Annotated in this window: 49 protein-coding genes and 1 pseudogene; 32 read left to right on the top strand and 18 right to left on the bottom strand. The window is 66.8% G+C overall.

Features of this window, described 5'->3' with window-relative positions:
• Positions 1–233 precede the first annotated feature (233 nt).
• Together IT40_RS29670 and IT40_RS29665 are read right to left on the bottom strand one after the other, a co-directional pair.
• The gene (locus tag IT40_RS29670) at positions 234–617 is read right to left on the bottom strand and encodes an ABC transporter permease (protein WP_208021279.1); all 384 of its coding nucleotides are present in this window, start codon (positions 615–617) and stop codon (positions 234–236) included.
• Positions 611–1,018 (bottom strand): ABC transporter permease, encoded by a 408-nt coding sequence (locus IT40_RS29665; RefSeq protein WP_208021278.1) that lies wholly within the window; start codon positions 1,016–1,018, stop codon positions 611–613. Before IT40_RS29665 ends, IT40_RS29670 begins: the two co-directional genes overlap by 7 nt.
• A gap of 165 nt (positions 1,019–1,183) precedes the next feature.
• Here IT40_RS29665 and IT40_RS30540 point away from each other — a divergent pair, with 165 nt between their 5' ends.
• On the top strand, positions 1,184–1,465 hold the full coding sequence (locus IT40_RS30540) for a hypothetical protein (protein WP_036758034.1): 282 nt from the start codon (positions 1,184–1,186) through the stop codon (positions 1,463–1,465).
• A gap of 182 nt (positions 1,466–1,647) precedes the next feature.
• Here IT40_RS30540 and IT40_RS18030 read toward each other — a convergent pair whose 3' ends face one another.
• The 3 genes from IT40_RS18030 to IT40_RS18020 are packed head-to-tail and all read right to left on the bottom strand — an operon-like array spanning position 1,648 to position 5,336.
• Positions 1,648–2,898 (bottom strand): glycerate kinase type-2 family protein, encoded by a 1,251-nt coding sequence (locus IT40_RS18030; RefSeq protein WP_036758032.1) that lies wholly within the window; start codon positions 2,896–2,898, stop codon positions 1,648–1,650.
• A gap of 9 nt (positions 2,899–2,907) precedes the next feature.
• Positions 2,908–4,020, bottom strand: coding sequence for a tartrate dehydrogenase (locus tag IT40_RS18025; protein WP_052096122.1), 1,113 nt, complete (start codon positions 4,018–4,020; stop codon positions 2,908–2,910).
• A gap of 5 nt (positions 4,021–4,025) precedes the next feature.
• Positions 4,026–5,336 (bottom strand): MFS transporter, encoded by a 1,311-nt coding sequence (locus tag IT40_RS18020; protein WP_036758030.1) that lies wholly within the window; start codon positions 5,334–5,336, stop codon positions 4,026–4,028.
• A gap of 129 nt (positions 5,337–5,465) precedes the next feature.
• On the opposite strand from IT40_RS18020, the gene IT40_RS18015 reads away from it, so the two are divergent.
• Complete coding sequence (locus tag IT40_RS18015; RefSeq protein ID WP_036758028.1) at positions 5,466–6,383, top strand: LysR family transcriptional regulator; 918 nt, start codon at positions 5,466–5,468, stop codon at positions 6,381–6,383.
• Between the two features lie 186 nt (positions 6,384–6,569).
• Here the strand turns inward: IT40_RS18015 and IT40_RS18010 are convergent, their stop codons facing one another.
• The 5 genes from IT40_RS18010 to IT40_RS17990 form a co-directional block, all read right to left on the bottom strand.
• The gene (locus tag IT40_RS18010) at positions 6,570–8,099 is read right to left on the bottom strand and encodes a BCCT family transporter (protein ID WP_243700127.1); all 1,530 of its coding nucleotides are present in this window, start codon (positions 8,097–8,099) and stop codon (positions 6,570–6,572) included.
• A gap of 294 nt (positions 8,100–8,393) precedes the next feature.
• Complete coding sequence (gene fdhA / locus IT40_RS18005; protein ID WP_036758068.1) at positions 8,394–9,581, bottom strand: formaldehyde dehydrogenase, glutathione-independent; 1,188 nt, start codon at positions 9,579–9,581, stop codon at positions 8,394–8,396.
• A gap of 278 nt (positions 9,582–9,859) precedes the next feature.
• A complete protein-coding gene (locus tag IT40_RS18000; RefSeq protein ID WP_036758067.1) occupies positions 9,860–10,975 on the bottom strand; it encodes an FAD-binding oxidoreductase in 1,116 nt (371 codons plus the stop codon).
• Positions 10,976–10,979: 4 nt separating this feature from the next.
• Positions 10,980–12,116, bottom strand: a complete 1,137-nt coding sequence (locus tag IT40_RS17995) for an aromatic ring-hydroxylating dioxygenase subunit alpha (RefSeq protein ID WP_341802565.1) — start codon at positions 12,114–12,116, stop codon at positions 10,980–10,982.
• Positions 12,117–12,461: 345 nt separating this feature from the next.
• Positions 12,462–13,544 carry a GlxA family transcriptional regulator gene (locus tag IT40_RS17990; RefSeq protein WP_052096121.1) on the bottom strand — a complete coding sequence of 361 codons (1,083 nt, stop codon included), beginning with the start codon at positions 13,542–13,544 and terminating at the stop codon, positions 12,462–12,464.
• Between the two features lie 390 nt (positions 13,545–13,934).
• Between IT40_RS17990 and IT40_RS17985 the strand changes: the two genes are divergently transcribed.
• The 4 genes from IT40_RS17985 (at position 13,935) to IT40_RS17970 (ending at position 19,269) form a co-directional block, all read left to right on the top strand.
• Positions 13,935–14,690, top strand: a complete 756-nt coding sequence (locus tag IT40_RS17985) for an electron transfer flavoprotein subunit beta/FixA family protein (RefSeq protein WP_036758025.1) — start codon at positions 13,935–13,937, stop codon at positions 14,688–14,690.
• A gap of 15 nt (positions 14,691–14,705) precedes the next feature.
• Positions 14,706–15,638 carry an electron transfer flavoprotein subunit alpha/FixB family protein gene (locus IT40_RS17980; protein WP_036758024.1) on the top strand — a complete coding sequence of 311 codons (933 nt, stop codon included), beginning with the start codon at positions 14,706–14,708 and terminating at the stop codon, positions 15,636–15,638.
• 34 nt (positions 15,639–15,672) lie between these two features.
• Positions 15,673–16,557 (top strand): bifunctional methylenetetrahydrofolate dehydrogenase/methenyltetrahydrofolate cyclohydrolase FolD, encoded by an 885-nt coding sequence (gene folD / locus IT40_RS17975; protein WP_036758022.1) that lies wholly within the window; start codon positions 15,673–15,675, stop codon positions 16,555–16,557.
• A gap of 150 nt (positions 16,558–16,707) precedes the next feature.
• Positions 16,708–19,269: a GcvT family protein gene (locus IT40_RS17970; protein WP_036758020.1), complete on the top strand. Its 2,562-nt coding sequence runs from the start codon at positions 16,708–16,710 to the stop codon at positions 19,267–19,269.
• Positions 19,270–19,561: 292 nt separating this feature from the next.
• Here IT40_RS17970 and purU read toward each other — a convergent pair whose 3' ends face one another.
• Entirely contained in the window at positions 19,562–20,440 is an 879-nt protein-coding gene (purU, locus tag IT40_RS17965) for a formyltetrahydrofolate deformylase (protein WP_036758019.1), read from the bottom strand.
• Between the two features lie 470 nt (positions 20,441–20,910).
• Between purU and IT40_RS30885 the strand changes: the two are divergent.
• Together IT40_RS30885 and IT40_RS30135 are read left to right on the top strand one after the other, a co-directional pair.
• Positions 20,911–21,402 (top strand): annotated as a pseudogene (locus tag IT40_RS30885) (AraC family transcriptional regulator); the annotation flags it as partial.
• A gap of 24 nt (positions 21,403–21,426) precedes the next feature.
• Positions 21,427–21,948, top strand: a complete 522-nt coding sequence (locus IT40_RS30135; RefSeq protein ID WP_243700125.1) for a helix-turn-helix domain-containing protein — start codon at positions 21,427–21,429, stop codon at positions 21,946–21,948.
• Here the strand turns inward: IT40_RS30135 and IT40_RS17955 are convergent.
• From IT40_RS17955 to IT40_RS17935, 5 genes are read right to left on the bottom strand one after another with little or no spacing between them, the layout of a single operon-like run.
• The gene (locus IT40_RS17955; RefSeq protein ID WP_036758017.1) at positions 21,917–22,780 is read right to left on the bottom strand and encodes an EamA family transporter; all 864 of its coding nucleotides are present in this window, start codon (positions 22,778–22,780) and stop codon (positions 21,917–21,919) included. The two genes, IT40_RS30135 and IT40_RS17955, sit on opposite strands and share 32 nt — an antisense overlap.
• A gap of 41 nt (positions 22,781–22,821) precedes the next feature.
• Positions 22,822–23,490 carry a TetR/AcrR family transcriptional regulator gene (locus IT40_RS17950; RefSeq protein WP_052096120.1) on the bottom strand — a complete coding sequence of 223 codons (669 nt, stop codon included), beginning with the start codon at positions 23,488–23,490 and terminating at the stop codon, positions 22,822–22,824.
• A 32-nt stretch (positions 23,491–23,522) separates the two neighbouring features.
• Positions 23,523–24,368 (bottom strand): sugar phosphate isomerase/epimerase family protein, encoded by an 846-nt coding sequence (locus tag IT40_RS17945; protein WP_036758015.1) that lies wholly within the window; start codon positions 24,366–24,368, stop codon positions 23,523–23,525.
• On the bottom strand, positions 24,368–26,104 hold the full coding sequence (locus IT40_RS17940; RefSeq protein ID WP_036758014.1) for a hydantoinase B/oxoprolinase family protein: 1,737 nt from the start codon (positions 26,102–26,104) through the stop codon (positions 24,368–24,370). Before IT40_RS17940 ends, IT40_RS17945 begins: the two co-directional genes overlap by 1 nt.
• An 11-nt stretch (positions 26,105–26,115) precedes the next feature.
• Positions 26,116–28,200, bottom strand: coding sequence for a hydantoinase/oxoprolinase family protein (locus IT40_RS17935; RefSeq protein WP_208021276.1), 2,085 nt, complete (start codon positions 28,198–28,200; stop codon positions 26,116–26,118).
• Positions 28,201–28,421: 221 nt separating this feature from the next.
• On the opposite strand from IT40_RS17935, the gene IT40_RS17930 reads away from it, so the two are divergent.
• Genes IT40_RS17930 through IT40_RS17905 form a run of 6 tightly spaced genes read left to right on the top strand, consistent with a single transcriptional unit; the run spans position 28,422 to position 34,314 of the window.
• Positions 28,422–29,402, top strand: a complete 981-nt coding sequence (locus IT40_RS17930; protein WP_052096119.1) for an ABC transporter substrate-binding protein — start codon at positions 28,422–28,424, stop codon at positions 29,400–29,402.
• Between the two features lie 10 nt (positions 29,403–29,412).
• Entirely contained in the window at positions 29,413–30,210 is a 798-nt protein-coding gene (locus IT40_RS17925) for an ABC transporter ATP-binding protein (RefSeq protein WP_240540609.1), read from the top strand.
• Positions 30,207–30,998, top strand: a complete 792-nt coding sequence (locus IT40_RS17920) for an ABC transporter permease (protein WP_072461304.1) — start codon at positions 30,207–30,209, stop codon at positions 30,996–30,998. Before IT40_RS17925 ends, IT40_RS17920 begins: the two co-directional genes overlap by 4 nt.
• A gap of 50 nt (positions 30,999–31,048) precedes the next feature.
• Positions 31,049–32,137: a phosphotransferase gene (locus tag IT40_RS17915; RefSeq protein ID WP_052096118.1), complete on the top strand. Its 1,089-nt coding sequence runs from the start codon at positions 31,049–31,051 to the stop codon at positions 32,135–32,137.
• Positions 32,134–33,480 (top strand): aspartate aminotransferase family protein, encoded by a 1,347-nt coding sequence (locus tag IT40_RS17910; protein WP_036758011.1) that lies wholly within the window; start codon positions 32,134–32,136, stop codon positions 33,478–33,480. The genes IT40_RS17915 and IT40_RS17910 overlap by 4 nt, the downstream gene beginning before the upstream one ends.
• A gap of 45 nt (positions 33,481–33,525) precedes the next feature.
• On the top strand, positions 33,526–34,314 hold the full coding sequence (locus tag IT40_RS17905; protein WP_036758010.1) for a shikimate dehydrogenase family protein: 789 nt from the start codon (positions 33,526–33,528) through the stop codon (positions 34,312–34,314).
• 54 nt (positions 34,315–34,368) lie between these two features.
• Here the strand turns inward: IT40_RS17905 and IT40_RS17900 are convergent, their stop codons facing one another.
• Positions 34,369–35,076, bottom strand: coding sequence for a GntR family transcriptional regulator (locus tag IT40_RS17900; RefSeq protein ID WP_036758008.1), 708 nt, complete (start codon positions 35,074–35,076; stop codon positions 34,369–34,371).
• 183 nt (positions 35,077–35,259) lie between these two features.
• Between IT40_RS17900 and IT40_RS17895 the strand changes: the two genes are divergently transcribed.
• The 15 genes from IT40_RS17895 (at position 35,260) to IT40_RS17825 (ending at position 49,149) form a co-directional block, all read left to right on the top strand.
• Positions 35,260–36,087 carry a substrate-binding periplasmic protein gene (locus IT40_RS17895; protein WP_036758006.1) on the top strand — a complete coding sequence of 276 codons (828 nt, stop codon included), beginning with the start codon at positions 35,260–35,262 and terminating at the stop codon, positions 36,085–36,087.
• 86 nt (positions 36,088–36,173) lie between these two features.
• A complete protein-coding gene (locus IT40_RS17890) occupies positions 36,174–36,950 on the top strand; it encodes an amino acid ABC transporter ATP-binding protein (RefSeq protein WP_279432808.1) in 777 nt (258 codons plus the stop codon).
• An 8-nt stretch (positions 36,951–36,958) separates the two neighbouring features.
• On the top strand, positions 36,959–37,621 hold the full coding sequence (locus IT40_RS17885; protein WP_036758005.1) for an amino acid ABC transporter permease: 663 nt from the start codon (positions 36,959–36,961) through the stop codon (positions 37,619–37,621).
• Positions 37,622–37,633: 12 nt separating this feature from the next.
• Complete coding sequence (locus IT40_RS17880; RefSeq protein WP_208021275.1) at positions 37,634–38,305, top strand: amino acid ABC transporter permease; 672 nt, start codon at positions 37,634–37,636, stop codon at positions 38,303–38,305.
• A gap of 24 nt (positions 38,306–38,329) precedes the next feature.
• The gene (locus IT40_RS17875; RefSeq protein WP_036758003.1) at positions 38,330–39,208 is read left to right on the top strand and encodes a dihydrodipicolinate synthase family protein; all 879 of its coding nucleotides are present in this window, start codon (positions 38,330–38,332) and stop codon (positions 39,206–39,208) included.
• Positions 39,209–39,271: 63 nt separating this feature from the next.
• A complete protein-coding gene (locus IT40_RS17870) occupies positions 39,272–40,504 on the top strand; it encodes an NAD(P)/FAD-dependent oxidoreductase (RefSeq protein WP_036758002.1) in 1,233 nt (410 codons plus the stop codon).
• A 12-nt stretch (positions 40,505–40,516) separates the two neighbouring features.
• Positions 40,517–41,215, top strand: a complete 699-nt coding sequence (locus IT40_RS17865; protein WP_036758000.1) for an SDR family oxidoreductase — start codon at positions 40,517–40,519, stop codon at positions 41,213–41,215.
• Positions 41,216–41,223: 8 nt separating this feature from the next.
• Positions 41,224–42,693 carry an aldehyde dehydrogenase family protein gene (locus IT40_RS17860; RefSeq protein WP_036757998.1) on the top strand — a complete coding sequence of 490 codons (1,470 nt, stop codon included), beginning with the start codon at positions 41,224–41,226 and terminating at the stop codon, positions 42,691–42,693.
• Positions 42,678–43,721: a proline racemase family protein gene (locus IT40_RS17855; protein ID WP_243700124.1), complete on the top strand. Its 1,044-nt coding sequence runs from the start codon at positions 42,678–42,680 to the stop codon at positions 43,719–43,721. Before IT40_RS17860 ends, IT40_RS17855 begins: the two co-directional genes overlap by 16 nt.
• Positions 43,718–44,470 carry an SDR family NAD(P)-dependent oxidoreductase gene (locus tag IT40_RS17850; RefSeq protein WP_036757994.1) on the top strand — a complete coding sequence of 251 codons (753 nt, stop codon included), beginning with the start codon at positions 43,718–43,720 and terminating at the stop codon, positions 44,468–44,470. Before IT40_RS17855 ends, IT40_RS17850 begins: the two co-directional genes overlap by 4 nt.
• Positions 44,471–44,474: 4 nt before the next feature.
• Complete coding sequence (locus IT40_RS17845) at positions 44,475–45,215, top strand: SDR family NAD(P)-dependent oxidoreductase (protein ID WP_036757992.1); 741 nt, start codon at positions 44,475–44,477, stop codon at positions 45,213–45,215.
• A 187-nt stretch (positions 45,216–45,402) separates the two neighbouring features.
• The gene (osmF, locus tag IT40_RS17840; protein ID WP_036757990.1) at positions 45,403–46,308 is read left to right on the top strand and encodes a glycine betaine ABC transporter substrate-binding protein OsmF; all 906 of its coding nucleotides are present in this window, start codon (positions 45,403–45,405) and stop codon (positions 46,306–46,308) included.
• 2 nt (positions 46,309–46,310) lie between these two features.
• Complete coding sequence (locus IT40_RS17835) at positions 46,311–47,462, top strand: ABC transporter permease (protein WP_036757988.1); 1,152 nt, start codon at positions 46,311–46,313, stop codon at positions 47,460–47,462.
• Positions 47,459–48,403, top strand: a complete 945-nt coding sequence (locus tag IT40_RS17830) for an ABC transporter ATP-binding protein (RefSeq protein ID WP_036757985.1) — start codon at positions 47,459–47,461, stop codon at positions 48,401–48,403. The genes IT40_RS17835 and IT40_RS17830 overlap by 4 nt, the downstream gene beginning before the upstream one ends.
• Positions 48,400–49,149, top strand: a complete 750-nt coding sequence (locus IT40_RS17825; RefSeq protein WP_036757983.1) for an ABC transporter permease — start codon at positions 48,400–48,402, stop codon at positions 49,147–49,149. The genes IT40_RS17830 and IT40_RS17825 overlap by 4 nt, the downstream gene beginning before the upstream one ends.
• Here IT40_RS17825 and IT40_RS17820 read toward each other — a convergent pair.
• Positions 49,133–49,615: a pyridoxamine 5'-phosphate oxidase family protein gene (locus tag IT40_RS17820; RefSeq protein ID WP_036758047.1), complete on the bottom strand. Its 483-nt coding sequence runs from the start codon at positions 49,613–49,615 to the stop codon at positions 49,133–49,135. The two genes, IT40_RS17825 and IT40_RS17820, sit on opposite strands and share 17 nt — an antisense overlap.
• 509 nt (positions 49,616–50,124) lie before the next feature.
• Here IT40_RS17820 and IT40_RS26880 point away from each other — a divergent pair.
• Genes IT40_RS26880 through IT40_RS26875 form a run of 3 tightly spaced genes read left to right on the top strand, consistent with a single transcriptional unit; the run spans position 50,125 to position 53,328 of the window.
• Positions 50,125–52,032, top strand: coding sequence for a phage tail sheath C-terminal domain-containing protein (locus IT40_RS26880; protein WP_052096117.1), 1,908 nt, complete (start codon positions 50,125–50,127; stop codon positions 52,030–52,032).
• A gap of 29 nt (positions 52,033–52,061) precedes the next feature.
• Complete coding sequence (locus tag IT40_RS17810) at positions 52,062–52,562, top strand: phage tail protein (protein WP_036757981.1); 501 nt, start codon at positions 52,062–52,064, stop codon at positions 52,560–52,562.
• 49 nt (positions 52,563–52,611) lie between these two features.
• Complete coding sequence (locus tag IT40_RS26875; RefSeq protein ID WP_052096116.1) at positions 52,612–53,328, top strand: hypothetical protein; 717 nt, start codon at positions 52,612–52,614, stop codon at positions 53,326–53,328.
• The last annotated feature ends 142 nt before the right edge of the window (positions 53,329–53,470 follow it).

Genomic DNA, 53,470 nt, shown 5'->3' with positions numbered 1-53,470 from the left:
TGGCCCTGTAATCCTCGGTGCTCAGCAGATCGGTCATCTCACTTCCCTTCCACGATGGCCTGGACGGCGGTCTTCAGCGTGGCGATGACGCCTTCCAGCTCGGCCTTTTCGCCGTCGTTCAGCCCCTCGAGCCATCCCCCTGGAACGGCGTGATCACAGGCGTGTAAATACCTTCAAGAACCATGCGAGTCTTCCTTTGCTTTCCATGGCTCGCGATCGACGCCGGGCAAGGTTCATGCCTTCGGGCGCAGCGACACGATCAGCTTGGCGATCATGCCGAACAGGGTCAGCAGGATCAGCGCCACCGAGATCACCGCGATGACGGGATCGACGTTGTCTCGCAGCCCGGCCCAGATCATGCGCGGCAGGGCCACGATCTTGACCGAGGTGCCGAACAGCGTGACCGCGATTTCCTCCCATGACTTCACGAAGGACAGGAAAGCGGCGGTCAGCACGCCGAAGCGGATGTTGGGCAGGACCACCCAGAAGGTCGTCTGCCAGATCAAGGCGCCGGGGTTGCGCACGGCAAGTTCGATCCGGCGGTCGACCTGGCTCCGCGTGACCAGGAGCGCCACCACGGCATAGGGCACCGCCATCACCGCATGCGAGATCACCACCCCCGGCAGCGTGTCGAAGGTGTTGGTGGGGTGACGAGGAAATAGAGCGCCAGCGCCGAGATGATCGGCGGCACCGCCAGGGGCGCCAGCACGATGCCGATGAAAGCCGCGCCGTAGCGCGATTTCGCATACCCGATCCCGATGCAGAACAGCGTCGCGAAGACGGTCGCCAGCCCTGCGGCGAGCAGCGCCACCAAGGCGCTGGTCAGGATGCCGTCGTGCCATTGCGCGCTGGACATCAGCTCCTGATAATGGCGCAGCGACCAGTCGCCGTCCGGCATCGACAGGAAATGCTTGGGCGTGAACGAGATCGGGATCACCGCCAGCAGCGGCGCGATCAGAAACAGCATCGCCGCATAAACGCAAAGGGTGCTGATCCGGCCGGGTTGATCGTTGCGCATGGTGGCTCTTTCTGGCTGGAAGCGACGGGGAACGGATCAGAGCAGCCGGTCGAGCCGGACGATCCGCGACAGAATCCAGATCAGGCCGACGACCAGCACCAGCAACACCGCCGCCAGCGCCGAGCCGAGGCCTTCGAGCGCATCCACCGCTCGAACCTGATCGGCATGGGCATCCTGCCGCTGCGCCTGCCTGCGGGAACGACGCCGCAGTCGCTGGCGCTGACGGTCGTGGACCGGGTCGGGATCACGCTCGATCCATCGCGGCTGGAACCGCGCGGGCCTGTCCGCGTGGCGATCCACCGCGCCTCGGGCAGGGTCGAGGCGTTCGAGGCGACCGCTGCCATCGAGACGAGCCTTGAGGTCGAGACCCTGGCGAAAGGCGGGCTCATGCCGCTGATCCTCGACCGCGCGACCCGCGCCGAGGCGGCGAACCTTACCGCCGAATAGCTGCCGCTCATCGAAAGCGGAAGGGCGCGGTGTTCGAAGCCCTGGCCCCGACCGGGGCAGTCATCCCAGGGCGCGCGGATGCAGCCAGGGCCAGGATCAGGGCCGCAGACCGCACAGCGGCGCAGCACGGGGACGAGGTCCAGCGCCACGGCCGCCCCGACCCCCGGCGCCAGGGGTTGGGTCTATGGAATGTATACCGCCCTGAAGTCGTTGACATTGGTCAGGGTCGGCCCGGTCTTGACCAGGTCGCCGAGCCGCGCGAACAGGCCATAGCTGTCATGGCCCGCCAGCACCGCCGCCGGGTCCAGCCCGGCCGCGCGGGCGCGGGGCAGCGTGTCGGGGGCGATGATCGCGCCCGCCGCATCCTCGGTCCCGTCGATGCCGTCGGTGTCGCAGGCCAGCGCGTGGATCGAGGTGCCGTCCAGCGCCAGCGCCATGGCCAGCAGGAACTCGGTATTGCGCCCACCGCGGCCGGGCTTGGCCGCGCCGATGGTGACGGTGGTCTCGCCGCCCGACAGCAGCACGGCCGGGCCCCGGACCGGCTGGCCATGCAGCGCGGCGGATCGGGCGATGCCGGCCATGACCTGGCCCGCCGCGGCTGCCTCGCCCTCGATGGCGTCGCCGAGGATCAGGGGCGTCGCCCCCTCGGCGCGGGCGCGGGCCGCCGCCGCCTCAAGCGCCAGCATCGGGGTCGAGATCAGCCGGTAATCCGCCCCGAATGCCGGCAGGGGCTCGGGCACTTCCAGCAGCAGGCGGCGCGCCGGCTCGGGCAGGTCGGGGCCAAGCATCCGCACCACCTCGGACAGGTCCGCCCCCGCATCCGGGTCATGCACCGTCGGTCCCGAGGCGATGGCCAGCGGATCGTCCCCCGGCACGTCCGAGATCGCCAGCGTCACCACCCGCGCCGGCGCCGCCGCCAGCGCCAGCCGTCCGCCCTTGATGGCCGATAGCCGCCGCCGCACCCGGTTCATCACCGAAATCGGCGCCCCGGAGGCCAGAAGCAGGCGGTTCACCCGCATCTTGTCGTCCAGCGTCAGCCCCGGCGCAGGCGCGGTCATCAGCGCCGAGCCGCCGCCCGAGATCAGCGCCAGCACCAGATCCTCGGGGCCGAGCCCGCCGACCGCATCCAGGATGCGCCGCGCCGCCTGGGCGCCGTTCCGGTCGGGAACGGGATGCGCGGCCTCGATCACCTCGATCCGGCGGGTCGGCACGGCATGGCCGTAGCGGGTGACGACCACCCCCGACAGGTCCACGCCGGGCCAGGCCTCCTCGACCGCGCGGGCCATGGCGGCGGCGGACTTGCCCGCCCCCACCACGACGACCCGGCCGCGCGGCGGGTCCGGCAGATGGCGCGCGACCGTCTTCGCCGGATCGGCGCTGTCCACCGCCGCGGAAAACAGGCGCAGCAGGAAATCCCTGGGGTCGCGAGCCATCGCCTTGCCTCAGATATTGGCGCCGCGGATGGCCGCGCAGACGGCTTCCGTGACCTGCTGCGTGGTGGCCGTCCCGCCCACGTCGGGGGTCATCACGCCATCGGCGCAGACCTGCTCGACCGCCGTCATCAGGCGCCTGGCCGCATCAGCCTCGCCCAGATGCTCCAGCATCTGCGCCGCGGTCCAGAAGGTCGCGACCGGGTTGGCGATGCCCTTGCCGGTGATGTCGAAGGCCGAGCCGTGGATCGGCTCGAACATCGAGGGATAGCGCCGTTCCGGGTCGATATTGCCGGTGGGCGCCACGCCCAGGCTGCCGGCCAGCGCGCCCGCCAGATCCGACAGGATGTCCGCGTGCAGGTTCGTCGCGACGATGGTGTCGAGGCTTTGCGGGTTCTTGACCATGCGCACGGTCATCGCATCGACCAGCATCTTGTCCCAGGTCACGTCGGGGAATTCCCGCGAGACCTCGGCCGCGATCTCGTCCCACATCACCATGCCGTGGCGCTGCGCATTGGACTTGGTGACGACCGTCAACAGCTTGCGCGGCCGGGACTGCGCCAGCTTGAAGGCATAGCGCATGATCCGGGTGACGCCGACGCGGGTGAAGATGGCGACCTCGGTGCCGACCTCTTCGGGCAGGCCCTTGTGGGCGCGGCCGCCATGGCCGGAATATTCCCCCTCGGAGTTCTCGCGCACGATCACCCAGTCCAGGTCGCCGGGGCCGACGCTTTCCAGCGGCGACCGGATGCCGGGCAGGATCTTGGTCGGGCGCACGTTGGCATATTGGTCGAAACCCTGGCAGATCGGCAGGCGCAGGCCCCAAAGCGTGATATGGTCGGGCACGTCCGGCGCACCCACAGCGCCGAAGAAGATGGCGTCGAAGGCCCGCAACTGCTCCGGCCCGTCCTCGGGCATCAGCGCGCCGGTCCTCTTGTAGCGGTCCGAGCCCCAGTCGAACTCGGTCACGTCAAAGCGGAAGGTGCCGTCGCGCCTGGCCAGCGCCTCCAGCGCTTGCAGGCCGGCGGCGATGACCTCGGGGCCGATCCCGTCGGCGGGAATGGCGGCAATGCGATAGGTGCGGGATTCGGTGGTCAGCTCTGACGCTTTCTGTGCAATGGTCATGGGGTTCAGCCTTTCTGGATGGCGTTGGACCAAAGGGCGGCCGAGCGGCGCGCCGTGCCGGCGATGATCAGGGTGACGACGGCCGACAGGATCAGCAGGCCGGCGACGAAATAGAGGCCCCATTCGAAGCTGCCGGTCGCCTGCTTGATCAGGCCGATGACATAGGGGCCGACGAAACCGCCAAGGTTGCCCAGCGAGTTGATCGTGGCGATGCCGGTGGCCGCGGCCGAGCCGGACAGGAACATGGTCGGCATCGACCACAGCGGCGGCTTGGCGGCGCTGACGCCGGCATTCACCACCACCAGCGCCAGGACGACGGCGGCCAGCGAGACGGCAAAGCCGGCGAAGAACAGGCCCGCCCCGGCGGCGATGCAGGCCAGCGTCACATGCCAGGTGCGCTCGCCGGTGCGGTCGGAATGGCGCGACCACAGATACATGGCGACGACGGCAAAGATCGGCGGGATGGCGTTGACAAGGCCGGTCTGGAACGAGGTCAGGCCCAGCCCGTGCAGCATCTGCGGCGCCCAGATCCCCAGCGTGTAAAGCCCGGCCGAGGTGCCGAAATAGACCAGCGCCAGCGCCAGGACGCGCGGATCGGTCAGCCCCTTCAGGATCGAATGGCTGGCCCCGGCCTTGTCCTTGGCCGCACGCTCGGCGTTCATGGTGCTGGCCAGCCATGCGCGTTCGTCGGCTGCCAGCCATTTCGCCTTTTCCGGCCGGTCGGTCAGGTAGAACAGCACCACGACGCCCAGGATCAGCGCCGGCGCCGCCTCGAGCACGAACATCCACTGCCAGCCGTGCCAGCCCATCAGCCCCTCCATCTCCAGCAGCGCGCCCGAGATCGGCGAACCGAGCGCGACCGAGATCGGCGCCGCGGCCATGAACAGCGCCGTCACCTGCGCGCGGCTTTTCGCGGGGAACCAGTAGCTGAGATACAGGATGATGCCCGGAAAGAAGCCGGCCTCGGCCGCGCCCAGCAGGAAGCGCAGGATATAGAAGCTGGTCGGTCCCTGCACGAAGGCCATGGCGCCCGAGATCAGGCCCCAGGTCAGCATGACGCGGGCGATCCAGATCCGCGCGCCGAACCTTTCCAGCGCCAGGTTCGAGGGCACCTCGAACAGGAAATAGCCGATGAAGAACAGCCCGGCGCCGAAACCGAAGATGGCGGGCGACAGGCCCAGATCCTCGTTCATGTGGATGGCCGCGAAGCCCACGTTCACGCGGTCGAGGAACGCGATGAAATAAAGCAGCATGATGAAGGGTATGATGCGCCACGAGATCTTACTCATGACGCGCTTTTCGAGCGCATCGCCCATCTGATCCTCCCGATGTGACCGGTAAAGGCGCACTCCTCCGCGCCTCGGGAGAAATTACGGGCGTGGGGGCGCTGTTCTCAATCGTTCGTTTATTATATAATAAAATGGAACAATTAGGATGAGGCCGGCATGGAGCTTCGACAGTTGCGCTGCGCCGTCGCGGTGGCGGACGAGATGCATTTCGGGCGCGCCGCCGCCCGGCTCGAGATGCTGCCGGCCGCGCTTGGCCGCGCCGTGCGCCAGCTCGAGGACAGCCTGGGCGTGCAGATCTTCGAGCGCACGACGCGCTCGGTCGTCATCACCGCGGAAGGCATGCGCATCATCAAGGAGGCGCGCGCCCTGCTGGCCGAGGCGGACGCGGCCCAGGCACGCTGGCGCAGGCTGGGCCGCAAGGGCGGCCAGGTCCTGCGGCTGGGGGCCATCGACACCGCCGCCAGCGGCCTGGTTACCGGCCTGCTCAAGGCGGTGCATGCCATCCTGCCGGACCTGAGGATCCAGCTGGTCGAGGAACGCTCGATCAAGCTGATCCCGCGGCTGCTGGCGGGCAATCTGGATCTGGCGCTGGTGCGGCCGGGGCTGAAGCCGTTTCACCGCCGGCTGCGCGGGCATTTCCTGCTTAACGAATCCTCGGTCGTCGTCTTGCCGCCCGGCCATCCGCTTTCTGCCCGGCAGGAGGTCGATATTCCCAGCCTGCGCGACGTGCCGCTGATCGTGCCGGATCGCCGCTCGCGTCCGCATAGCCACGATCTGGTCCTGGCGCTTTTCGAGCATGCCGGGGTCGAGCCCCGCATCGTCCAGAACGCGGACGAGAAGCAGACGATGATGAACATGGTCGCCGCGGGGATCGGCGCGGCGATCGTGCCGCGCTGGTGGTCCGGGTTCGTGCCGCGCGACGTTCATGTCTGCGCGCTGGCCCTGCCCGACGACAGCCTGCGGCTGAAATTGCCGCTGCATGTGGTCTGGGCGCGGGATGTCCGCGATCCCATCAGGGATGCGGTGGTCGAGACCCTGCTTTCGCTGGTGGACCGTTACGCCGGGAAGGCATAGGCGAATTTCGCCGGCAGGCTCGCTTTCGAATGCGCAGAGGACGCGGCATGCACCATGCGGCGGCAAAGACATATACCGGGAAGCGGGTAGCGCTTCTCGGTATGGGGTGCAGGTCGATATGGATCGCAGGGCTTGCCCGAAAGGGACCATGCCAGAATGATTTTCCGACAGGGTCCGGGCAACCGATTATGGATGATGGCGTTCCTTCAAGCCGCCGGTATGGGGGTCTATTTCCTCAAAATGGCCATGCACTTCGATATCGTCCAACAGCCCCTTCCACAGCGATGCGCAAAGCCCGACCATGACCACGAGAAATGGCGCGGCCGCGATGATGGAAGCGGTCTGCAGGCCGCCCAGCCCGCCGACGACCAGCAGGATCGAGGCCGAGGCGCCGGCCAGCAATCCCCAAAGCACGACAATGCCGGCACGCGGATGGATCGTCCCGAACGAGGACAGCATTCCCATCACGACCGAAGCGGCATCGGCGCCCGATACGAAGAAGATGGCGACAAGGAACATGGCCACGGAAGAGGTAAAGGCATGCAGCGGATATTGCTCGAGCAAGGCAAAAAGGGAAACCTGCTCGCCTTTTCCGGCAATGGCCTCGACCAGCCCGCCCGGTCCGGTCAGTTCCGAGAAAAGCGCGCTGCCGCCCATGACGGTGAACCAGACGAAGGTCACGGCGCTGGGGATCAACAGAACCCCGACGACGAATTCCCGGATGGTGCGGCCGCGAGAAATCCGGGCGATGAATACGCCGACAAAGGGCGCCCAGGAAACCCACCAGGCCCAGTAGAAAATCGTCCAGCTTGCAAGCCATTTGCTGTCGCTGAAGGCCGAGGTTCGAAAGGACATGGAAACCAGATCGCTCATGTAAAGGCCCATCGCCTCGATCAACGTATCCAGGATAAAGACCGTCGGCCCCAGCACAGCCAGGAACAGCAGCAACATAAGCGCCGCGACCATGTTGATATTGCTGAGAAACTGGATGCCTCGGCCCACGCCGGAGACCGCGGACAGGATGAACAGCACGGAAAGGACCGCGATGATGGTCAGCGCAATGGTCGGGGATTCTCCGGTATTCCAGAGATAGTTCATTCCGCTGTTGATCTGCTGCGCGCCAAGGCCAAGGGATGTCGCGGTTCCGAACAAGGTGGCGATGATCGCCAATATGTCGATCATGCGCCCCATCGGCCCATGGATGCGGTCCCCCAGCAAGGGGTGGAAAGCGCTGGAAACCAGCGTGGGAAGGTCGCGGCGATAGCTGAAATACGCCATTGCCAATCCAGCCATCGCATAGATTGCCCAAGGGTGCAGGGCCCAATGGAAATAGGCGTATTGCATGGCCACCAGCGCGGCTTCCTGGGTCTGGGGCTCGGCCAGGCCGTGCGGGGGCGTGCCGAAATGGCTGATCGGCTCGGCCACGCCCCAGAACATGAGGCCGATGCCCATTCCGACGCTGAACATCATGCAAACCCATGACCGGGTCGAGAATTCGGGCTTTTCGTCATCGTGGCCCAGCTTGATCCGGCCAAATCGGCTGAATGCCAGGAATATCGCAAAGGCAAGGAAAAACGCCGTGGAAATGACGAAACTCCAGCCGAAAACCCGGATGATCCAATTCAATGTGGCAGATGCGACGGCAGCCAGGCTGTCTGGACCCAGGACTCCCCACGTCACGAATCCTCCCGCGACGGCCAGCGCTGGCCAGAACACGCCAGGGTTTATCCTTCGTGATCCACTTGGTTGCATAGCTTCCTCCTCCAGAACTGAGCAACGATTTCTTGCCCACCTCTACTTCCTGAACGAAAATCGATAAATTTTCCTGCCTTACCGGCCCTTTCGTCGCAGTTTTACGGCTGTTGCGTCGCACCTATTTGGGCGATCCGAAGCCTTGGATTTCGCCCTCTCTCTCGCTTGAACTCGTTTCATGGCTGCAAGACGATATGGACATGAAAAGGCTGCGCTTCGCTTATGGAAACGCAGCCTCCCTTCAATTTTATTCAGCCTTCAGGCCGCTTTCAGCATGTCATGCGGATCAAGGACAAACTTGACGGCCGCGCCCTGATCGAAGGTTTCATAGCCCTGGGCCGCATCCTCCAGGGAAATGATCTTCGCATTGACGATATCGGCAATCGGCAGGCGGTCATGCAGGATCGCCTGCATCAGCTGGCGATTGTATTTCAGCACCGGGGTCTGCCCGGTATGGAACGACTGCGCCTTGGCCCAGCCCAGCCCGAAGCGGAGCGACAGGCTGCCCTGCCTGGCGGCGCTATCGACCGCGCCCGGATCCTCGGTCACATAGAGGCCGGGGATGCCGATCGAGCCGGCGGCGCGGGTGATCTCCATCATCTGGTTCAGCACGATGGCCGGCTGCTCGCCGCCGGAATGGCCGCGCGCCTCGAAGCCCACCGCGTCGATGGCGCTGTCCGCCTCGTTCGTGCCGACCACATTCGCGATCAGGTCGCCCAGGCGGTCGCTTTTGCCCAGGTCGATCGGCTCGAAGCCCACCTTGGCGGCATGGGCCAGGCGGTCGGGGTTGAAATCGCCGATCATCACAACCGCCGCGCCAAGGATCCGGGCCGAGGCCGCCGCCGCCAGCCCGACCGGACCGGCACCGGCCACATAGACCACCGAGCCCACGCCGACGCCGGCCTTGACCGCGCCGTGAAAGCCGGTGGGCAGGATGTCCGACAGCATCGTCAGGTCACGGATCTTGGCCATCGCCCGGTCGCGATCGGGCAGCTTCAGCAGGTTGAAGTCCGCATAGGGCACCATCACGTAGCGGGCCTGCCCGCCGATCCAGCCGCCCATGTCCACATAGCCATAGGCGCCGCCGGCGCGCTCGGGGTTGACCGTCAGGCAGACACCCGTGTCCTGCGACTTGCAGGTGCGGCAGCGACCGCAGGCGACGTTGAAGGGAACCGAGACGATGTCGCCGATCTCCAGCATCTCGACATCGCTGCCCTTCTCGATCACCTCGCCGGTGATCTCGTGGCCCAGGACCAGTCCGGGTTGCGCGGTCGTCCGCCCCCGCACCATATGCTGGTCCGAGCCGCAGATATTGGTCGAGATGACCTTCAGGATCACGCCATGCTCGATGCGGCGGCCGTTGGGCGCCTCCAGCCTTGGGTCCGCAATGTCCTGAACCTCGACCTTGCCGGGTTCCATGTAAACGACACCCCGATTTCTGCTCATGATCGCCCACTCCTCCATTGATCCAGGGTTGCGGCGGCACCTCTCCTCGCGCAGCGACAGGCCACGCCCGCCAAGGCCGGGAAATGCGCGCGCCGAATGTCGTTACGTGACCACAGTCCGCGGGCCGGCGGCTATCACGATAGCGAAGTCGAATTTCGCGAATCTGGAATTCTCGCGCTGCCGGCGATCCCTTGCGCAGCCGCCGCATGTTCGCCTGCGCCGCCACGAAGCACGGGCCGGAACCCATCCGGCAACCTTCGGCGCGGCATCGGCCACCTTCACGCCTCGACCTCTAGCTTTCCAAGCGGCCGCGAGCAGCAGGCAAGGATGTAGCCCTCCTCGATTTCCTCGTCGAGGATCCCGCCGTTGTGGTTTATTTCCACCTCGCCCGAGAGCTTCAGGATCTTGCAGGTTCCGCAAAGGCCGGATTCGCAAGCGGCGGGGATGCGCACCCCCGCCGCGCGCGCGGCCTGAAGAACGGTCTGCCCCGGAAGGCATTCGCCCTCGACCCCGGACATGGTGAAGCTGACCGCGGTGACGCCCGTGCCCTCGACGCCGTCCACGCCATCGGGCGTGAAGACGACCGGCTCGGTGGGGGCCTCCTTGGGCGGCTCGCCGAAGCTTTCCTGGTGATAATGCGCCATGTCGAAACCGGCATCGCGCAGCAGATCCCGGATATCCTGCATGAAGGGTTCCGGGCCGCAGCAGAACACCTCGCGCTCAAGCAGGTCGGGCGCGAAAAGCGGCAGGCGGACCGCGTCGATTCGGCCCAGGTGCCCGGCCCAGCTTTTGTGAAGCGACCGCTCATGCACGATGAAGCCAAGCGACAGGGCGGGCATGCGATGGCTGAGCAGCTCAAGCTCCTGCCGGAAGATCAGCTCCTCGGGCCGCCGGGCGCAATTGACGAAGGCGACGTCGGTGCCCGGCGCGCAATCGGAAAGCCAGCGCAGCATGGACATCATCGGCGTGATGCCCGAACCGGCCGAGATGAACAGGTATTTCGAGGCGGAATGCGCGAAAAGCGTGAAATGCCCCGCCGGCCCATAGGCCTTGACCAGGCTGCCGGGCTTGAGGTTCTGGAACATCCAGCGCGTGCCGATGCTGGTCGGCTGCGCCTTGACCGTGACCGAAATCGAAAACGGCCGCGAGGGCGTGGACGACAAGGTGTAGGTCCGCATCAGCGGACCGTCGTCGGCGGGCAGATCAAGGGTGATGAACTGTCCCGGCTTGTATTTGAACCAGGTCTGCGCATCGGACCGGAAGGTGAAGGTCTTCACCTCCGGCGCCTCGTCGGTGACGCTGACCACCTCCAGAACCTGGAGGCGGTCGTTCCACGGCGTCATCTCGTCGAGGTGGCGATAGACGTGGTGATCCGTCGGTTGGCCTGCCTGCATCACCTTATGCGACACTCTTCAGGGGCCTCGGGTCGCTGCCTTCCAGACGCGATCCCATGAAGGTCTTGTACCATTCGACGAACTGGATGACGCCGCCCTCGTGCAATTCGGAATAGGGGCCCGGCTCATAGGCGGGGGATTCGATGCCGCGGGCGTTTTCCTCGACGATCTGGCGGTCCTGGTCGTTGGTGTAGGTCCAGACATGGGTCAGGCGTTCGACGTCGTAGTCCACCCCCTCGACGGCATCCTTGTGGACCAGCCACTTGGTCGTGACCGCGGTCTGGTTCGGGCCGATCGGGGTGACGCGGAACGTCACCGCATGGTCCATCAGGACATGGTTCCAGGTGGTCGGATAATGGAACAGCATCAGCGCGCCGATATGGTCGGCCCGGACATCCGACAGCGTGCGGCCGACGGCGGGCTTGCCGTCCATGGTATAGCTGACCGCATCGCGCAGCAGCGGCGACCGGATCGCCCGGAACTGGCCGCTTTCATGCATGTGGAAACGCGCGGGCAGCCCCGCAGCCTCGCATTTGTCCCAATGCGCGGCCATTTCCGGGTCATCGGCGCCGCCGGATACGCCGGTGACGTTCGGCGCCTCGGGATAGGTGCGGCAAAGCTCGGGGTGGTTGGCCGCGCAATGATAGCATTCGCGGTTGTTTTCCCACACCAGCTTCCAGTTGCCTTCCTCGATGATGGTCGTCTCATGCGCGACCTTCGCCTCCAGCAGGTTGTGGGGGGCGAAGTAGGGCTCCATCAGCGCGCGGAACGGCTGGAAGTCGGCCGGCTCCTTGGCAAGGCAGATGAAGATGTAGCCGGCCACGGTCTCGCAGGCGACCGGCTTGAGCGAATGCGCCGAGGTATCGAAGCCTTCCGCCATCTGGCGCGCGAAAAGCAGCTTGCCGTCCAGGTCGTAGGTCCATTGGTGATAGGGGCAGACCAGCTTGGCCGCAGTCCCCTTGGCCTGGGTGCAGACGCGGCTGCCGCGGTGGCGGCAGGCGTTGTGGAATGCCCGGATGTCGCCGTTGCGGTCGCGCACGACGACGACCGGATAAGACCCGATCTGCAGGGTGAAATAATTGCCGGGCTTGGGAATTTCGCAGTTATGGCCGGCAAACAGCCAGTCACGATACCAGATCATCTCAAGATCGATCTGGAAAAACCCGGGATCCTTGTAAAAGGCCTGGGGCAAGGAATACCCGAATTGGTGCATTCGGATCATGTTCAGCATTTCACTTCGTATATCCATATCGTGGCTTCTCCCTGCACGACCATTCCCGCAAGCGCATGCAATGGGTAAATCCCGACACGAGCTTGCATTCCCCCGAGCGGCGCGGTTCATTCGCTGGCTGCTGGAAGGGAACTTACCCGATACGGAATCGGCAGGTTGGCATCTTAACGACGCAAGTCCGGCGCAAACATATCAGCGCGCCTTATCCGCCCCGGCCGCGATTCGCCCAAAGCGCGCGGCAGCAAGGCGGCGCAGCTAGAGCCCCTTGGGAACATGCGCGGGGCCGTCCCCCTCGGGTGCCTCGCCCAGGCCCATGCTGCGCACGTCCTGGGGCGTGCAACCGTAGAGGCGGCGGAACATGCGGCTGAGGTGCGAGGAATCGCAAAAGCCGCATTCGACCGAGATCATGGCGATCGTCTTGTTGCTGGACACCAGCAGGTGCCGGGCCAGCGCCAGCCTGAGACCCATGAACGCAGCCTGGGGCGAGGTGTCCAGCGCCGCGCGGAAATGCCGTTCCAGCCGGCGCTTGCTGTGCCCCATGCGCTGCGCGATCTCGGACACGGAAAGCGGCGTGTCGATATGCTGCTGCATGATCAGCAGCGCGCGCTGGACCAGCGGATCATCGGTGCGCAGGCCGATGGGGATGCCCGGCTGGGGCTTGTCCGCCTGCAGGACGCCGTCGATGATCATGATGTGCAGGCTCTTGTTCGCCTGCGAGCGGCCGACGTGCTTTTCCACCAGATAGGCCGCAAGATGGGCGGAACTGGCCCCGCCGGAACAGGTCAGCCTGTCGCGATCCACCACGAAGATCTGGTCCGAGACGTGATCCAGGCCCTGGAACTGTTCAAGGAAATCCGCGCTGTGGAACCAGCTCACGCAGCATTTGTAGCCATCGAGCAATCCCGCCCGGTGCAGCACGAAGGCGCCCGAGCACACCCCGATCAGCGGCACGCCGGCGGCGGCCGCCCGGTGCAGATAGGTCTTGTAGGCATGGCTGACGTTCTCGAGCGCGTCGGTCAGGCCGCCGACCACGGCGATATAGTCGAATCGCGTCGGATCGCCCAGCTTCTCGTGCGGCTGCACGGCAACGCCGCAACTGGACATCACCACGTCCATCGTGTCCGAAAGCACCGACCAGCGGCACAGGATGGGACGGCTGCGGTCCCCCTCGTCGGCGGCCAGCCGCAGCACGTCGACGAAGTTCGCAAAGGCGCATAGCGTGAACTGCCGGGTCAGGAGGAAGCCGACCGAAAGCCGGGGGCCAGCCTCCCTTGGCCGCAGGGATCCCTTGGCGACAGGGTAGGAACGGGAATGCCCTTCTCTCACGCCGACACCCATCTTCGATCTCCGATGATGCGCCCCATGGCTGGGTTTGTCGTAGCCATCTTGCTTGACCGGCGCAATTGTTCTTCTCGATCCCCGTTTTCGTCGCAATAGTCCGACGAACATTGCCGGGAACGCCACGGTCGCCACAGAGGATTCTGCACGAAAGGCAGGCCCGGCCGGCGACGGGGTGCCGCTTAGCTTCCGAAGCCGTCGGGAAGCAAGGGGAATCCGCGGCGGTCGGGAATGCGCAGCAAAGGGGGAACACTTGCGCTACAGGCTTCTACCCTATCCCGTGGCCGGGTCGTCCGGGCCGGCGGCCGCCGCCGCGGGGCCGGCCAGGCTTGCCGCAAGGGGCGCCTGCCCCGCCCTCCTCTGCCTCAACATCTGGGAAAGGACCGCAAGATGAAAGTATTGGTGCCCGTCAAGCGGGTGGTCGACTTCAACGTCAAGATCCGGGTCAAGGCCGATGGGACCGGCGTCGATCTGTCGAACGTGAAGATGTCGATGAACCCCTTCGACGAAATCGCCGTGGAAGAGGCGATCCGCCTGAAAGAGGCGGGCAAGGCCGAAGAGGTCGTCGTGGTCTCGATCGGCCCGGCGCAAGCCCAGGAGACGCTGCGCACGGCCCTAGCCATGGGCGCGGATCGCGCCATCCTGATCAAGGTCGAGGACATGGTCGAACCCCTGGCCGTCGCCAAGCTGCTGAAGGCCGTGGCGGATGCCGAAGGCCCGCGGCTGGTCGTCCTGGGCAAGCAGGCCATCGACGACGACGCCAACCAGACCGGGCAGATGCTGTCGGCCCTGCTGGGCTGGTCGCAGGCGACCTTCGCCTCGGCGGTCGCGCTTGAGGGCGACAAGGCTCGTGTCACGCGCGAGGTCGACGGCGGCCTGCAGGTGATCGAGGTCGCCCTGCCCGCCATCGTCACCGCCGACCTGCGCCTGAACGAGCCGCGCTATGCCAGCCTGCCCAATATCATGAAGGCGAAGAAGAAGCCGCTCGAGGAAAAGACCCCGGCGGATTACGGCGTGAACGTCGATGCGCGCCTGAAGGTGCTGAAAACCGAGGAACCGGGCACACGTAAGGCCGGCGTCAAGGTCGCCAGCGTCGCCGAGCTGCTGGACAAGCTGAAGAACGAAGCCGGCGTTCTGCAATTCTGATCGGAGAGAAATCCCATGGCCATCCTGCTTTTCGCCGAACACGACAATGCTGCCCTGTCCGACCAGACCGCGCGCACGCTGACCGCCGCCCGCCGGATCGGCGGCGAGATCGACATCCTGGTGGCCGGCAAGGGCGCCGCCGCCGTGGCCCAGGCCGCCTCGGCCTTCCAGGGGGTCCGCAAGATCCTGCTGGCCGAAGCCGATGCGCTGGAGCATCGCCTGGCCGAGCCCGCCGCCGCGCTGATCGTTTCGCTGGCCGGCGACTACGACACCGTGATCGCCCCGGCGACCACCACCGGCAAGAACGTCCTGCCGCGCGTGGCCGCGCTTCTGGACGTGATGCAGGTTTCGGAAATCGTCGAGGTCGTCTCGGCCGACACGTTCAAGCGGCCGATCTATGCCGGCAACGCCATCCAGACGGTGCAGGCGACCGACGGCAAGAAGGTGATCACCGTGCGGACCTCGGGTTTCGAGGCGGCGCAGGCCGAGGGGGGCAGCGCCCCGGTCGAAACCATCGGCGCGACGGCCGACCCGCGCCTGTCCGGCTTTGTCGAAAACCGCCTCTCGGAAAGCGAGCGCCCCGAGCTGGCCTCGGCCCGCATCATCGTCTCGGGCGGCCGCGCCCTGGGCTCGGAAGAAAGGTTCCGCCAGGTGATCCTGCCTGTCGCCGACAAGCTCGGCGCCGCGGTCGGCGCCTCGCGCGCGGCTGTGGACGCGGGCTATGCCCCGAACGACTGGCAGGTCGGCCAGACCGGCAAGGTGGTCGCGCCCGAGCTTTACGTCGCCTGCGGCATTTCCGGCGCGATCCAGCACCTGGCCGGGATGAAGGACAGCAAGGTCATCGTCGCCATCAACAAGGACGAGGACGCCCCGATCTTCCAGGTTGCCGATTACGGCCTGGTCGCCGACATCTTCGATGCGCTGCCGGAGTTGGAGCGCGCGCTCTGACCCCGCCGGATCGCTTGGCACGAGGAGGATGCCCATGACGGCACAGACAATCGACGGGAAGGCCCATGCCGACGGCCTTGGCGCCCGGATCAGCGGCGCCATTCCCTCCTTTCGGGAACAGACGGGCCGGCCGCCGGGCCTTGCCGTGGTCCTGGTCGGCACCGATCCGGCCAGCGAGGTCTATGTCAGCAGCAAGGGCCGGATGGCCCGCAAGCTGGGCATGGCAAGCTTCGAGCATATCCTGCCCGAAGCCACCACCCAGCAACAGCTTCTGGACCTGATCGCGCAGTTGAACGCCGATGACAGCGTCGATGGCATCCTGGTCCAGTTGCCGCTGCCCGCGCACCTGGATTCCCTGCCGGTGATCGAGGCGATCGATCCCGCCAAGGACGTGGACGGGCTGCACCCGTCCAGCGCGGGCCGCCTGGTGTCGGGGCTGCCCGGCCTCGTCTCATGCACGCCCCTGGGATGCCTGATGCTGCTCCGGTCGCAGCTTGGCAACCTTTCGGGGCTGGATGCCGTGGTGGTGGGCCGCTCGATCCTGGTGGGCAAGCCGATGGCGCAGCTGCTGCTGGCCGAGAACTGCACCGTGAGCATGGCCCATTCCCGCACCCGCGACCTGCCGGGAAAGATCCGCCAGGCCGACATCGTGGTCGCGGCCGCGGGCCAGGCCGAGATGATCAAGGGCGACTGGATCAAGCCGGGGGCGACGGTGATCGATGTCGGCACCAGCCGCATCGTCCGCGACGGCCGGAAGACGCTGGTGGGGGATGTCGAGTTCGCCTCGGCCTGCGGGGTCGCGGGGGCGATCACCCCGGTTCCCGGCGGCGTCGGCCCGATGACGATCATGTGCCTGATGCACAATACGCTGCTTGCCGCCTGTCGGCGCAAGGCGCTGGCCGAGCCACGGCTATGGTAGCGGCCCTGACGGCACATGCATCGACAACTGGACAAGGCATGACCCGCTTTGCGGGCCATGCCGTCGCATTTGGGCAGCCCGGCTGCGCCTGCTGGCGGTCACGGGAACCCTTTCGTCACAATCTCCCTTCAGACATCGAGAGGACAGAACATGTCGGGATTTCCTGATAGAGCGCGGGTGGTCATCGTCGGCCTTGGCGGCATCGTGGGCGCCTCGGTCGCGCATCACCTGATCGAGCGCGGCTGGGACGATATCGTCGGCATCGACAAGTCGGGCATCCCGACCGATATCGGCTCGACCGCGCATGCGTCGGATTTCTGCTTTGCGACCAGCCACGATTTCCTCAGCACCTGGACCACGCTCTATTCCATCGATTTCTTCGAGAAGATGGGCCATTACGCCAAGGTCGGCGGGATCGAGGTCGCGCGGGTGGGCGACGAGACGCGCATGAACGAACTCAAGCGCAAGGTCGCCTCGGGCAAGGCCTTCGGCACGCGGGCGACGATGATCAGCCCCGCCGAGGTCAAGGCGAAATTCCCGCTGGTCGAGGAAGACCAGATCCAGGGCGCGCTGTGGGATCCCGACGCGGGGCTGGTGGTGCCGCGCTCGCAGACCGTGGCGGGCAAGCTGGTCGACCAGGGCGTGGCCTCGGGCAAGCTGCGGGCCTTCGCCAATTGCCCGGCCACCTCGCTGGTGATCGAGGACGGGCGCATCCGGGGCGTCGTCACCCCGCGCGGCACCATCATGGCCGACCTGGTCATCGTCTGCGCCGGCCTCTGGGGCCGCCTGATCGCCGAGATGGCGGGCGAGGATCTGCCGGTCTTTCCGGTCGACCATCCGCTGACCTTCTTCGGGCCCTACGACGAGTTCGAGAATACCGGCAAGGAGATCGGCTATCCGCTGCTGCGCGACCAGGGCAACTCGGCCTATCTGCGCGACACGGGCGACCCCAAGACCACCGAGGGCGGCCAGATCGAATGGGGCTATTACTACGAATCGGACCCGCGCCTCTGCCATCCGCGCGACATCCTGGAAAAGGAATACGCCCGCCTGTCGCCCTCGCAGCGCGACCTGGAGCTGGACGATGTGCTGTCGCCGCTGGAACGCGCCATCGAGCTGACCCCGATCCTGGGCGAGCTGGGCTATAACGAAAGCCATTCCTTCAACGGCCTCTTGCAGACCACCACCGACGGCGGGCCGTCCATCGGCGAAAGCCAGAAGGTGCGCGGGCTGTGGTATGCCGTGGCGATCTGGGTCAAGGACGCGCCCGGCATGGCCAAGCTGGTGGTGGACTGGATCACCGACGGGCGCACCGGCATCGACCATGCCAGCATCGACTATTCGCGATTCAACCCCTTCGCATTGCAGGAAAAGTTCATCGAGGAGCGCTGCATCGAGACGGCGGCCAAGATCTACAACCCGCCGGTCCACCCGCGCGAACCATTCGCCGGCGGCCGCGGCATCCGCCGCTCGCCCTTCTACGAGCGCGAGGTGGAGCTGGGCGGCTACTTCATGGAGCTGGGCGGCTGGGAACGCGCCCATGGCTATGCCGCCAACGAACACCTGCTGGAGAAATACGCCGACCAGGTGCCGGTGCGCGAGCATGAATGGGACAACCGCCATTTCTGGCGCGTCTCGAATGCCGAGCATCTGGAGATGAGCGCAGATTGCGGCATCATCAACCTGTCGCATTTCCACATGACCGACATTGCCGGCCCCGATCACGTCGAACTGCTGGAATGGCTCTGCGCCGCCAAGATCGGCGGCGAGGGCAATATCGGCAAGGGGATCTACACCCATTTCCTCGATGACGAGGGCAATGTGCGCGCCGATTTCACCGTGTTCCGCCTGGCCGACCGCTGCCGGCTGGTCAACGGCGCCGATGCCGGGCCGCGCGACCTGAACTACATGCGCCGCGTGGCGCAGGACCGGGGCCTGGACGTCGCCATCGCCGACGTGACCGAGCAGTTCATCACCATCGGCATCTGGGGTCCGAACGCGCGGGTGAACCTGCAAAAGGTGGTCGAGGATCCGGCGGGGCTGGAAAAGGACGCCTTCCCTTTCGCCGCCATCAAGCCGATCCGCATCGCCGGCCACGACGTGACCGCCTTCCGCATCTCCTATGTCGGCGAGCAGGGCTGGGAGCTGCACATGGCCTATGAGGACGGGCTGGCGGTCTGGGACGCCTTGCGGTCCGCGGGCGTGATCGCGGTGGGGGTCGAGACCTACGCCAACTCGCGCCGGCTCGAAAAAAGCCTGCGGCTGCAGAACGCCGACCTGCGCACGGAATACAACCTCTACGAGGCCGGCCTGGCCCGTCCCAAGGTCAAGGAGGCCGATTTCCGCGGCAAGGACAAGCACCTGGAGTATCGCGCCCGCGACCACCAGCCGGCGATGCTCTGCACCCTGGTCATGACCGACAACGTGGACAGCAACGGCATCGCCCGCTACCCGGTCGGCATCCTGCCGGTGCAGGATGCCGAGACGGGCGAGGTTCTGGTCGACACCCTGGGCCGGCGGTCCTGGACCAGCTCGATCGTCTACGGCCCGACCATCGGCAGGAACATCGCGCTGGCCTACCTGCCCTGGTCGCATTGCCAGGAAGGCCGCAAGCTGACGGTCGAATACATGGGCGAAACCTTCCCGGTCGAGGTCGCCGCCGTCGGCTACAAGCCCCTCTACGACCCCGAGAACCTGAAGCCCAGAAGCTGATACGCGCCAAGCAGAAGGACCGGGCGAATGCCCGGTCCCCTGATCGCCCGGCCCCTATTCGGCGCGAATGGGCAAAAGAAAATCTGCCGGGTCGGGGTATCGGACGAACCCAAGACCGCATGACGAAAACCGGCCCGGCGCATTGCGCACCGGGCCGGTCTTTCATTCGGTTGCCGCGATCTGGACCTGAGCCCCGCGTTTGATTTCTTGCGCAAGCCGGGCGCTGGACGGAACCGTCAAGGCCAGAGAAACGAGCGGATCATCCCGCGTCGCTCCCTGGCCCTTTTCGTCATTATCCCATGCGCTCCGAGGCATATTCGCCCGGCGATGCGGGAAAGACAACGGTCTTGTTTCCGTTCAGGAAAACCCGGTGATGAATATGGGCATGAACCGCCCGAGCCAGCACCTGCGCCTCGACGTCGCGGCCAAGGCTGACATAATCGGCGGCGCTTTGGGCATGGGTGACGCGGATGATGTCCTGTTCGATGATCGGCCCCTCGTCCAGGTCGGCGGTCACGTAATGCGCCGTCGCCCCGATCAGCCGGACCCCGCGCTCATAAGCCTGCTTGTAGGGGTTGGCGCCCTTGAAACTGGGCAGGAAGGAATGGTGGATATTGATGATCCGGCCCGACATTTCGCGGCACATCTGGTCCGACAGCACCTGCATATAGCGCGCCAGCACGATCAGCTCGGCCCCGGTGTCGCGCACCACCTGCATGATGGCAGCCTCGGCCTCGGGCTTGGTTTCAGGCGTGACGCGGATGCAGTGAAACGGGATGTCCTCGTTCACCACCTGCCTCTGGTAATCGGTATGGTTCGAGATCACCGCAACGATTTCGACCGGCAGTGCCCCGATGCGCGAACGATATAGAAGGTCGTTGAGGCAATGGCCGAAACGCGACACCATCAGGACAACCCTGGCTTTTTGCGACAGGTCGCGGATTTCGTAATCCATCTGGAACTCTCGGGCCGTGGCGGCAAAGCCCTGCGCCAGCCCTTCGCCGTCCCGATCCGACTGAAAGCGCAGCCGCATGAAGAACCGGCCGTTTTCCTGATCGGTGAATTGCGAACTGTCCTGGATGTCGCAGCCGGCAGCGGCCAGATAGCCCGATACGGCGGCAACGATACCCGCGCGCGTCGGACAGGAAACTTTCATCACGTGATTGGTCATATCTTTTCTCTCTCCCCGGAAATCAAGAGCCGGGCAAATCCACGAGAATGCCGCCCTGATTGATTTCGAAGCATTTCAAGATCGGGCTGCGTCGGTTTCGCCCCAGGCCGCAGCGCAAGCCGCGCGACGCCATGAAGCAAGGCATGAAATGCTTCGAAACATGGCATGTCGCGACCCGATGGTTATGGCGTGTCCGAAATGGTTACGACCTGTCCGAATTTCGCGAAAGAACAACTGCGTCATCGAAACGTAACATTGCGCCGCGCTTTTGCGCGATATGGGCGGAAAATGCCCTTGCCGCTTTGCCCCCCCGAAACGTGATAGCCATCCGGTTCGACACGTCCCAAAATTACCGGCACGCCGTCGCAGATGTTATTGGACCCGCGCCGCCGTTAAATTACCTCCCTTGTCCTGGCTGACCCGGCATCTGCATATGCGGGGGTTGCCGTGGCCACGGGGCAACGCTTCACATGAACAAGTTGGCTAACAAAGGAAAAGCGTTCGTATTCCTGCTCATGCCGGAATTCACGCTGCTTGCCTTTTCATCCGCCGTCGAAGCCCTGCGCATGGCGAATGCCGCCATTGGATACGATGTCTATACCTGGAAGGTCGTCGCGCCCCAAGGGGACGAGGTCCAATCCAGTTGCGGCGTGCAAATCCATTGCGACAGCTCGGTCGCGGCTTTGCGTCGCTCGGTGAATGCCTCGATCCGCGATTCGACGGTAATCGTCTGCGGCGGCCTGAATATCCAGACCCATTCCGACAGGGCGACCGAATCCTGGTTGCGCGAATGCAAGCAGAGCGGCTGCATGATCGGAAGCCTTTGCACCGGCGCATATATCCTGGGCCAGGCCAAGCTTCTGGGCGAAAGGAGATGCGTCATCCATTGGGAAAATGCCGCCAGCTTTGGCGAGCAATTCCATGACGCCTCGGTCCGTGCCGCCCTGTTCGAGATCGACAACGGGATCGCGACCTGCGCCGGCGGGATGGCCGCGTTCGACATGATACTCTACCTGATCCAGCAGGAACATGGCGAGGAAATCGTCGCCGCGATCTGCGAGCGCGCGATTGTCGACCGCATCCGCAATCCGGGGCACCGGCAAAGATCCATTCTCACGTCGCATGTCAACAGGCAAAACCAGGTCGTGACAACCTTGATCGAGCGAATGCAGGAATCGCTGACCGATCCGATTCCCGTCAAGGACATATTGTCGGGCATCGGGTTGACGCGCCGCCAGGTCGAAAGGATCTTTCAGCAGGAGCTGCATATTTCCCCCGCCAAATATTACATGAAGCTCAGGCTGGAACGCGCCAGGCTTCTGCTGCACCAGACGAATACCCCGATCGTGGACATCGCCATGGCAAGCGGGTTTTCCTCGGCCTCGCATTTTTCCAAGGCCTATCGGGATTTTTACGGCCATTCGCCTCACAGGACCCGCAAGGGCGCCGGGATCAGGAAGAATGAGCCGGACGGGATCACGCCTTCCCGCCGGAAAGGGACGTCCTGACCGAAAGCCCGATCGACAGGAACACCATCGCCACGCCCAGCCCCTGCTGCGCGTCCAGCGTCTCGTGCATGAGGCCGATGCCCAGAAGCAATGCCACCACCGGGCTGAGGAATGCCAGCACCGAAACCCGGCTGCCCAGCCGCTGCACGCCGCCGACCCAGAGCCAATAGCCCAGGGCGGTCGCGAACAGCACCAGATAGCCCAGGCCTAGGCTGTTGCGCATGTCCCAATGCGCGGGCAGGCCCTCGACCAGCAGGGCAATGGGCAGGATCAGGGCGCCCCCGATCAGCAATTGCCATGCCGTCATCTGCACCGGCGGCGCAAGATCGCGCCAGCGCTCCATCAGCACGATGCCGAGCGCCATGGACAATGCCGCGCCGATACCGGCCAGGACGCCGGCCGGGTCGAAGGCGAGGCCGCCGTTCAGCACCATCAGTCCGACGCCGGCCATGCCCAGCACCGCCAGCGCGATCTGGCCCATCCCCGGCCGCCGCCCCAGCAGCGGCCATGCCAGGAACGCGACCAGCAAGGGCTGGCAGGCGGCCAGCGTGGCGGTGATCCCGCCCGGCAGCCGGGCCGCGCTGATCAGCAGCAAGGCAAAGAACAGGCCGATATTGGTCAGCGCCAGCACGGTGACGGGAAACAGGATGCGGCGCGGCGGCAGGCGCCGGACCAGAAGCAGCAGCAAGAGCCCCGCCGGCAACGCCCGCAGCGCCGAGATCAGCACCGGGTGATCCGTCGGCAATGTCCCGACGAAGACGACATAGGTCGTGCCCCAAAGCATCGGCCCGATGGCGGTGCCGATGAAGCGGCCGGCATTGTGGTCAGCCATGCCAATCCTCGCGGTCGGGATGATCCTTGCCGGCGCGCCGGTCAGCGCGCCAGTTCCGGCGTCCAGTCGCCGGGCTCGGGCTGGCGGGTCAGGTAGCTGATCACCATGTCGACCAGATGTGCCTGCCGATGCTCGATATTCTCGGGCGCGCTCAGCTTTCGGTTGAACAGCATCGACAGCGTGTGCTGGTTCGACAGGTAGAAATAGCCCAGGCCCGAGATCGAGATATACAGTTCGACCGGATCGACGCCCTTGCGGAACACGCCCTGCTCTTCCCCGGCCCGCAGGATCTCGCGCAGGTTTTCCGACAGCCGGTCATACATGCTGCGGATGATCGTGGACTTGGCGATATGCCGGGCGCGATAGAGGTTTTCCGTGTTCAGCATCACGATCACGTCCGGCTCTTCGACGAAGACCCGGAAGGTGTTCTCGCAAAGCCGGATCATCGCGCTGAGCGGGTCGAGCCCGTTCACCGGAACGTCGCTCTGCCGGCGGCGAAGCGTCTCGTAGGTGCGTTCGAGGATGCGGATATACAGATCCTCCTTGCCGCGGAAATAGTGGTAGAGCAGGTTCTTGCTGACCTTGGCCCGCGCCACGATGGCATCCACGCGCGCGCCGTCATAGCCGCGGCGCGCGAATTCGGCCTGCGCCGCCGCGAGGATCTTTTCCTGCGTCCGTATCGCATCCCGGATAGCGGGTTTCTCCGCCATCTGCCCTCCTACCCCTTCCGGCAAAGGGCCGTTCAGCACGGCACCTTCTGCCTTTCCCTCACAAAGGGCGCGCAACGCTCGACCGAAACGGCGACCGTTTCGTTGCCGTCGCGCAACCACCAGTCGAACTTCGAGAACAGCTCGATCTCGAAGGGACCGTCATAGCCGATCTCGTCGAGAAGCGCCTTGCACCCCGCGAAGTCGACCACGCCGTCGCCGATCATGCCCCTGTCATGGTATAGATCGCGGGTCGGCACAAGCCAGTCGCACAGATGGAAGGTCAGGATGTTTTCCGGCCCCGCCTGGCGCAGCCCCGGCAGGAAACCGGCGTCCCACCAGCAATGATAGGTGTCGGCGACGATGCCCGCGCCGTCGCCCAGGCTGCGGCAAAGATCCAGGCAATGCGCAAAGCTGTTGAGACAGCTGCGATCGGCGGCATACATCGGATGCAGGGGCTCGAGGCCCAGCTTGACCCCGACCTGCCGGGCATGGGGCAAAAGCTCTTCCAGCGCGCCGATCACCCGCGACCGCGCCGCCGCCAAATCCTTTTCCCCCGTGGCCAGCCCGCCCGGCACCACGACCAGGCAGGGCGCGCCGATCTCGGCCGCCGCGTCCAGGCGGCGGCGGTTTTCGGCAAGAGCGGCGGCAAAGCCGGCCTTCTCCGCGATATTGACCCAGGCGCTGGTGCAAAGGCAGGGCACGAACAGCCCGGCATCGCGGATCAGCCGGGCGCCCCGCCCGACCCCGGCGGCGTCCAGATAATCCATCCAGACCCCGATCCCGGCCACCCCCTGCCGGGCATAGCCATCGACCGCCTGTTCAAGGGTCCAGTCGCGCGTGGTGATCTGGTTGATCGCAAAGCGGCGCAGATCGGGCATCAGGCCATCTCCGGTTGCAGATTGCGCAGCTCGGCCGTCGCCTTTTCGTCGATGCGGCCATCCTCGATCACGACGCGGTAATGCTCGCGGGCGAAGGCCGGGGTGATCTTGCCGTCCAGCGCATCCTCCAGCACCTGCTCCAGCGGGCGCTGCAACGGGTCGCCATAGCCGCCGCCGCCGGCCTGTTCGTGGCGGATCACGTCGCCCCTGGTGACATTGCGCGTGACCTTGCTGTCCAGCAGCTCGAACGCGCCGCCGTTCAGGCTCAGCAGGTTGCGCGAGGACGCGGCCGGATTGCCACCGAAGAGGCCATAGGGCCGATGCTGGTAACGGTCGGCACGCAGTTGCAGCACCGCATCCTCGGCCAGCAGGCGGTATTGCCGCACCACGCCCAGGCCGCCGCGCTGCCTGCCCGCACCGCAGGAATCGGTGCGCAGCGAATATTCCTCGATGCGGATCGGATAGGTCGATTCCATCAGCTCGACCGGCATGTTCGACATGTTCTGCGACGGGTTGGTGATCGCGTCGATGCCATCCTTGGTGGCACGCGCGCCCAGGGCGCCGTTGATCATGTCGACCATGACGAATGGCTGGCGGGTTTGCCTGTCATAGCCGCCCAGGCAGACCACCGAATTGCCGCCCTCGCCCGCCGCCGCGACGCGGGTCGGCACGATCTTGGACAGCGCGCCCAGCACGGTATCGACCACGCGATAGCCGGTCAGGGCGCGCGCCGCGACCGGCGCCGGGAAATGCGGGTTCAGGAAGCAGCCCTTCGGCGCCGCGATGTCGATGGCGCGATACATGCCCGAATTGTTCGGCACCTCGCTGTCCAGCGTGCAGCGGATCGCCAGGTAGGTGGCCGATTTCACGAAGGACAGGGTCGAGTTGATGGCGCCCTTGACCTGGGGCGAGCTGCCGGTGAAGTCCACCTCCAGGTGGTCGCCCTTGACGGTGATCGTCACCTTGATCGGGATCGGCGCCGGGTCGAAGCCGTCGCCGTCGATGTAATCGGTGAACTCGTAGCTGCCATCGGGCCACTTGGCGATCTCGTTGCGGGTCAGCCGCTCGCCATAGTCCAGGAAGTCGGCAAGGAACTGGTTGAAGACGGGCGCGCCGTATTTGTCGACGATGCGCAGCAATTCGCGCTCGCCAAGCGCACAGGTCGCCAGCTGCGCCTCGATGTCGCCGATGACCAGGTCCGGCAGGCGCACGTTGCGGCCGATGATGTCGAAAACGATGTCGTTGCGGACCCCGCGATCATAAAGCTTCAGCGGCGGCAGGCGCAGCCCCTCCTGGAAGATCTCGGTCGAGTCGCTGGCGTTCGAGCCGGGCACGCGGCCGCCCACGTCGCAATGGTGGCAGATCACCACCGAGAAACCCAGATGTTCGTCGCCATGGAAGATCGGCTTGAACATGAAGATGTCGGGCAGGTGCATGCCGCCTTCATAGGGATCGTTGAAGATGATGACGTCGCCGGGGTGCAGGTCGCCCTGGAACCGCGCCAGCAGCGCCTCCATCGCGTCGGGCACGGCGCCCAGGTGCAGCGCCACGGTCTTGGCCTGCGCCAGGATGCGGCCCTTGGCGTCGCACATGGTGGTGGAATAATCCAGCACGTCGCGGACGATGGGCGAACGCGCGGTCCGCATCACCGTATAGGCCATGTCGTCGACGATGGATTCGACGGCGCTTTTCAGCACGGCAAAGGTGATCGGGTCGTTGGCGGAAATCTCGGCCATGACGGCGCTCCTTACGAAAGGCGGATGTGAAGGTTCAGGAAATCGTCGCGCTCGACGGTGGCGGCCGGCGGAACGACGACGGTCGAGTCGTTCGATTCCAGGACGACCGGGCCGGTCAGCTTGCGCGGCGAGCGGGTGCGGTCATAGACCGGGGTTTCGATCCAGCCGGCATCCTTGCCGAAATAGACCTTGCGCCGCGAGACCGGCCCCGCCTCTTCGTGATCCGGCGCCGAGAGCTTGCGGAAATCCAGCCGCCCCTGGCGCAGCCCGCGGCCGGTCATGCGGATGCCGACCACCTCGACCGCGTCGGACGACACATAGCTGTAGATCGAGCGATAGGTTTCCAGGAAATCCTCGCGCACGCGGGCCGGATCGAAGGGTTCGGCAAAGGGGATCGCCAGCGACATTTCCTGGCCGCGAAAGCGCATGTTCGCCTCGGGCAGCAGTTCCATCGCCTCCTCGGGGATGCCCTCCTCGCGCAGGTTGGCGATGGCCTGCCGGCGCAGATCCGCGGTCGCGGCGGCAAGGTCTTGCAGGTCCACATCCTCGACCACGCGACCGATGGGGGCGGTGAAATAGCGCTCGATGTCGCCCGAAAGCATGCCCATGGCGGTAAAAACGCCGGGCGTGGCCGGGATCAGCAGCTTGTCCATCGACAGGAGCGAGGCGATGGCGGCGGCATGCACGGGGCCCGAGCCGCCGATGGCGACCAGGGTGAAGTCGCGCGGGTCCACGCCGCGCTCGACAGTCACGGCGCGGATGGCGCGGGCCATGTTGGCGTTCACCACCTCGCGGATGCCATGGGCGGCCTCGGTCGCCTCAAGGCCAAGCGCGTCGCCCAGCCGGGCGGCGATGGCGGCCTCGGACGCGGCCTTGTCCAGGTGGCGCGCGCCGCCGGCCAGTTCCTCGGGCAGGTAGCCCAGCACCAGGTTCGCATCCGTCACCGTCGGCGCCTCGCCGCCAAGGCCGTAGCAGACCGGCCCCGGATCGGCCCCGGCCGAGAGCGGCCCGACCCGGATCAGCCCGGCGCTGTCCAGCGCGGCGATCGAGCCGGCGCCGCTGCCCACCTCGGCCACGTCGACGGTCGGCACGCTCATCATGTAGCCCCCGGCCTTGATGAAGCGCGAAGGCGTCGAGATCCCGGCGCGGAATTCGTATTCGCTGACCCGGCTCAACTCGCCGCCATTGACCAGCGTGGCCGAGGCGGTGGTGCCGCCCATGTCGAAGATGACCAGGTTTTCCTGGGCCAGCGCCTCGCCCAGGCGGGCACCGCCGACGGCGCCGGCCGCCCGTCCCGACGAGATGAAGAACACCGGCTTCTCGCAGGCCGTCTCGGCCGAGGCCAGCGCGCCGTTCGAGTTGCTGACCAGCAGCGGCGCATTCACGCCCAGCCTTCTGATGCCGGTCTGCAGGCGCTGCAGATAGGCGGCCAGGACCGGCCCGACATAGGCGTTCACCACCGTGGTGCTGGTGCGCTCGTATTCCTTGGCCTCGGGCAGGACCGAGACCGAGGTGGTGATCTGGACCTTGGGGAAGCGCGCACGGATCAGTTCCTCGGCGCGCTGTTCATGGACGGGATTGCGATAGCTGTTCAGGAAGCAGACGGCGATGGAGTCCACCCCCGCCTCGACCAGGGCGGCGGCGGCGGCGATGACGCTTGCCTCGTCCAGCGGCGTGATGACGGTGCCGTCGGCGGCGATGCGCTCCTGCGCCTCCAGCCGGTGCCGGCGCGGGATCAGCGGCGCGGGCTTGTCCCATTGCAGGTCGAACATGTTCGGCGTGCGCAGCCGGCCGATCTCCAGCACGTCGCGGAATCCGGCCGTGGTGATCAGGCCGGCCCGCGCGCCGACCTTTTGCAGCAGCGTGTTCGAGCCGACGGTGGTGCCATGCACGATCTCGCGCACATCGGCGACAGAGATGCCCGAATCCCGCACCAGGTCCGAGATGCCGGCGATCACCGCCTCCTCGGGGGCCGCGGGGGTCGAGGGCACCTTGGCATGATAGAGCCGCCCGTCGCCCTCGATCATCACGAGATCGGTGAAGGTGCCGCCGATGTCGACGCCGATTCGCGCAGTTCTGGTCGCTGAAACCGTCATGATTCCCATCCTTGTTGGACTAGTTGGTTAGTTTAGTAACACGCAGGTTTCCGAACCGACAAGCGATTTTTTATTCTATATATTACAGTATATTACTGATGTTTTTCGCCGGATACGCTAAAGAAACTTGATTACAATTGGACTAGTAGTGCTATTAATCATCTTGGAAACAAGAACACCCGCGGGCGATTCGCCGCAGGCCGCACAACAGGAGAGGACGAATGAGAAAGATGCAGATCTTGCCGCCAGCCGCCGCCGCTGCGCTGCTGATCCTGGCCGGGCCCGGCCTGGCGCAGGACAAACTGACGGTGCGGCTGGACTTCTCGCCATGGGGCAGCCATGCCGCCATGCACCTGGCCCAGCAGCAGGGCTGGTTCAAGGAAGCCGGGCTGGATGTGGACGTGCAGGACGGGCGCGGCTCGGGCAATACCTTGCAGCTGGTCAACGCCGGCCAGGTCGATGTCGGCCAGATCCAGCTGGGCCTGGTCCCGGCGGCGCGCCAGGGCGGCGCCAAGGTCAAGGGCATCGCCGGCTGGGACCGCCGCACCGATCTTTGCGTGCTGGTCGACAAGGATGCGCCGGTCGAGCAGATCGCGGATCTCAAGGGCAAGAAGATCGTCGTCTTCGCCGCCAGCCCCTGGGCGCCCTATATCGACACCTTCCTGGCCGCCGGCGGGCTGGATCGCAACAACACCCCCATCGAGTTCGTCGATGCCTCGGCCCTGTGGGGCACCTATACCTCGGGGCGGGCGGACGGGATGATGTCCACCGTCGCCTCGGCCCTGCCGTTGGCCGAGGCGCAGCGGCCGTCGAAATGCCTGACCTCGGATTCGGCCGACCTGTTCTTTCCCAGCTACGGCCTGGTCGCCTCGGACGACACGATCGCCAACCGGGCGGAGGCGCTGGAGAAGCTGGTCGCGGTCCAGCAGCGCGCCTGGGCGGAAATCGCCAAAAATCCCGACCTGGGCGTCGAGGCGATGCAGGCCCAGCGTCCCGATGCCATGCTGAACCCGGACGTGCTGCGCGAACAGATCCGCCTGACCGTGGAATATTTCGACACGCCCGCGACCCAGGGCAAGCCGCTGGGCTGGCAGGCGGACGAGGATTGGGAAGCCGCGCTGAAGGGCATGGAGCGTGCCGGCGTGGTCAATCCCGGCTGGCAGGTCGCCGACTATTTCACCAACGACCTGATCCCGGAATGAGGCGGTGGGCATGAACATGATGACCGGCACCACCCCCGACACCTATCTGCGCATCAAGGGGGCGGGCAAGACCTACCCCTCGCAGCACGGGCCCGTCGTCGCGCTCAGCGACATCAACCTGGACGTGCGTCCGGGCGAGTTCCTCAGCATCGTCGGGCCCAGCGGCTGCGGCAAGAGCACGCTGCTGAAATGCCTTGCCGGGCTGGAAGACATCACCTCGGGCGGCATCACCGTTTCCGGCAAGCCGCTGGCCGGGCCGCCGGACCGCATGGGCGTGGTGTTCCAGCGCGACGTCCTGCTGGACTGGCGCACCATCCTGGACAACGTGCTGTTGCAGGCCGAATTCCTAGGCCACCCGCGCGAGCAATACCGCGACCGCGCCTTGCAACTGCTGGAGCGTTTCGGGCTCAAGGGCTATGAAAAGCGCCATCCCTGGGAGCTGTCGGGCGGCATGCGGCAGCGCGCCTCGATCTGCCGGGCGCTGCTGTGCGATCCCGACCTGCTGCTGATGGACGAGCCTTTCGGCGCGCTGGACGCGATGACCCGCGACGACCTGAACGTCGAGCTGGCCCGCATGTGGCAAGAGACCAGCAAGACGGTGATCTTCATCACCCATTCGATCTCCGAGGCGGTCTTCCTGGCCGACCGCGTGGTGATGATGTCGCGCGGGCCGGGCCGCATCGTCGATGTCTTCGACGTGGACCTGCCCCGGCCGCGCCCGCTGTCGGTGCGCGAATCCGATGCCTTCGGCGTCTATGCCCAGCGTATCCGCCATCATTTCGCCGAATTGGGAGTGCTCAAGGAATGAAAGACAGCCTCATCGCGAAAATCATGCGGGACAATCGCTCGCTCGACATCGTCCTGGTGCTGCTGGGAACGATCCTGCTGTGGGAACTGGGGGTGCGGCTGTTCAATCCGCCGGCCATCATCCTGCCCGCGCCCTCGGCGATCTGGGCGGCCTTCATGCAAAGCCCCTGGGTGTTCATCCGCAACATGCTTTATACGCTGATGACCACGGGCCTGGCCTTCGTCATCTCGGTGGTGCTGGGCGTGATCATGGCCGTCGGCATCGTGCAGTCGAAATTCCTCGAGCGCACGGTCTACACCCTGCTCATCGCCATCAACTCGGTGCCCAAGGTGGCGCTGGCGCCGCTGTTCGTGATCTGGCTGGGCACCGGCGTATCCTCGCAACTGGCGGTGGCGGTGATGCTGGCGATCTTTCCCATCGTCATCAACACCGTCCTGGGCCTGCGCTCGGTCGATCCCGACATGCTGAACCTCGCCAAGGCGACGCGGGCCTCGAAATTCGACATCATCTACAAGATCCGGGTGCCGAACGCCCTGCCCTCGCTGTTCTCGGGCATGAAAGTGGGCATCTCCTTCGCGCTGGTCGGCGCCATCGTCGGAGAGTTCGTCGCCGGCGGCCGCGGCCTGGGCTTCCTGGTGCTGACCGCGCAGGGCCAGTTCGACACCACGCGCGTCTTCGTCTCGCTGGTGCTCTTGGGAGTAATGGGGACGATCCTGTTCTATGCCGTCGACGTGATGGAGCGGATCGCCCTGCCCTGGCACAGCTCGCAGCGCCAGCCCAATGCCTGAGCCAGGGGGCCGTCCAGCCCCCTTTTCCCAGCCGATCCGAAAGACATCCCATGTCCTCAACCAATCTGCTATGCGCCGGCGGCCTTGCCACGCCGTTCCACTCGATCCCCGCCGACGAGGCGCTGGCGGTGCTGGAGACGCATTACGGCCTGACCGGCACCCTGCAACGCCTGGACACCGAAAAGGACGACACCTTCCGGCTGGCCACGCCCAGGGGGGAACGCTTCATCGCCAAGTTCTCGAACCCCGACGAGGATCCGGCCGAGCTGTCGCTGCAAGCCGACCTGCTGGACCATCTGGCGCGCGTCGATCCCGGCCTGCCGGTGCCGCGCGTGGTGCGCAGCCGCGACGGCCTGGGCTTCTTCACCGTCACGGACAGCCACGGCCAGCCGCGCATGGTGCGGATGCTGACCTATCTGGAGGGCACGCCGCTGGACCGGATCGATCCCACCCCGGAGGAGCGCTTTCGGCTGGGTGCCACGCTTGCCCGGCTGCGGTTGGCCATGGCCGGATTTTCGCATCCGCACGAGGCGCGTGAGATCGCATGGGATGTCCAGCACCTGCCGAAGCTCGCCTTCCTGCTGGACGGCGTGACCGATCCCGACCACCGCGCCATGCTGACCGAGGGGATGGCGCGCTTTCGCCAGATCGAAGGCAAGCTGCGGACCTGCCGGCGCCAGGTGCTGCACAACGATTTCAATCGCTCGAACGTCGTCGCTGATCGCGGAAAACCGGATTTCGTCACCGGGGTGATCGATTTCGGCGATGCGCTGCGGACCTATATCGCCATCGACCTCTCGACCGCGCTGCTGGCCTATCTCGAACCCGAGGGCGGGCCGGCGATGTTCGACCGCGGCCGCGACCTGCTGGCCGGCTATCTCTCGGTCGCCGACCTGACCCCGGACGAGCTGGAAGTCCTGCCGCATCTGGTCATGGCCCGCGTCATCGCCCGCGCGCTGATCACGACATGGCGGGCCCGGCAGTTCCCGGATAATGAGCCCTATATCATGCGAAACACCCATCAGGGCTGGCAGCAGCTTCGGCAGTTCCTCAGCCTGCCGCCGGACCAGATCAGCCGGACATTCGCCCCAGGCGCCGCAAGCCAGGCGGCCCGCAAGACAGAGGAAGCACGGATATGAATGCGCAGGACAAGCCCCGGATCAACGTGGGCATGGTGAACGGCTTCGACCCGGACGACATGGACAGGCTCGATCCGGCGATGCAGGATCTGATCCGCCGGCGCCGCAGCCTGCTTGGGCCGGCCTATCGCCTGATGTATGCCGATCCGGTGCAGATCAGCCGCGCCCTGGGCACGAAGATGTGGGACCGCGACGGCAAGGAATATCTGGACGCCTACAACAACGTCGTCTCGGTCGGCCATTGCAACCCGCACGTGGTCGAGGCGGTGCATCGGCAGATGCAGACGCTCTGCACCCATACCCGCTACGTGCAGGACGGCATCCTGGAATTCGCCGAGCAGATCGTGCCGACCCTTGGCGCACCGATCGAACATGTCATGTTCACCTGCACCGGCTCCGAGGCGAACGACCTGGCGCTGCGCATCGCCATGCACCAGACCGGGCGCAAGGGCATCGTCATCACCTCGGAAGCCTATACCGGCAACTCGCACCTGACGGCGGGCCTGTCGCCTTCGCTGGGCAGGAAAAGCCCGCTGGGGCAATGGGTGCGCCGCATTCCCGCGCCCGATTCCTATCGCATGGAGCCCTCCGAGATCGGCGCCTTCCTGGCCCGCCAGGTCCGGCACGAGATCGACGAGCTGGAACGTCGCGGCGAAGGCATCGCCGCCTTCATCGCGGATTCGCTGTTCTCCTCGGACGGGATCTATGCCCATCCGACCGACATCCTCCAGCAGATCGCCGAGGTCGTCCATGCCGCCGGCGGCGTCGTGATCGCCGACGAGGTGCAGGCGGGCTTCGGCCGCTCGGGCGACCGGCTCTGGGGGTTCCAGCGCCACGGCCAGCACCCCGACATCGTCACCATGGGCAAGCCGATGGGCAACGGCTTCCCGGTCGCGGCAGTCGCCGTGCGCAGCGAGGTGGTCGAGCGTTTCGGCAGCGAGATGCGCTATTTCAACACCTTCGGCGGCAATACCGTGGCCATTGCCGCGGCGCAGGCGACCTTCGACGTGATCCGCGACGACAGATTGCAGGAAAACGCCGCCCGCATCGGCGCGATGATCCAGGACGGCTTGCGCGAGATCGCCCAAGAGGACGGGCGCATCGGCGACGTGCGCGGCGCGGGCCTTTATATCGGGGTCGAATTCGTCAAGGACCGGGACGGCAAGGAACCGGATTCGGCCACGGCCCTGGCCGTGGTCGACGGCCTGCGGCAGCGGCGGGTGCTGATCTCGGCCACCGGCCATCACGCCAATACGCTGAAGATCCGTCCGCCGCTGGTATTCTCGGAAAGCGACGTGGACCGGCTGCTGACCGAGACGCGCAACACGCTGGCCGCGATCTGACGAAGCGCCGCAGGCAGCAGGGACGAGCCCAAGGGAACAGGACAGATGATCACCGGCAACACCCGGATCTTCTTCATGCTTGCAGACCCGATCCACCATGTCCGCACCCCCGAAGTCCTGAACCCCTTGTTCAGGGCGCGGGGCATCGACGCGGTCATGGTGCCGGTCCACTATGCGCCTGCGGATTTCGCCGCCGCCTGGCAGGCGATGAAGCGGATGCGCAACCTGGGCGGCATGGTGGTCAGCGTGCCGCTGAAGGAACAGGCGCTTGAACTGGCCGATCGCGTCGGCGCCGAGGCGCAGGAGCTGGGGGCCGCGAATACCGTCCGCCGCGAAGCAGACGGCACCATGGTGGCCGAGAATTTCGACGGCCGCGGCTTCCTGCAGGGGTTGCTGGGCGGCGGCGCCGATGCCCAGGGGCGCGAGGCATTGCTTCTGGGCGCCGGCGGCGCCGGGCGGGCCATCGCCTTCGGCCTTGCCCGCAGCGGCGTGGCCTCGTTGCGCGTGCATGACCCCGACGCGGCCCGCGCGCAATCGCTGGCCGACAGGATCGCCGCCGGCTATCCGCAGCTGCGCGTCAGCGCAGGGCCGAACGACCTGGACGGGGTCGACCTGCTGGTCAATGCCTCGCCCTGCGGGCTGCACCCGGAAACCGACCCGGCGCCGGTCGACCTGTCCCGGTTGCGCCCCGAGATCCTGGTCGCCGACATCATCATGAAGCCGCGCGAAACCCCGCTGCTGCGCGCCGCGCAGGACAAGGGCTGCCAGGTCCGCCATGGCGCGCCGATGCTCGACTGCCAGCTTGAGCTGATGCTGGAGTTCTTCGGGCTCTGAGCCGGCCTCTGCGGCATCAAAGCCCCCCGCCAGGCGTCACCCCCGGCCGGACGGCTATTTCCCGACGAAGGAGAAGTTCTGCGAATAGTTTTCCTTCATGAACTCGATGAAGTTGTCGCGGAATTGCCGGGTATGGGCATGGGCCAGCGCATCCGCCCGCTCGACATCCCGCGCCCGGATCGCCTCCAGCATCTCGCTATGCTCGTCCGTCAGCAGGTAGCTGTCGTTGCTGCGCTCGATATAGTCGAAATGCAGGTGCAGCATGCGGCGGCCCTGGTTCAGCAGCCGCTCGTAGAAGGCGGCCAGATAGGGGTTCCGGCCGGCGCTGGCGATGGCCATGTGGAACTGCTTGTTCGCCTCGGACATCAGCAGGTGGTTGCCGTTCTTGACCGCCGCCTCGAATTCGGCCTGGCGCGCGGCAATGGCCTTCAGGTCGGCCTCGCTGCGCAGCTCGGCGGCCAGGCGCGTGTTCATGCGCTGCGCCACGTCCAGCGCCTCGACATATTTCGGAAAGCTCAGCACGTCGATCGGCGCCACGATGGTCGAGCGGTTCGACAGCGTCACCACCAGGTCGTCGCCCGACAGCCGGATCAGCGCCTCGCGGATGGGCGAGCGGGACATGCCGAATCGCTCGGCCAAGGTCGTCTCGTCCAGAAGCGCCCCCGGCTCCAGGACCAGGGACAGGATTTCGTCGTGCAAGGTCTGGTAGACAAAGCGCCAGCCCGTCCCCTTGGCATGCCTGATCTCAGCTTCGTCGGCCAAACGCGTTCTCCTGCCGGTGTTTTCTGCACCCGATGATAGGGCCAGGCGAAAGCCGATGTCGACACAAAGTTTTTGTTGACGTGTCGTCATTGTGTCGCCATGCTGGATTCATGTCGGCACAATGTTGACAAAAAGAATGCCGCAGAGACGACAAGCCAAAGACCAACACACCGGGAGACTGACATGCTGATGAAGAAAATCTCGAAACCTGCGACAATCATGGCCCTGGCCGTCGCGCTCTCGGCGGGCGCCGCCCCTGCCCAGGAGGCGGGCGGCTATTGGCAGAAGGTTCAAAGTGCCGGCAAGCTGCGTTGCGGCGCCGCCGTCGCCCCGCCCTATGTGATGCGCGACCCGGCGACGGGCGAATATTCCGGCTTCTACGCCGATCTCTGCCGAGAATTCGCCGCCGTGCTGGAGGTGCAGCCGGAATTCGTCGACACCACCTGGGACAATATCGTGGCCGGGCTTCAGGCCGGGAAATGGGACATGTCGCTGGCGCTGAACCGCACGCCGGTGCGCGCCATGGCGGTGCAGTTCTCGATCCCGGCGATGGAATACCAGATCTCGCTCGTCTACAATAAGGACAACCCCAAGATCCCCGCGAACCCGGTTTCGGTCGCCGATGTCGACGTGGCCGGCGTCACCATGGCGGTCATGTCCGGCACCGCCCAGGACAAGGCGATCTCGGCGGCGGTCAAGAACGCGACGATCCTGCGCCTACCCTCGGCCGACGAGACGCGCCTGGCCGTGCAGTCGCGCCGCGCCGACATCATCGTGGACGCCTCGGACACCAACCTGCTGTTCACGCAGGCGAACCCGGACTGGGCGGTTGCCCTGAACCCCGAACCGGCGCTGGCCAAGCAGGGCGTGTCCTTCGGCCTGCCGCTGAACCTGCGCGCCTCGGACGTGGCCGTCGTGGACATCTTCCTGGAGGAAAGGGTCGCCACCGGCGCCGTCGATGCGCTGATCTCGAAGGCGGCCGACGAGGTCCTGGCCGCGGCCGGGAACTAAGACCTGCCCCACACGACAAGAACTGCTCAACGAACCGGCGCGGGAGGCGGCGGTTCGCGGAAAAGCCATATTCGGGAGTAAGGCTTATGGCGGATATGCGGGACGGGTCTGCGCTGGTCGAGATCCGCGACCTTCACAAGAGCTATGGTCCGAACATCCAGGTTCTCAAGGGCCTGAACATCCAGATGATGCCGGGCGAGCGGGTGGTGGTGATCGGCCCCTCGGGCGGCGGCAAGTCGACCCTGCTGCGCGTGGTCATGGGGCTGGAGCAGATCCAGGGCGGCTCGGTCCGCTTCGGCGGCAAGCCCTATATCTCGGCCAAGGGCGACAAGACCGTCATCGACACCGAGCTGCGCAAGCAGATCGGCATGGTCTTCCAGCACTACACCCTGTTCCCGCACCTCAGCATCATGGAGAACCTGATCCTTGCCCCGCGCAAGGTCCACGGTGAAAGCCGCGCCTCGGCCCGCGAACGCGGCCAGAAGATCCTGGAACGCTTCGGCCTGGGCGCCAAGGCCGACGCCTATCCCAGCCAGCTGTCCGGCGGCCAGAAGCAGCGCGTCGCCATCGCCCGCGCGCTGATGCTGGACCCCAAGCTGATGCTGTTCGACGAAGTGACCTCGGCGCTCGACCCGGAACTGGTGGCCGAGGTCGAGGCGGTGATCCTGCAACTCGCGGAAAGCGGCATGCCGATGATGATGGTCACGCATGACATGTGGTTCGCCAGGAACGTCGCCAGCCGGGTGATCTTCTGCGCCGGCGGCGTGGTGGTCGAGGACGGCCCGCCCGAACAGGTGCTGGGCGACCCGCGCGAAGAGCGCACCCGCGAGTTCATCAACCGCGTCTTCCACATCAAGGCCTGAGGCGCGCCATGGATTACACACTCGACTTGGGGGCGGTGACCCGGAACATGGGCCCGCTCATGGACGGGCTTTGGGTGACGCTGCAACTGACGCTGGCCGCCAACGCCATCGGCGTCATCGCCGGTTTCGCGCTGGCCCTACTGACCACCAGCAAGCTTGCCGTCCTGCGGCTTCCCGCGATGCTGTTCGTGGAGTTCTTCCGCTGCACCCCGGCCATCGTCCAGATCGTCTGGTTCTTCTATTGCGTGCCGATGATCTTCAACGTGTTCTGGGGCCCGGTCTTCATGGGCATCGTCGCCCTGGGCCTGAACCTGACCGCCTTCAATGCCGAAGCCTATCGCGCCTCGATCCAGGCGGTCCCGCGCGAGCATCTGGATGCCGGCATCGCGCTTGGCCTGTCGCCGACGCAGCGGGTGCTGAACATCGTGCTGCCGCAGGCCCTGCGCAATTCGGTGCCGGTGCTGCTGACCAACGGCATCGGCATCTTCCAGCAAAGCGCGCTGGTCGCCATCGTCGGCGTCGCCGACCTGATGTATCAGGGCAAGACGCTGGCCACGGCCACCTATCGCCCGATCGAGACCTTCACGGTCGTCGCCCTGATCTATCTCGCCATCTCCTACCCGGTGGGCCAGTTCGTGAACTGGCTCGAGCGCCGGCAGAGCTATTCCTAAGGGGGACGGGTCATGGGTATGACACTGGATTTCTCGATCCTGCTGCTCTTTACCGACGCGCTGGCGCTGGGGCTGTGGACGACGCTCAGGCTGACCTTGCTGTGCATCGTCCTGGGCACCACGCTGGGCTTCGTCATCGGGTTGCTGCGCAGCAGCGGCAATGCCGTCGTCCGCGGCCTGCTGGGCCTTTATGTCGAACTGTTCCGCGGCACGCCGGTGCTGATCCAGCTGTTCTGGATCTTCTTCTGCCTGCCGCTGATCCTGGGGGTCGAGTTCTCGAACTTCGTCTCGGCCACCATCGCGCTGACGCTCTACATGGGCGCGATCACCTCCGAGACCTTCCGCGCCTCGCTGCGTTCGGTGGGGCGCGAGCAGATGGATGCCTGCGTGGCACTTGGCCTGCCGCGCCGGGCGCAGATCGTGAACGTGATCCTGCCGCAGGCGGTGCTGCGCGCCGTGCCGACGCTGCTGTCGAACGCCGTCTCGCTGTTCAAGGAAAGCGCGCTGGTCTCGGCAGTGGGCATGGCCGACCTGATGTTCATCGGCCAGAACATCTCGAACAACACCGCCCGGCCGGTCGAGGTGCTGACCGTGGTCGCCGCCATCTACTTCGTCATCGCCTTCCCCCTGACGCGAGCCGTCACCGTGGTCGAGCAGAAGCTGCTTCGCAAATTCTCTGCATAATTATCTGGAAAGAAAGGAAACGCCATGAAACTGCAAGGTGTCATGCCCGCGCTGGTCACGCCCTTCGATGCGGCCGGCAAGATCGACTTCGCCGCTTTCGAGAAGCTGCTGACCAACCTGCGCGAAGCCGGCGTCTCGGGCTGGGTGCCCTGCGGCTCGTCGGGCGAATACAACTTCATGTCGGATGAGGAACGCGACAGCGTGCTGCAATTCGTGCGTGATTTCGCCAAGCCGGGCGAGATCCTGATCGCCGGCACCAACGCCCCCTCGACCGCCGGCGTCATCGCCAATACGCTGCGCGCCAAGGAAATGGGCTATGATGCCGTGCTGCTGGCAACGCCCTTCTACACCAAGCCGACCCAGGCCGAACTGATCCGGCATTTCCAGGCGGTGCTGGACGCCACCGACATGCCCATCGTGCTTTACAGCTATCCCGACAAGGACGGCATCGAGCTGGGCTGGGAGGTGCTGGACGCGCTGGCCGACGATCCGCGCGTCATCGGCATCAAGGAAAGCTCGGGCTCGCTGCAGCGCGCCATCGGCATCGCCACCCGCTACAGGGACCGCATCCAGCTGGTCTCGGGCTCGGACGACATCGCGCTGGACTTCATGCTCTGGGGCGCCGACGCCTGGATCTGTGGCCCGGCCAACTGCATGGCCAGGGCGGTCTGCGACCTGGACCGCAGCTATCGCTCGGGCGATCTCGACAAGGCGCGCGAACAGATGGCGACGCTTTATACTGCCATGAACATCCTGGAATCGGGCAAGTTCGTGCAGAAGCTGAAATACGGCTGCGAGATCCAGGGGATGCCGGTCGGCGAATGCCGCGCGCCGCTGGGTCCGCTGACCGACCAGGAAAAGGCCGATTTCCGCGCCGCGATGGAGCCGATCCTGAACTGGTAAGCCAACCTGGCCGGGCGACGAGCACCGCCCGGCCGCCACGAGATCAAGGGAGAGGGAAACAGCATGACCACCGTGGTTGTCGGCGCCGGCATCATCGGGACCAGCCTGGCCTATGAGCTGCAAAAGCGCGGCCGGCAGGTCGTCCTGCTGGACAAGGGCGAGGTCGGGCGCGGCGCCTCCTATGGCAACATGGCCTCGATCGCGGTGACGGAATTCATGCCCGCGTCGCGCCCCTCGGTCTGGCGGCAGATCCCCGGCTGGATGCTGGACCCCGAAGGTCCGGTCCGCATCCGCCCCTCCTACATGCCCAGGCTGGTGCCCTGGTTCGCCCGCTTCGTCGCCGCCTCGCGCCCCTCGAAGCTGCGCGCCCTTGAGGCGCAGGGCGCGGCGCTGTGCTTGCGCGTCTATGACGACCTCTTGCCGCTTTTGCACGAGACCGGGCTGACCGGCGAGCTGACCGAGGAAGGCTGCCTGTCGCTTTACAGCGACGAGGCCGAATTCCGCGCCGACCGCGAGCATATCGAGATCCTCGAACGCTTCGGCTTTCCGCACCAACGCCTGACCGGCGCCGAGGCGCGCGAACTGGAGCCGGAACTGTCGGACAGCATCGGCATCGCCGTGCTGTTTCCGCAGAACCGCAGCCTGCGCGACCCGTATCGGCTGGTCGTGGCCCTTGCCGACCGCTTCGCCGCCCTGGGCGGCCGCATCGAGCGGGGCGAGGTCGCGGGCTTCGACCGCAGCGACCGCGTCACCGCGGTGCGGCTGGCGGACGGCCGCACCATCCCTGCCGCCGAGGTGGCGATCTGCGCCGGCGCCCATAGCGCGCGGCTGTCGAAACTGCTGGGCGAGCCAATGCCGCTGGAGACCGAGCGCGGCTATCACACCCAGATCATGGCGCCCGGCATCGCCATGCGGCATTCGATCATCTGGCCCGCCCGCGCCTTCATGGCCACGCCCACCGCGGGCGGCATCCGCGTCGGCGGCACGGTCGAGATGGCGGGGCTGGACGCAGCCCCCGACTATCGGCGCAGCAAGATCACCGTGAAACGCGCGCGCGAGGCGCTGCCGAACCTGGCTTGCGAGGATTTCACCGAATGGATGGGCCACCGGCCTGCCTTCCCCGATACCGTGCCGGTCATGTCGGCCTCGGCCAGGGTGCCGGGCGTGTTCTACGCCACCGGCCACGGCCACCTGGGCGTGACCTATGCCGCGACCAATGCAAGGCTGATGGGCGACCTGATCACCGGGGCGCCCCCGCCCATCGACATGCGCCCCTATCGCATCGACCGTTTCTGAAAGGGAGTCCCCATGACCCAGAAGGTTTGTCTGATCACCGGCGGCGGCCGCGGCATGGGTGCCGCGGTGGCGCGCGAGATGCATGGGCGCGGCTACCGGCTGGCGCTGATGTCGCCCTCGGACAGCTGCGAGACGCTGGCGGCGGAACTGGGCGGCGTGGCCCGGCGCGGGGTCGCGCAAAGCGCCGACGACCTCAAGGGCATCGTCGATCTGGCGATGTCCAGCTATGGCCGCATCGACGCGGTTCTGAACCACACCGGCCATCCGCCGAAAGGCGAGCTGCTTGAGATCACGGATGAAAACTGGGATCTCGCCAACGACATGATCGTGAAGTCGGTCGTCCGCATGGCGCGGCTGGTGACGCCGATCATGCAGGCGCAGGGCGGCGGCGCGATCGTCAACATCACCACCTATGCGGCCTTCGAGCCCTCGCTATGGTTCCCGGCCTCCTGCGTCTATCGCGCCGGGGTGTCGTCCTTCACCAAGCTTTATTCCGACCGCTACGGCCCGGACAACATCCGCATGAACTGCCTGCTGCCCGGCTTCACCGACAGCCTGGACGTCGGGAAATTCGGCGATCTGACGGCGCTCAAGCGCATCGGCAAGGTCGAGGAACAGGCCAAGGCCGCCGCTTTCCTGTTGACCGACGATTCAAGCTACATCACCGGCCAAAGCCTTCGGGTCGATGGCGGTCTGACCCGGCACATGTGAGGAACAAGATGCAGACCAGACTTTATATCAACGGCGAATGGGTGGCCCCGGCCGAGGGCGGGACGCTGCCGGTCATCGACCCGGCGACCGAGGAAGTGTTCCACCACATTCCCGCCGCCACCGCCCCCGATGCCGAGGCCGCCGTCGCCGCCGCGCGCGAGGCTTTCGACAACGGCCCCTGGCCGCGCATGACCGGCGCCGAGCGCGCGAAATACCTGCGCGCCATCGCCCAGGGCATCCGCGACCGGCTGCCGGAACTGGCGCGGATCGAGACGCGCGACAACGGCAAGCCGCTGCCCGAATCCGAATGGGATCTGTCGGACGCGGCCGGCTGCTTCGACTTCTACGCCGATCTGGCCGAGGAACTGGACGGCGAGGTCGAGGAGATCGCGCTGGCCGACGACCGTTTCACCGCAAAGGCGGTGCGCGAGCCGCTGGGCGTCGCGGTCGCCATCGTGCCCTGGAACTATCCGCTGCTCATGGCCTCGTGGAAGGTCGCCCCGGCGCTGGCGGCAGGCTGCACCATGATCCTGAAGCCGGCCGAGACCACCTCGCTGACCGCGCTGGAACTGGGTGCCATCGCCGAGGCCGCGGGCCTGCCCAAGGGGGTGCTGAACATCCTGTCCGGCAAGGGCTCGGTCGTCGGCCAGGCGCTGGTCGAGCATCCGCAGGTCGACAAGGTGGCCTTCACCGGCTCGGGCCCGGTCGGCTCGCGGATCATGGCGACGGGCGCCCGCGACATCAAGCGCATCAGCCTGGAGCTGGGCGGCAAGTCGCCCTTTGTCGTCTTCGCCGACAGCGAGATCGAAAAGGCGGTCGAATGGATCATGTTCGGCATCTTCTGGAACCAGGGCCAGGTCTGCTCGGCCACCTCGCGCGTGCTGGTCGAGGCGCCGCTTTATCCCCGCCTGCTGGAGCGGCTGGTCGAGGAAGCGCAGACGATCAGGATCGGCAACGGCCTGGACGAGGGCACGCTGCTCGGCCCGCTGGTCAACAAGAGCCAGTATGAGGACGTCCTGCGCCATATCGACCGCGCCGTCGAACAAGGCGCCACCGTCGCCTGTGGCGGCCGGCATGACGGCTTCGACAGGGGTTTCTGGGTCGCGCCCACCGTGCTGACCGACACGGCGCCGGACAGCGACGCCTGGGTCGAGGAGATCTTCGGCCCCGTGGTCTGCATCCGCCCCTTCGACACCGAGGACGAGGCGATCCGGCTGGCCAACGACTCGCGCTTCGGCCTGGCCGCCGCGGTGATGTCCGCCGACGAGACGCGCTGCGAGCGCGTCGCCCGCGCCTTCCGCGCCGGCATCGTCTGGATCAACTGCAGCCAGCCCACCTTCACCGAGGCGCCCTGGGGCGGCTACAAGCAATCCGGCATCGGCCGCGAACTGGGCCGCTGGGGCCTGGATAACTATCTGGAAACCAAGCAGATTACCAGCTTTGTCAGCAAGGAACCCTGGGGGTGGTATCTGAAATGAGCTTCGAGAAATCCCTCGACATCCTGCTGGTGCATTGCCAGGGCGAAAGCGGCAACGTGCTGGTCGGCGGCGCGCCCGAGATTCCGGGCGCCACCATCCTCGACAAGATGAACCACCTCAACCAGGTGGACCCTTCGCTGCGGCTGTTCCTGACGCGCGAGCCCCGCGCGCAGGTGGTCCATACCACCAACCTGCTGCTGGCGCCGACGCGACCCGATGCCGATGCGGGTTTCATCGTGCTGCAACCGGATCGCGCCCATCCCATGTCGGGCTCGAACTGCATCTGCGTGGTGACGGCGCTGCTGGAAACCGGGCGGGTGAAGATGGTCGAGCCGGAAACCGTGGTGCGGCTCGACACCGCCGCCGGGCTGATCCTGGCCCGCGCGCGATGCGAGAACGGGCGCTGCCTGTCGGTCAGCCTCGACAACGTGCCGGCCTTCGTGCAGCAGCTCGACGCCCCGGTCTCGACCCCGCAATGGGGCACGATCCGGGCCGACATCGCCTTTGGCGGCGTCTTTTATGCCCAGATCGACGTGGACCAGGTCGGCCTGCGCATCGTCCCCGAGGCGGCCCGCGCCCTGGCCGAGGCCGGGACCGAGATCAAGGCGCTCTTGGCCGAGCAGGTCGCGGTCCAGCACCCCGAGATCCCCAGCCTGGACGAGATCGCCTATGTGATGTTTCGCGACTACCGGCCGGACGGCTCGGTCGTCACCTGCACCACGCTGAAGCCGGGACGGGTGGACCGCTCGCCTTGCGGCACCGGCTCGTCGGCCAATCTGGCGGTGCTGCATGCGCGCGGGCTGGCCAGGACCGGCGACAGGCGGCTGTCGCGCAGCATCATCGGCGGCACCTTCACCGCCGAGATCCTGGGCGAGACCACCGTCGGCGACCGCCCCGCCATCCTGCCCCGCATCACCGGGCAGGGCTATGTCTTCGGCCGCCAGCAATTGCGGCTGGACCCGCAGGATCCCTTTGCCCAGGGCTTTGCGCTGTCGGACACCTGGGGCCCGCAGGTGGGTGAGCTATGACGCTTTCCGGGCAATCCATCCTCGTCACCGGCGCGACCGGCGCCATAGGCCGGGCGATCTGCCATGCGCTGGTCACCGAAGGCGCGCGGGTCGTCATCCATTACGGCCGCAACCGCGACGCGGCGCAGGCGCTGCTGGCCGCGCTGGACGGGCGGGGCTGGTGCCTACCGGCCGACCTGTCCGACCCCACCGCGCCGCAGGCGCTTTGGGATCGGTCCGTGGCAGCGGGGGGCCGGCTGACCGGGCTGGTCAACAATGCCGGCATCCGTTCCGAGGTCGCGGTCGATGCGCCGATGGACGAATGGCAGCAGGTCTGGGCGCGCGAGATGCGGGTGAACTTCCTGTCGGCCGTGGACCTGTCGAAGCTGGCGATCCGGCACTTTCGCGACAATGGCGGCGGGCGCATCCTCAACATGGCCAGCCGCGCCGGCCAGCGCGGCTATGCCTCGAATGCCATGGCCTATGGCGCCTCCAAGGCCGCTTTGATCAACCTGACCAAATCCATCGCGCAAAGCCATGGCCACGAAGGCGTGACCGCGGTCGCGCTGGCGCCGGGCTGGGTGCGCACCGACATGGCCGAGGCCTATGTCGCCCGGCACGGCGAGGCAGCGGCGCTGGCCGGCATCCCCATCGGCCGGATGGCCGCGCCCGAGGAGATCGGCGAACTCGTAGCCTTTGCCTTCCGTCCCTCGCAGGCATCGCTGAACGGCGCGGTGCTGGATATAAACGGCGGCAGCTATCTAAGGTAAAACCATGCGTTTCAAGGACAAAACCGTCATCGTCACCGGCGCTGCGGGCGGCATCGGCTCGGCCATCGCAGGGCGCTTCGCCGCCGAGGGCGCCCGCGTCGTCATCACCGACGTGAACGCCGAAGGGGCCGAGGCGACCGCCGCCGCCATCCCCGGCAGCCGGGCCTTGGCCAGCGACATCTCGCAGCCCGAGGGTTGCCGGGCGATCATCGAAAACGTCATCGCCACCGAAGGCGCCATCGACGTGCTGTGCAACAATGCCGGCATCAACCGGCGCGGCAACCTGCTGGCGCTGACGCCCGAGGACTGGCGGCTGTCCTTCGCCATCAACGTCGATGCGATGTTCCACCTGTGCCAGGCCGCCCTGCCGCATATGATCGCGGCCGGCGGCGGCGCCATCGTCAACACCGCCTCGCAATGGGGGCTGCACCCGGCGCCGAACCACATCGCCTATAACGTGACCAAGGCGGCGGTGGCGAGCTTTACCCAGAACCTCGCCCGCGACTACGCCCCCGACAAGATCCGCGTGAACGCCGTCTGCCCCGGCGAGATCCACACGCCCATGCTCGAGGCGGGGGTCAGGCGCGCGGGCCGCACCATCGCCGACCTGGACCGGCTGGTGCCCTTCGGCCGCATCGGCAAGCCCGAGGAAGTGGCCGCGCTGGTCGCCTTCCTGGCCTCGGACGAGGCGGCGTTCATGTGCGGCTCGCTGGTCGAGATCACCGGCGCGCAGGCCGTGGCCTGACGGCCGCCAGGGGCAAGGCCCCTTGCAGCAGGCGGGCGGCATTCGCGGCAAACCCGCAGCGCGCACGGAACTGGAACCAAGGCTTGCGGGTTTCCCGTCCTGGCAGCGGGGAAACCGAACAAGCCGACCGGGCCGATGCGGGCCGGCATCCATGCACCGGCTGCGCGCTCACTGCAAAGGAAACGACATGCTGAAACCTGTCTCGCTGGCAATCATCGCCCTTGCCGCCGGTCTTGGCACCGCCCATGCGCAAGTCGTCGTGTCGTCCAAGATCGACACCGAAGGCGGGGTGCTGGGCCAGATCATCCTGCAGCTGCTGGACCACGCCGGCATCCCGACCCGCGACCGCATCCAGCTGGGCGGCACCCCCATCCTGCGCGAGGCGATCCTGGCCGGCGAGATCGATATCTATCCCGAATATACCGGCAACGCCGCCTTCTTCTTCAATCGCGCCGACGAGCCGATCTGGCAGGATGCCGCCGCCGGCTACCAGGCGGCCAGGCAGCTGGACGAAGAAGCCAACGACATCGTCTGGCTGGCCCCCGCGCCCGCCAACAACACCTGGGGCGTCGCCCTGCGCTCGGAGGTGGCCGAGCAGGCGGGGGTCAGCACCTTCTCGCAATTCGGGGAATGGGTGTCGGGCGGCGGCGAGGTCAAGCTGGTCGCCTCGGCCGAATTCGTCAACTCGGCCCCGGCGCTGCCCGCCTTCCAGCGGGCCTATGGCTTTACGCTGGATCAGGACCAGCTGCTGGTGCTGTCGGGCGGCGATACCGCCGCCACGATCCAGGCGGCGGCGAACGGGACCAGCGGGGCCAATGCAGCCATGGTCTATGGCACGGACGGCGCCCTTGCCTTTTCCGGGCTGACGGTGCTTGAGGACGACAAGAACGTCCAGCCGGTCTACCAGCCCGCGCCCATCGTCCGCGCCGAGATCCTGGCCGAATATCCGCAGATCACCGAGCTTCTGGAACCGGCCTTCGCCGGGCTGGACCTGGAGGTTCTGCAAAGGCTGAACGGCCAGGTCCAGGTCGAGGGCCTGCCCGCCGCCGAGGTGGCGCAGGCCTACCTGACCGAGGCCGGGCTGCTCGACTGAGGATGCCCAGGCCGCGCATCGACCGGCTGTCGGCCGTCCTGGCGCTGCCGCTGCTGGCGGCGCCGGCGCTTTCGGCATTCGGCCTGCGGCCCAACCGGATCGCGCAGCCCCAGGCCCTTGGCTGGGCCGAGGCGTTCGGGGCGCCCACGGCCGCCGCGCTTGCCGCCGGCACCCTGCTGCTCGTGGTCGCGCTGCTGCTGCTGCGCCGGCCGGGACTGCGGATGCTGCTTCTGGCCGCGGCGCTGGCCGGGCTGATCCTTATGCTGGGACGGGGCGCTGCCATCCTGCTGGAACAGGCGGCCCCTGCGGCGCGGGTCTCGCCCGGCCTGGGCTTCTGGCTGGCCGCCGGGGTGCTGGTGCTGCTGCTGGTGGACGCCTTTGCGCGCATGCAGCCCGGCCCCGCGCCCCGCGCCGCGCTGCTGGCCGCCACCCTGGCGGCGGTGGCGGCGCTTCTGGGCTCCGGGGTGCTGGCCGATCTTTCGGTCGCGGCCGAGTTCCGGCTGCGCGCCGCCGCCTTCCACAAGGCCACGGCGGATCACCTGGTCCTGGCCTTCGGCTCGTTCCTGGCCGCGCTGGCCGTGGGCCTGCCGGCAGGGCTGGCCATCCAGCGCCATAGGGCCCTGCGCGCCCCGGTGCTGAACCTGCTGACGCTGATCCAGACCATCCCCTCGATCGCGCTGTTCGGGATGCTGATCGTGCCGCTGGCCTGGATCGCCGCCCATGTCCCCGCCGCGGCCGAGGCCGGGATCAGGGGCATCGGCATGGCGCCGGCGCTGGTGGCGCTGTTTCTCTATTCGCTGCTGCCCATCGTCGCCAATACCGTGGCCGGGGTCGATGCCGTGCCGCCGGCGGTGGCCGAGGCCGCGGCCGGCATGGGCATGACCGGCGCCCAGCGGCTGCGGATGGTCGAGCTGCCGCTGGCCCTGCCCGTCATCCTTGCCGCCGCGCGGATCGTGCTGGTGCAGAATATCGGGCTGGCCACGGTGGGGGCGCTGATCGGCTCGGGCGGGTATGGAACCTTCATCTTCCAGGGCATCGGCCAGACGGCGACCGACCTGATCCTGCTGGGCGTGCTTCCGACGGTGGCGCTGGCTTTCCTGACCTCGGCGGTGCTGGACCTGGTGATCGCCTCCTTCAGGATGCAGCCGCCATGATCGAGATCGAGGCCCTGACCAAGACCTACGGCGGCAGGCCGGTGGTGGACGGCGTCACCGCCCGCTTTGCGCGCGGCACGCTGACCGCCATCGTCGGCAGCTCGGGCTCGGGCAAGACGACGCTGCTGCGGATGATCAACCGCCTGGTCGAGCCAAGCGCGGGCCGGGTCTTGATCGACGGCAAGGACGTCGCCCGCATCCCCGAGGTGTCGCTGCGCCAGGGCATCGGCTACGTCATCCAGGGCTACGGGCTGTTCCCGCACTGGACCGCGGCGCGCAATATCGGCGTCGTCCCCACCCTGCTGGGATGGCCCAGGTCGCGGATCAAGGCCCGCACCCAGGAATTGCTGCACATGCTGCAACTGGACCCGGCCGAGATCGGCCCCCGCTATCCGCATCAGCTGTCCGGCGGGCAGGCGCAGCGGATCGGCGTCGCACGCGCGCTGGCCGCCCGGCCCGAGGTGCTGCTGATGGACGAGCCCTTCGGCGCGCTGGACCCGCTGATCCGCCGGCAGGCGCAGCGCGACCTGACGCGGATCCGCCGCCAGCTGGGCACCACCGTCGTGCTGGTCACGCATGACATGAACGAGGCGCTGTATCTGGGCGACGCCATCGCCGTGATGCGCGACGGACGCTTCGAGCAGTTCGGCCCGCCCGAGGACATCGTCCGCGCCCCTGCCACCCCCTTCGTGGCCGACCTGGTGGGCGAGACGGGCCGCGCGCTGCGCCTGCTGGCGCTGAAGCCGGTCGGCACGCTCCTGCGCGCGGGCCAGGCCCAGGGCGATCCGGTCGATGCCGCCGCCTCGCTTTCGGACGCCCTGGCCGAGATGATCTGGACCGGCCGCGACCGGCTGCCGGTGGTGGACGGCCGGGGGCAGGGGCTGGGCATCGTCACGCGCGACGACATCCTGGCCGCGGGCCGACAGGCCCCGCCGGCATGACCGCGCTGCGCTGGATCGTTCTGGTCGGCATGACGGGCGCGCTGGTCCTGTTCCCCGCCCTGTTCGAGCCCGTCCTGCGCCCCTTTGCGCCCGCCGGCGGGCCGGTCATCTATGACCGCGCTACGCTGGCCGGACTGACCGCATCGCATCTGATGCTGGTGATGCTGGCGATGGTGCCCTCGACCCTCATCGCGCTGGCGCTGGCCATCCTCGTCACCCGCCCCGCCGGGGCCGAGTTCCTGCCTACCGCCCGGATGCTGGCCAATATCGGCCAGACCTTCCCGCCGGTCGCCGTGCTGGCGCTGTCGGTGCCGCTCTTGGGCTTTGGCACCCGGCCGACCGTCCTTGCCCTGTTTCTCTATGGCCTGCTGCCGATCTTCGAGAACGCGCTGGCGGGGCTGCGGGGGGTGCCCGGCTCGGTCCTGCTGTCCGCCAGGGCCGTCGGCATGACCCCGCGCCAGATGCTGGTGCAGGTCGAGATGCCGCTGGCCCTGCCGCTGATCCTGGAGGGCATCCGCATCTCGGTCGTCATCGCGCTGTCCACGGCGACCATCGGCTCGACCGTGGCCGCGCGCAGCCTGGGCGAGGTGATCATCGCCGGGCTGACCTCGAACAACCCGGCCTTCGTCATCCAGGGCGGGGTGCTGACCGGCTGCATCGCCGTGCTGGTCTATGATGTCTTCGGCCTGCTGATCCTTGCGGCAAGGCGGCCCGCGGCCACGGCAAGGATCAGAAGCCGAGGCTGAAATGCTCTCCCATGTCCGGCTTGTCGCCGGTGATCTTGGCCTTGGCCATCTGGTAGAGAAAGGACAGGCTGCCCCCCGTCACCCAGACCTCGGCATCGGCAAGGTCGAAGCGCAGAAGCTGGACATCCTCGTCCTGCTTGCCGTCCTCGAACCAGCTCGAAGCCACGGCGTTCCACAGCTCGTCAAGCTTGGCGCGGTCGTCGGACAGGGACAGCGCGCCGTGGATGCGGGCGAAGAGCCCCTTCCCCTCGTCGGCGACCACATGCACCGCATCCTTGCCGCCGGCGGCAAGGATGCGGGCCAGGTCGGTTCCCTTGGCGGTGATGAACCACAGCCTGCCGGCTTCCGCGTCGGCATAATGCGACATGGGCACGAGCCGCGCGTCCTCGGTCAGGCCCAGCATGCCGGAGTTGATGCCCCCGAGCCGGCTCCAGAATTTCTCCACGTGATCGTCATGGTCGGTCATGCTCGCCTCCTGTTGATCCCGGACAACGAAGGGCATCGGGAAATGTTCCTGCCTGGATGCGTGCCGCCCCTTCTGCGCGCACCGGCGGGATTGGCGGATCGCGATGGCGATCGGCCCCTTTTGCCCCTGCCAACCTCCCAGTCAACCTCCCAGTCAATCCCACGCCGGGGCTTGACAGAATCGGGCCGTGAGCTATCGTAATCGTGATAATGGACGGGGAACGACACCCTCTGCCATTGGGGCCGTCATTCTGGGGCCCTTGCCCCGAAAACGACAGGATATGAAGTGCTTCGGCCGCTCCGGGACACCGGAAGACCGCCGATCACGCTTCCGCGCAAGCGCCGGCCGGAAGGACTGCTTTTCAGGCGCCCGACCCCTGGGTCGGAAAGCAAGGCCGGACAATCGAATTTCTCTGGGTCGGGAACGGCGCGGACAGGTGGAGAGACCGTCTCCGCTTCTGAATATTCTGTCCCCGGACCGCTGCCGACAAGCAGCAAGGATCATGCATCATGACTACGCCTCTCACGCCGGGGGTCTATGTTCGCGAGGCGCCCGGCGGCGCGCGCGCGATCGAGGCCGCGCCGACCGCCGTCACCATCCTTGTCGGCGAAACCGAACGCGGCCCGACCGGCCCGACGCCGATCTCGTCCGAGATCCAGTTCCAGCGCATCTTCGGCGGCTATTTCCGCAACGAAGGCGACGCGGGCACGGCGCGGCTGTTGCTGCCCTATGCGATCAAGGGCTTTTTCGAGAACGGCGGTCCCCGCGCCTATGTCCTGCGCCTGGCCGCCGGCATCGGCAATGCGCCGGCGACCGTGGCCAGCCTGCCCGTCGATGCCGAACGCGCGATCACCGTCAGCGATGCGGGCGGGGCGACGGCGCGGATCGTGCAGGCGCGCGCGCCCGCCGCGGATGAGCAGATCCAGGTCGTCATCGCCAATGCGGCCGACGGGGATGCGGCGCATTTCAACCTGACGGTCCGCGTCTCGACCAACAACGGCGCGAGTTTCGCCAACCGCGCGCCCAACCCGACGCTGACCAACCTGACGACCGCCGACGGCGACCCCAACAACGTCATCACCCGACTGGCCGCGGACCCCGACATCCGCTGGGCCGGCCCGGCCATCCGGCCCGTCAACATGCCCGCCGGCCCCGAGGGCATCCTGCTGGGCGCGGGCGGCACGACGGCCGGCTCGATCCTGCGGGCGCGGGGCGCGGGGGCCTGGGGCAACGCGCTGCGCGTGGCCATCGCCGACAGCACCGATGCCGACCCCGCCCGCTTCAACCTCGTCGTCTTCTACCGCCCCGTCGGAGAGGCGAACTTTGCCGAGGTCGAGCGGTTCGAGGGCTTGTCCCCCGATCCGGCGGACGAGAAATACATGCTGGACCAGCTTGCCCGCTCGGCCTACCTGGCCTGGGCCGATGTCGAGCCGCCCATCGCCTTCCGCCCGCGCAACCAGGGGGCGCTGACCGGGGCCACGCCGGGCACGGCGCTGGCCGGGGGCACCGGCGGCAACGCCACCTTCCCCGCGGCCGGCTACGGCGCGGCGCTGACCGCGCTGGACGGGATCGACGATGCGGCGCTGATCGTCTGCGCCTCGGACGGGCTGCTGAGCGCGACGACCAATGCGCAGCATGCCGGCTTCGTCAACGCCGTGCTGGCCTATGTCGAGGCGCGCCCGCAGCGCGACCTGTTCCTGGTGGCCGATGCGCCGCGCTCGACCGCGGCCGAGGATCCCGTGGGCAATGCGGTGGACCAGGCGCGCAACGGCATCACCGGCTCGGATTTCCGCGCGCTCTACTGGCCGCGGATCGTGGTTCCCGATCCCGCGGGCCTTGGCCGCGATCCGGTGCGGGCGATCCCGGCGGCCGGCCATGTCGCCGGGCTTTACGGGCGCACCGACGGGCGGCGCGGCGTCTGGAAGGTGGCGGCGGGGCTGGAAGCCGCGCTGTCGGGCACGGTGGGCCTGGATTTCCAGGTGCTGGACCGCGACCAGGACCGCATGAACCCGCACGGGCTGAATGCGCTGCGCACGGTGCCGGGCGCGGGCCGCGTGGTCTGGGGCGCGCGCACCGGGCGGCCGACCACCGAATGGCGCTATATCAACGTCCGCCGCACCGCGATGTTCCTGCGCAGGTCGATCTTCAACGGCATCCAATGGGCCGTGTTCGAAGGCAATGACGAACGGCTCTGGGCCGCGCTGCGCGCCACCATCGGCGCCTTCATGGAGGCCCAGTTCCGCAACGGCGCCTTTGCCGGGGCGACCAGCCGCGAGGCGTATTTCGTCAAATGCGACAGCGACACCACCACGCCGGACGACCAGGCGGCGGGGGTGGTGAATGTCCAGGTCGGCTTCGCGCCGCTGCGCCCGGCCGAATTCGTCATCGTAACACTCAGCCAGATGACCCGCCGCTAGGCGCGGGCTGATCGAAAAGGAGGCAGCCCATGCCGATGTTCAACGTGAACGCCCATCGCATCGACCCCTACAAGAACTTCCGCTTCCGGGTGACATGGGACGGGCGGGTCGTCGCCGCCCTGTCCAAGATGTCGGCGATCAAGAAGACGACCGAGGCGATCGAATGGCGCGTCGCCGCCGATGCCGGCATCGTGCGCAAGATGCCCGGCCGCACCAAGTTCGAGCCGGTGACATTCGAATCCGGCCTGACCCATGACCGGCAGTTCCTGGAATGGGCCAACCAGGTCAACAACCCGCAGGGCGAGGCGGCCAACAGCCTGGTCAACTATCGCAAATCCGTCCGGGTCGAGGTGCTGAACATGCAGGGCGCCCCGGTCATGGCCTTCAACCTGATGCGGGCCTGGGCCAGCGAATTCCAGGCCCTGCCGGAAATGGACGCCAACGCCAACGCCGTCGCCATCCAGACGCTGAAGGTCGAATACGAGAACTTCGTCCTCGACGAGGCCGTGACCGAGCCTGCCGAAACCTGACCGGCCACCGGATCGCCGGAAGACTGGACCGCCGGGAAAGGAGCAAGCCGTGCGCGCTTTGACGGGACAGGATGAAATCGCCTTCCACGCCCCCGCGGACGGGCCCCACGGGCGGCTGGCCGCGCTGGCCGCCGCGGTCGGGGGCCGCGGGATCGAGGCGCTGTCCGCCCTGACCCTGCCCGATTGGGAAGAGGCGCTGCTGGCCCTGCGCCGCGCCCTGATCGGGCCGCACATCGAATCCGAGACCGATTGCACCGGCTGCGGCGCCGGCAATGCGCTGGCCTTTTCCCTGGACGACCTGCCCCGCGAACCCGCGGCGCCGCTGCCGCTGGACGGCGTGCCGCTGAGGCTCCTGCGGCTTGGCGATCTCATCGCGCTGGAACGGCGGGGGCTTCGCGGAGAGGCGGCGCTGGCCGCGCTGCTTTCGCTGGCGGCGGGGATGGAGCCCGCCCAGGCCGAGGCGCGGCTGGCCGGTCCCGACCGCGAAACCGTCATCGCCGCGCTGGAAAGCGCGGTCGCCGGGCTGGGGCTGGAAATCGGCACCGCCTGCACGGATTGCGGCGCGGCGTTGGTCCTGCCGCTGGATGTGGCCGAGTTCCTCGACACCGAGCTGCGCAGCCGCGCGGCAACGCTGCTGGACGAGATCCACCTGATCGCGATGAGCTATCACTGGTCCGAGACCGAGATCCTCGCCCTGCCCGTTTCGCGCCGGCAGGACTATCTGCGCCGCATCCTTGCCGCGCGGACGCTGGCGGAGGAGCCGTGATGCGCGCGCCCAGGCTGACATCGCTGGTCGGTCCTCTCGCCGGTGCGGGCGATCCCCAGCCCCGGCTGCGCCCCGCAACCGGACCGCAACCGGCGCCCGAATCCGCGGGGATCCCCGTGATGGAGCAGGCCGCGCTCCAGCC

It is taken from the genome of Paracoccus versutus, assembly GCF_000763885.1.
In the GTDB taxonomy this organism is placed as follows: Bacteria; Pseudomonadota; Alphaproteobacteria; order Rhodobacterales; family Rhodobacteraceae; genus Paracoccus; species Paracoccus versutus.
Note: the sequence above shows the minus strand (reverse complement) of the source record. Positions and strands in the feature narration are given on the sequence as shown.

Excerpts from the sequence above, each read along its gene's own strand:
- IT40_RS29665 (WP_208021278.1), bottom strand. The coding sequence starts at position 1,018 with ATGCGCAACGATCAACCCGGCCGGATCAGCACCCTTTGCGTTTATGCG.
- IT40_RS30540 (WP_036758034.1), top strand. The coding sequence starts at position 1,184 with ATGGGCATCCTGCCGCTGCGCCTGCCTGCGGGAACGACGCCGCAGTCG.
- IT40_RS18030 (WP_036758032.1), bottom strand. The coding sequence starts at position 2,898 with ATGGCTCGCGACCCCAGGGATTTCCTGCTGCGCCTGTTTTCCGCGGCG.
- IT40_RS18025 (WP_052096122.1), bottom strand. The coding sequence starts at position 4,020 with ATGACCATTGCACAGAAAGCGTCAGAGCTGACCACCGAATCCCGCACC.
- IT40_RS18020 (WP_036758030.1), bottom strand. The coding sequence starts at position 5,336 with ATGGGCGATGCGCTCGAAAAGCGCGTCATGAGTAAGATCTCGTGGCGC.
- IT40_RS18015 (WP_036758028.1), top strand. The coding sequence starts at position 5,466 with ATGGAGCTTCGACAGTTGCGCTGCGCCGTCGCGGTGGCGGACGAGATG.
- fdhA (WP_036758068.1), bottom strand. The coding sequence starts at position 9,581 with ATGAGCAGAAATCGGGGTGTCGTTTACATGGAACCCGGCAAGGTCGAG.
- IT40_RS18000 (WP_036758067.1), bottom strand. The coding sequence starts at position 10,975 with ATGCAGGCAGGCCAACCGACGGATCACCACGTCTATCGCCACCTCGAC.
- IT40_RS17995 (WP_341802565.1), bottom strand. The coding sequence starts at position 12,116 with ATGATCTGGTATCGTGACTGGCTGTTTGCCGGCCATAACTGCGAAATT.
- IT40_RS17990 (WP_052096121.1), bottom strand. The coding sequence starts at position 13,544 with ATGGGTGTCGGCGTGAGAGAAGGGCATTCCCGTTCCTACCCTGTCGCC.
- IT40_RS17985 (WP_036758025.1), top strand. The coding sequence starts at position 13,935 with ATGAAAGTATTGGTGCCCGTCAAGCGGGTGGTCGACTTCAACGTCAAG.
- IT40_RS17980 (WP_036758024.1), top strand. The coding sequence starts at position 14,706 with ATGGCCATCCTGCTTTTCGCCGAACACGACAATGCTGCCCTGTCCGAC.
- folD (WP_036758022.1), top strand. The coding sequence starts at position 15,673 with ATGACGGCACAGACAATCGACGGGAAGGCCCATGCCGACGGCCTTGGC.
- IT40_RS17970 (WP_036758020.1), top strand. The coding sequence starts at position 16,708 with ATGTCGGGATTTCCTGATAGAGCGCGGGTGGTCATCGTCGGCCTTGGC.
- purU (WP_036758019.1), bottom strand. The coding sequence starts at position 20,440 with ATGACCAATCACGTGATGAAAGTTTCCTGTCCGACGCGCGCGGGTATC.
- IT40_RS30135 (WP_243700125.1), top strand. The coding sequence starts at position 21,427 with ATGGCCGCGTTCGACATGATACTCTACCTGATCCAGCAGGAACATGGC.
- IT40_RS17955 (WP_036758017.1), bottom strand. The coding sequence starts at position 22,780 with ATGGCTGACCACAATGCCGGCCGCTTCATCGGCACCGCCATCGGGCCG.
- IT40_RS17950 (WP_052096120.1), bottom strand. The coding sequence starts at position 23,490 with ATGGCGGAGAAACCCGCTATCCGGGATGCGATACGGACGCAGGAAAAG.
- IT40_RS17945 (WP_036758015.1), bottom strand. The coding sequence starts at position 24,368 with ATGCCCGATCTGCGCCGCTTTGCGATCAACCAGATCACCACGCGCGAC.
- IT40_RS17940 (WP_036758014.1), bottom strand. The coding sequence starts at position 26,104 with ATGGCCGAGATTTCCGCCAACGACCCGATCACCTTTGCCGTGCTGAAA.
- IT40_RS17935 (WP_208021276.1), bottom strand. The coding sequence starts at position 28,200 with ATGACGGTTTCAGCGACCAGAACTGCGCGAATCGGCGTCGACATCGGC.
- IT40_RS17930 (WP_052096119.1), top strand. The coding sequence starts at position 28,422 with ATGAGAAAGATGCAGATCTTGCCGCCAGCCGCCGCCGCTGCGCTGCTG.
- IT40_RS17925 (WP_240540609.1), top strand. The coding sequence starts at position 29,413 with ATGAACATGATGACCGGCACCACCCCCGACACCTATCTGCGCATCAAG.
- IT40_RS17920 (WP_072461304.1), top strand. The coding sequence starts at position 30,207 with ATGAAAGACAGCCTCATCGCGAAAATCATGCGGGACAATCGCTCGCTC.
- IT40_RS17915 (WP_052096118.1), top strand. The coding sequence starts at position 31,049 with ATGTCCTCAACCAATCTGCTATGCGCCGGCGGCCTTGCCACGCCGTTC.
- IT40_RS17910 (WP_036758011.1), top strand. The coding sequence starts at position 32,134 with ATGAATGCGCAGGACAAGCCCCGGATCAACGTGGGCATGGTGAACGGC.
- IT40_RS17905 (WP_036758010.1), top strand. The coding sequence starts at position 33,526 with ATGATCACCGGCAACACCCGGATCTTCTTCATGCTTGCAGACCCGATC.
- IT40_RS17895 (WP_036758006.1), top strand. The coding sequence starts at position 35,260 with ATGCTGATGAAGAAAATCTCGAAACCTGCGACAATCATGGCCCTGGCC.
- IT40_RS17890 (WP_279432808.1), top strand. The coding sequence starts at position 36,174 with ATGGCGGATATGCGGGACGGGTCTGCGCTGGTCGAGATCCGCGACCTT.
- IT40_RS17885 (WP_036758005.1), top strand. The coding sequence starts at position 36,959 with ATGGATTACACACTCGACTTGGGGGCGGTGACCCGGAACATGGGCCCG.
- IT40_RS17880 (WP_208021275.1), top strand. The coding sequence starts at position 37,634 with ATGGGTATGACACTGGATTTCTCGATCCTGCTGCTCTTTACCGACGCG.
- IT40_RS17875 (WP_036758003.1), top strand. The coding sequence starts at position 38,330 with ATGAAACTGCAAGGTGTCATGCCCGCGCTGGTCACGCCCTTCGATGCG.
- IT40_RS17870 (WP_036758002.1), top strand. The coding sequence starts at position 39,272 with ATGACCACCGTGGTTGTCGGCGCCGGCATCATCGGGACCAGCCTGGCC.
- IT40_RS17865 (WP_036758000.1), top strand. The coding sequence starts at position 40,517 with ATGACCCAGAAGGTTTGTCTGATCACCGGCGGCGGCCGCGGCATGGGT.
- IT40_RS17860 (WP_036757998.1), top strand. The coding sequence starts at position 41,224 with ATGCAGACCAGACTTTATATCAACGGCGAATGGGTGGCCCCGGCCGAG.
- IT40_RS17850 (WP_036757994.1), top strand. The coding sequence starts at position 43,718 with ATGACGCTTTCCGGGCAATCCATCCTCGTCACCGGCGCGACCGGCGCC.
- IT40_RS17845 (WP_036757992.1), top strand. The coding sequence starts at position 44,475 with ATGCGTTTCAAGGACAAAACCGTCATCGTCACCGGCGCTGCGGGCGGC.
- osmF (WP_036757990.1), top strand. The coding sequence starts at position 45,403 with ATGCTGAAACCTGTCTCGCTGGCAATCATCGCCCTTGCCGCCGGTCTT.
- IT40_RS17835 (WP_036757988.1), top strand. The coding sequence starts at position 46,311 with ATGCCCAGGCCGCGCATCGACCGGCTGTCGGCCGTCCTGGCGCTGCCG.
- IT40_RS17830 (WP_036757985.1), top strand. The coding sequence starts at position 47,459 with ATGATCGAGATCGAGGCCCTGACCAAGACCTACGGCGGCAGGCCGGTG.
- IT40_RS17825 (WP_036757983.1), top strand. The coding sequence starts at position 48,400 with ATGACCGCGCTGCGCTGGATCGTTCTGGTCGGCATGACGGGCGCGCTG.
- IT40_RS17820 (WP_036758047.1), bottom strand. The coding sequence starts at position 49,615 with ATGACCGACCATGACGATCACGTGGAGAAATTCTGGAGCCGGCTCGGG.
- IT40_RS26880 (WP_052096117.1), top strand. The coding sequence starts at position 50,125 with ATGACTACGCCTCTCACGCCGGGGGTCTATGTTCGCGAGGCGCCCGGC.
- IT40_RS17810 (WP_036757981.1), top strand. The coding sequence starts at position 52,062 with ATGCCGATGTTCAACGTGAACGCCCATCGCATCGACCCCTACAAGAAC.